Annotated in this window: 60 protein-coding genes (1 of these 60 running past the window's edge); 14 read left to right on the top strand and 46 right to left on the bottom strand. The window is 45.5% G+C overall.

Annotation, left to right across the window (positions count from 1 at the left end):
- A protein-coding gene (locus KW844_RS26090) for a TonB-dependent receptor (RefSeq protein ID WP_218379712.1) crosses the window boundary here: on the top strand, window positions 1-1,078 show its final stretch. It extends 1,247 nt beyond the left edge of the window; only the last 1,078 of its 2,325 coding nucleotides appear in the window; the start codon falls outside the window, past its left edge; its stop codon occupies window positions 1,076-1,078.
- A 67-nt stretch (window positions 1,079-1,145) separates the two neighbouring features.
- Here the strand turns inward: KW844_RS26090 and purL are convergent, their stop codons facing one another.
- A complete protein-coding gene (gene purL / locus KW844_RS26085; RefSeq protein ID WP_218379711.1) occupies window positions 1,146-3,347 on the bottom strand; it encodes a phosphoribosylformylglycinamidine synthase subunit PurL in 2,202 nt (733 codons plus the stop codon).
- 470 nt (window positions 3,348-3,817) lie between these two features.
- Here purL and KW844_RS26080 point away from each other — a divergent pair, with 470 nt between their 5' ends.
- Complete coding sequence (locus KW844_RS26080; RefSeq protein ID WP_218379710.1) at window positions 3,818-6,007, top strand: glutamine synthetase III; 2,190 nt, start codon at window positions 3,818-3,820, stop codon at window positions 6,005-6,007.
- A 204-nt stretch (window positions 6,008-6,211) separates the two neighbouring features.
- Window positions 6,212-6,877: a hypothetical protein gene (locus KW844_RS26075; RefSeq protein ID WP_218379709.1), complete on the top strand. Its 666-nt coding sequence runs from the start codon at window positions 6,212-6,214 to the stop codon at window positions 6,875-6,877.
- A gap of 83 nt (window positions 6,878-6,960) precedes the next feature.
- Here KW844_RS26075 and KW844_RS26070 read toward each other — a convergent pair whose 3' ends face one another.
- The 4 genes from KW844_RS26070 to efp form a co-directional block, all read right to left on the bottom strand.
- Complete coding sequence (locus tag KW844_RS26070; protein WP_218379708.1) at window positions 6,961-7,866, bottom strand: hypothetical protein; 906 nt, start codon at window positions 7,864-7,866, stop codon at window positions 6,961-6,963.
- A 103-nt stretch (window positions 7,867-7,969) separates the two neighbouring features.
- The gene (gene accC, locus KW844_RS26065; RefSeq protein WP_218379707.1) at window positions 7,970-9,307 is read right to left on the bottom strand and encodes an acetyl-CoA carboxylase biotin carboxylase subunit; all 1,338 of its coding nucleotides are present in this window, start codon (window positions 9,305-9,307) and stop codon (window positions 7,970-7,972) included.
- A 104-nt stretch (window positions 9,308-9,411) separates the two neighbouring features.
- Window positions 9,412-9,891, bottom strand: coding sequence for an acetyl-CoA carboxylase biotin carboxyl carrier protein (gene accB, locus KW844_RS26060; RefSeq protein WP_218379706.1), 480 nt, complete (start codon window positions 9,889-9,891; stop codon window positions 9,412-9,414).
- 56 nt (window positions 9,892-9,947) lie between these two features.
- A complete protein-coding gene (gene efp, locus KW844_RS26055) occupies window positions 9,948-10,511 on the bottom strand; it encodes an elongation factor P (RefSeq protein ID WP_218379705.1) in 564 nt (187 codons plus the stop codon).
- Between the two features lie 188 nt (window positions 10,512-10,699).
- Between efp and KW844_RS26050 the strand changes: the two genes are divergently transcribed.
- The 3 genes from KW844_RS26050 to KW844_RS26040 all read left to right on the top strand — a co-directional run bounded on the left by KW844_RS26050 (window position 10,700) and on the right by KW844_RS26040 (window position 12,977).
- Window positions 10,700-11,203 carry a peroxiredoxin gene (locus KW844_RS26050; RefSeq protein WP_218379704.1) on the top strand — a complete coding sequence of 168 codons (504 nt, stop codon included), beginning with the start codon at window positions 10,700-10,702 and terminating at the stop codon, window positions 11,201-11,203.
- A gap of 219 nt (window positions 11,204-11,422) precedes the next feature.
- The gene (gene mdh / locus KW844_RS26045; protein WP_218379703.1) at window positions 11,423-12,364 is read left to right on the top strand and encodes a malate dehydrogenase; all 942 of its coding nucleotides are present in this window, start codon (window positions 11,423-11,425) and stop codon (window positions 12,362-12,364) included.
- Between the two features lie 151 nt (window positions 12,365-12,515).
- Entirely contained in the window at window positions 12,516-12,977 is a 462-nt protein-coding gene (locus KW844_RS26040; protein ID WP_218379702.1) for a MarR family winged helix-turn-helix transcriptional regulator, read from the top strand.
- A gap of 2 nt (window positions 12,978-12,979) precedes the next feature.
- Here KW844_RS26040 and KW844_RS26035 read toward each other — a convergent pair whose 3' ends face one another.
- From KW844_RS26035 to KW844_RS26025, 3 genes are all read right to left on the bottom strand, one after another.
- Window positions 12,980-14,215, bottom strand: a complete 1,236-nt coding sequence (locus KW844_RS26035) for an MFS transporter (protein WP_218379701.1) — start codon at window positions 14,213-14,215, stop codon at window positions 12,980-12,982.
- 93 nt (window positions 14,216-14,308) lie between these two features.
- Window positions 14,309-14,998 (bottom strand): DedA family protein, encoded by a 690-nt coding sequence (locus KW844_RS26030; protein ID WP_218379700.1) that lies wholly within the window; start codon window positions 14,996-14,998, stop codon window positions 14,309-14,311.
- A 94-nt stretch (window positions 14,999-15,092) separates the two neighbouring features.
- Window positions 15,093-16,367: a dicarboxylate/amino acid:cation symporter gene (locus KW844_RS26025; protein ID WP_218379699.1), complete on the bottom strand. Its 1,275-nt coding sequence runs from the start codon at window positions 16,365-16,367 to the stop codon at window positions 15,093-15,095.
- A 189-nt stretch (window positions 16,368-16,556) separates the two neighbouring features.
- On the opposite strand from KW844_RS26025, the gene KW844_RS26020 reads away from it, so the two are divergent.
- Together KW844_RS26020 and KW844_RS26015 are read left to right on the top strand one after the other, a co-directional pair.
- Window positions 16,557-18,053, top strand: coding sequence for an amino acid permease (locus tag KW844_RS26020; protein WP_218379698.1), 1,497 nt, complete (start codon window positions 16,557-16,559; stop codon window positions 18,051-18,053).
- An 82-nt stretch (window positions 18,054-18,135) separates the two neighbouring features.
- Window positions 18,136-18,846 carry a YebC/PmpR family DNA-binding transcriptional regulator gene (locus tag KW844_RS26015; protein ID WP_218379697.1) on the top strand — a complete coding sequence of 237 codons (711 nt, stop codon included), beginning with the start codon at window positions 18,136-18,138 and terminating at the stop codon, window positions 18,844-18,846.
- Window positions 18,847-18,995: 149 nt separating this feature from the next.
- On the opposite strand, the gene KW844_RS26010 is transcribed toward KW844_RS26015, so the two are convergent.
- A complete protein-coding gene (locus KW844_RS26010; RefSeq protein WP_218379696.1) occupies window positions 18,996-19,751 on the bottom strand; it encodes a response regulator transcription factor in 756 nt (251 codons plus the stop codon).
- A gap of 290 nt (window positions 19,752-20,041) precedes the next feature.
- On the bottom strand, window positions 20,042-21,001 hold the full coding sequence (locus KW844_RS26005; RefSeq protein ID WP_218379695.1) for a D-2-hydroxyacid dehydrogenase: 960 nt from the start codon (window positions 20,999-21,001) through the stop codon (window positions 20,042-20,044).
- A gap of 168 nt (window positions 21,002-21,169) precedes the next feature.
- Between KW844_RS26005 and KW844_RS26000 the strand changes: the two genes are divergently transcribed.
- From KW844_RS26000 to KW844_RS25985, 4 genes are all read left to right on the top strand, one after another.
- Complete coding sequence (locus KW844_RS26000; protein WP_218379694.1) at window positions 21,170-21,739, top strand: RNA polymerase sigma-70 factor; 570 nt, start codon at window positions 21,170-21,172, stop codon at window positions 21,737-21,739.
- Between the two features lie 66 nt (window positions 21,740-21,805).
- Entirely contained in the window at window positions 21,806-22,912 is a 1,107-nt protein-coding gene (locus KW844_RS25995; RefSeq protein ID WP_218379693.1) for a FecR family protein, read from the top strand.
- Window positions 22,913-23,312: 400 nt separating this feature from the next.
- Window positions 23,313-26,729 (top strand): TonB-dependent receptor, encoded by a 3,417-nt coding sequence (locus tag KW844_RS25990; protein ID WP_218379692.1) that lies wholly within the window; start codon window positions 23,313-23,315, stop codon window positions 26,727-26,729.
- An 18-nt stretch (window positions 26,730-26,747) separates the two neighbouring features.
- Window positions 26,748-28,517 (top strand): RagB/SusD family nutrient uptake outer membrane protein, encoded by a 1,770-nt coding sequence (locus KW844_RS25985; RefSeq protein WP_218379691.1) that lies wholly within the window; start codon window positions 26,748-26,750, stop codon window positions 28,515-28,517.
- A gap of 225 nt (window positions 28,518-28,742) precedes the next feature.
- Here KW844_RS25985 and KW844_RS25980 read toward each other — a convergent pair whose 3' ends face one another.
- Window positions 28,743-30,056, bottom strand: coding sequence for a DUF3472 domain-containing protein (locus KW844_RS25980; RefSeq protein ID WP_218379690.1), 1,314 nt, complete (start codon window positions 30,054-30,056; stop codon window positions 28,743-28,745).
- 231 nt (window positions 30,057-30,287) lie between these two features.
- Window positions 30,288-32,690, bottom strand: coding sequence for a thiamine pyrophosphate-dependent enzyme (locus KW844_RS25975; RefSeq protein ID WP_218379689.1), 2,403 nt, complete (start codon window positions 32,688-32,690; stop codon window positions 30,288-30,290).
- A gap of 198 nt (window positions 32,691-32,888) precedes the next feature.
- Between KW844_RS25975 and KW844_RS25970 the strand changes: the two genes are divergently transcribed.
- A complete protein-coding gene (locus KW844_RS25970; protein WP_073083253.1) occupies window positions 32,889-33,284 on the top strand; it encodes a DUF1573 domain-containing protein in 396 nt (131 codons plus the stop codon).
- 126 nt (window positions 33,285-33,410) lie between these two features.
- Window positions 33,411-34,610, top strand: a complete 1,200-nt coding sequence (locus tag KW844_RS25965; RefSeq protein ID WP_218379688.1) for a pyridoxal phosphate-dependent aminotransferase — start codon at window positions 33,411-33,413, stop codon at window positions 34,608-34,610.
- A 777-nt stretch (window positions 34,611-35,387) separates the two neighbouring features.
- Here the strand turns inward: KW844_RS25965 and carA are convergent.
- The 34 genes from carA to KW844_RS25795 all read right to left on the bottom strand — a co-directional run bounded on the left by carA (window position 35,388) and on the right by KW844_RS25795 (window position 57,553).
- Complete coding sequence (gene carA, locus KW844_RS25960) at window positions 35,388-36,500, bottom strand: glutamine-hydrolyzing carbamoyl-phosphate synthase small subunit (RefSeq protein ID WP_218379687.1); 1,113 nt, start codon at window positions 36,498-36,500, stop codon at window positions 35,388-35,390.
- Window positions 36,501-36,638: 138 nt separating this feature from the next.
- Window positions 36,639-37,340: a hypothetical protein gene (locus tag KW844_RS25955; protein ID WP_218379686.1), complete on the bottom strand. Its 702-nt coding sequence runs from the start codon at window positions 37,338-37,340 to the stop codon at window positions 36,639-36,641.
- A 268-nt stretch (window positions 37,341-37,608) separates the two neighbouring features.
- A complete protein-coding gene (gene rplQ / locus KW844_RS25950; protein WP_218379685.1) occupies window positions 37,609-38,103 on the bottom strand; it encodes a 50S ribosomal protein L17 in 495 nt (164 codons plus the stop codon).
- Between the two features lie 100 nt (window positions 38,104-38,203).
- Window positions 38,204-39,199 (bottom strand): DNA-directed RNA polymerase subunit alpha, encoded by a 996-nt coding sequence (locus tag KW844_RS25945; RefSeq protein ID WP_073083240.1) that lies wholly within the window; start codon window positions 39,197-39,199, stop codon window positions 38,204-38,206.
- A gap of 67 nt (window positions 39,200-39,266) precedes the next feature.
- A complete protein-coding gene (rpsD, locus tag KW844_RS25940; RefSeq protein WP_218379684.1) occupies window positions 39,267-39,872 on the bottom strand; it encodes a 30S ribosomal protein S4 in 606 nt (201 codons plus the stop codon).
- 158 nt (window positions 39,873-40,030) lie between these two features.
- Window positions 40,031-40,432, bottom strand: a complete 402-nt coding sequence (gene rpsK / locus KW844_RS25935; protein WP_073083840.1) for a 30S ribosomal protein S11 — start codon at window positions 40,430-40,432, stop codon at window positions 40,031-40,033.
- 112 nt (window positions 40,433-40,544) lie between these two features.
- Window positions 40,545-40,925 carry a 30S ribosomal protein S13 gene (rpsM, locus tag KW844_RS25930; protein WP_073083235.1) on the bottom strand — a complete coding sequence of 127 codons (381 nt, stop codon included), beginning with the start codon at window positions 40,923-40,925 and terminating at the stop codon, window positions 40,545-40,547.
- A 60-nt stretch (window positions 40,926-40,985) separates the two neighbouring features.
- On the bottom strand, window positions 40,986-41,102 hold the full coding sequence (gene rpmJ, locus KW844_RS25925; protein ID WP_073083232.1) for a 50S ribosomal protein L36: 117 nt from the start codon (window positions 41,100-41,102) through the stop codon (window positions 40,986-40,988).
- A gap of 66 nt (window positions 41,103-41,168) precedes the next feature.
- The gene (infA, locus tag KW844_RS25920) at window positions 41,169-41,387 is read right to left on the bottom strand and encodes a translation initiation factor IF-1 (protein ID WP_012789309.1); all 219 of its coding nucleotides are present in this window, start codon (window positions 41,385-41,387) and stop codon (window positions 41,169-41,171) included.
- A 148-nt stretch (window positions 41,388-41,535) separates the two neighbouring features.
- Window positions 41,536-42,336 (bottom strand): type I methionyl aminopeptidase, encoded by an 801-nt coding sequence (map, locus tag KW844_RS25915; protein ID WP_218379683.1) that lies wholly within the window; start codon window positions 42,334-42,336, stop codon window positions 41,536-41,538.
- A 115-nt stretch (window positions 42,337-42,451) separates the two neighbouring features.
- Window positions 42,452-43,795, bottom strand: coding sequence for a preprotein translocase subunit SecY (gene secY, locus KW844_RS25910; protein WP_073083227.1), 1,344 nt, complete (start codon window positions 43,793-43,795; stop codon window positions 42,452-42,454).
- Between the two features lie 78 nt (window positions 43,796-43,873).
- Entirely contained in the window at window positions 43,874-44,320 is a 447-nt protein-coding gene (rplO, locus tag KW844_RS25905) for a 50S ribosomal protein L15 (protein ID WP_073083224.1), read from the bottom strand.
- Between the two features lie 122 nt (window positions 44,321-44,442).
- The gene (gene rpmD / locus KW844_RS25900; RefSeq protein ID WP_073083222.1) at window positions 44,443-44,628 is read right to left on the bottom strand and encodes a 50S ribosomal protein L30; all 186 of its coding nucleotides are present in this window, start codon (window positions 44,626-44,628) and stop codon (window positions 44,443-44,445) included.
- A 93-nt stretch (window positions 44,629-44,721) separates the two neighbouring features.
- Window positions 44,722-45,240, bottom strand: coding sequence for a 30S ribosomal protein S5 (rpsE, locus tag KW844_RS25895; RefSeq protein WP_073083219.1), 519 nt, complete (start codon window positions 45,238-45,240; stop codon window positions 44,722-44,724).
- 50 nt (window positions 45,241-45,290) lie between these two features.
- Complete coding sequence (gene rplR / locus KW844_RS25890) at window positions 45,291-45,644, bottom strand: 50S ribosomal protein L18 (protein ID WP_218379682.1); 354 nt, start codon at window positions 45,642-45,644, stop codon at window positions 45,291-45,293.
- A 92-nt stretch (window positions 45,645-45,736) separates the two neighbouring features.
- Complete coding sequence (gene rplF / locus KW844_RS25885) at window positions 45,737-46,291, bottom strand: 50S ribosomal protein L6 (protein ID WP_218379681.1); 555 nt, start codon at window positions 46,289-46,291, stop codon at window positions 45,737-45,739.
- Between the two features lie 128 nt (window positions 46,292-46,419).
- A complete protein-coding gene (rpsH, locus tag KW844_RS25880; protein WP_073083212.1) occupies window positions 46,420-46,818 on the bottom strand; it encodes a 30S ribosomal protein S8 in 399 nt (132 codons plus the stop codon).
- 104 nt (window positions 46,819-46,922) lie between these two features.
- On the bottom strand, window positions 46,923-47,192 hold the full coding sequence (gene rpsN / locus KW844_RS25875; protein WP_218379680.1) for a 30S ribosomal protein S14: 270 nt from the start codon (window positions 47,190-47,192) through the stop codon (window positions 46,923-46,925).
- Between the two features lie 13 nt (window positions 47,193-47,205).
- Entirely contained in the window at window positions 47,206-47,781 is a 576-nt protein-coding gene (rplE, locus tag KW844_RS25870) for a 50S ribosomal protein L5 (protein ID WP_218379679.1), read from the bottom strand.
- On the bottom strand, window positions 47,781-48,119 hold the full coding sequence (gene rplX, locus KW844_RS25865) for a 50S ribosomal protein L24 (RefSeq protein WP_218379678.1): 339 nt from the start codon (window positions 48,117-48,119) through the stop codon (window positions 47,781-47,783). The genes rplE and rplX overlap by 1 nt, the downstream gene beginning before the upstream one ends.
- Before the next feature lie 174 nt (window positions 48,120-48,293).
- Window positions 48,294-48,662, bottom strand: a complete 369-nt coding sequence (rplN, locus tag KW844_RS25860) for a 50S ribosomal protein L14 (RefSeq protein WP_218379677.1) — start codon at window positions 48,660-48,662, stop codon at window positions 48,294-48,296.
- A gap of 73 nt (window positions 48,663-48,735) precedes the next feature.
- A complete protein-coding gene (rpsQ, locus tag KW844_RS25855; RefSeq protein ID WP_073083200.1) occupies window positions 48,736-48,996 on the bottom strand; it encodes a 30S ribosomal protein S17 in 261 nt (86 codons plus the stop codon).
- 62 nt (window positions 48,997-49,058) lie between these two features.
- Window positions 49,059-49,259 carry a 50S ribosomal protein L29 gene (gene rpmC, locus KW844_RS25850; RefSeq protein WP_073083198.1) on the bottom strand — a complete coding sequence of 67 codons (201 nt, stop codon included), beginning with the start codon at window positions 49,257-49,259 and terminating at the stop codon, window positions 49,059-49,061.
- 69 nt (window positions 49,260-49,328) lie between these two features.
- Window positions 49,329-49,748: a 50S ribosomal protein L16 gene (gene rplP, locus KW844_RS25845; protein WP_073083196.1), complete on the bottom strand. Its 420-nt coding sequence runs from the start codon at window positions 49,746-49,748 to the stop codon at window positions 49,329-49,331.
- Window positions 49,749-49,803: 55 nt separating this feature from the next.
- Window positions 49,804-50,577: a 30S ribosomal protein S3 gene (gene rpsC / locus KW844_RS25840; protein WP_218379676.1), complete on the bottom strand. Its 774-nt coding sequence runs from the start codon at window positions 50,575-50,577 to the stop codon at window positions 49,804-49,806.
- Window positions 50,578-50,635: 58 nt separating this feature from the next.
- Window positions 50,636-50,983, bottom strand: coding sequence for a 50S ribosomal protein L22 (rplV, locus tag KW844_RS25835; RefSeq protein ID WP_073083190.1), 348 nt, complete (start codon window positions 50,981-50,983; stop codon window positions 50,636-50,638).
- A gap of 45 nt (window positions 50,984-51,028) precedes the next feature.
- Window positions 51,029-51,295 carry a 30S ribosomal protein S19 gene (rpsS, locus tag KW844_RS25830; protein WP_111590145.1) on the bottom strand — a complete coding sequence of 89 codons (267 nt, stop codon included), beginning with the start codon at window positions 51,293-51,295 and terminating at the stop codon, window positions 51,029-51,031.
- Window positions 51,296-51,362: 67 nt separating this feature from the next.
- On the bottom strand, window positions 51,363-52,196 hold the full coding sequence (gene rplB / locus KW844_RS25825; RefSeq protein WP_143307698.1) for a 50S ribosomal protein L2: 834 nt from the start codon (window positions 52,194-52,196) through the stop codon (window positions 51,363-51,365).
- Window positions 52,197-52,283: 87 nt separating this feature from the next.
- Window positions 52,284-52,583, bottom strand: coding sequence for a 50S ribosomal protein L23 (rplW, locus tag KW844_RS25820; protein WP_073083182.1), 300 nt, complete (start codon window positions 52,581-52,583; stop codon window positions 52,284-52,286).
- Window positions 52,584-52,635: 52 nt separating this feature from the next.
- A complete protein-coding gene (gene rplD / locus KW844_RS25815; protein WP_073083179.1) occupies window positions 52,636-53,274 on the bottom strand; it encodes a 50S ribosomal protein L4 in 639 nt (212 codons plus the stop codon).
- Between the two features lies 1 nt (window position 53,275).
- Complete coding sequence (gene rplC / locus KW844_RS25810) at window positions 53,276-53,893, bottom strand: 50S ribosomal protein L3 (protein WP_218379675.1); 618 nt, start codon at window positions 53,891-53,893, stop codon at window positions 53,276-53,278.
- Window positions 53,894-54,086: 193 nt separating this feature from the next.
- A complete protein-coding gene (gene rpsJ, locus KW844_RS25805) occupies window positions 54,087-54,392 on the bottom strand; it encodes a 30S ribosomal protein S10 (RefSeq protein ID WP_012789286.1) in 306 nt (101 codons plus the stop codon).
- A gap of 1,652 nt (window positions 54,393-56,044) precedes the next feature.
- Window positions 56,045-56,641 carry a hypothetical protein gene (locus KW844_RS25800; RefSeq protein WP_218379674.1) on the bottom strand — a complete coding sequence of 199 codons (597 nt, stop codon included), beginning with the start codon at window positions 56,639-56,641 and terminating at the stop codon, window positions 56,045-56,047.
- 276 nt (window positions 56,642-56,917) lie between these two features.
- Window positions 56,918-57,553, bottom strand: a complete 636-nt coding sequence (locus KW844_RS25795) for a polysaccharide deacetylase family protein (RefSeq protein ID WP_218379673.1) — start codon at window positions 57,551-57,553, stop codon at window positions 56,918-56,920.
- Between the last annotated feature and the right edge of the window lie 118 nt (window positions 57,554-57,671).

Genomic DNA, 57,671 nt, shown 5'->3' with positions numbered 1-57,671 from the left:
CGCCAATTTCAATACCCTGTTGAATATCAGTCCTAACCTGAATGGTGATATCACCTACGGTGTGGACGTACTCAACGACGTAACCGAACAACCATTGGTAGACGGACGCAGGTTTGTTCCTAAAATGGATATGAAAAACTATGCGCCGTATGCACAGCTGAAGGCCTATATCTTCAAGGATTTCCTGCTGAAGGCTGGCGCGCGCTACGAAAACGTTTCACTCGACATTCCTGATTTCACTACCATTAAATTCGGTAACTACGCCGGTGGCGTAAACGTGAAAGGTGGTAATCTCCCTTATGATGCGCTTACGTATAATGCAGGCCTGCGTTATACAAGGTTCGATTATTTCAACCCGTTCATCAGCTTCTCCCAGAGTTTTAGTTTGTACGACCTCGGACGCACCTTACGCCTGGCCAAAGATGTTCCGGGTGGCGCCAGTGTAAAAGGTTCCATCCAAACAGATGCGATCATCACCAACAACTACGAGGCGGGCTTCAACAGTAACATAGGGAAATTCAATGCCAGCGGCGCTTACTTTATCAGCACCTCCAACCTCGGTAGCAGTCTGGTGGATATCAACGGGGTAGCCACTCCTGAGCGTGCCCCTGAGCACATTACCGGTTTTGAATTCACAGCCGGTTACCAGTTCCTGCCTAACCTGACGGTAAATGCTTCCTACTCTCATGTGGAGGGCAAAAAAGAAACGGCTACCGGGAAGGTATACCTGCCTGGAAGTCGCATCACGCCTGATAAAGCAACGGTAAACGTAAACTACTCGCCGATCCGTGAAAAACTGGATCTGGGCGTGTATTATATCTACAGCGGCACCCGCCGGCGCTTCACTACAAATGCTAAAGGCGATTGGGACCTCGGTACCGGCCCTGTAAGCAGTTTCAACCTGGTAAACCTGTATACAGCTTTTCACTTCAACAAGGCTACTACTTTGCGTTTAGGAGTGGATAACCTGCTGAATGCTGACTACTACCCGGTACTGGCGCAGTCCCGTGTGGTAACCGACAGCTACATAAAAGGTACCGGCGCGAGATTCAACCTCGGTCTTAATTACAGGTTCTAAATGAATCACGGTATAAACGAAAAGCCCATCGCAGTTGCGATGGGCTTTTTCGTTTATACCAGCTATTTTATTTCAGGTGTTCTTCTACTGCGGTGTTATAAATTCTTTTCCATTCGGCTACCTTACCCCACACCTCATTATCTACTACAATAGTATCTCCCTTTACCACGCCGATTTTCTCTGCGCGTATGGATATATCTGTAGCATCAATAATGGTATGAATCACCGCATCAAATTTCTCTTTATCCTCAGGACGAATGGATACAATCACGCGGCTCTGGCTTTCTCCGAAGAGGAAGGCATCCGTCCGGAAGTTATCGTTGGTACGAATCTCGAAGCCAAGACCGTTGGGAATGGCGCTTTCGAATACGGAGATAAAGAGGCCGCCTTCGCTCACATCGTGGGCTGACTGCAATACACCGGCTTTATTCAACTTGGACACTGCTCTTTGCAGGTGTAGTTCTTCTTCTATATTAAAGTGCGGCACCGGGCTGTATTCAATACCAATGATTTTGTGGAGATATTCAGAGCTGCTGATATCATTACGGCTGCGACCGAGCAGGTAGATCAGGTCGCCTTCCTGTTTAAAGCCCTGGGTAAGCAATGCCGCCTGGTTTTCCAGGATGCCCAGCATACCTATAACCGGTGTTGGGTAAATGGCACCATCGGGCGACTGATTATAGAAGCTGACATTGCCGCCGGTGATTGGCGTATTAAATTTTCTGCAGGCTTCCGTGATGCCTTTGAGGGCGTATACGAACTGGTAGTACACTTCCGGATCGTAGGGATTACCAAAGTTGAGGCAGTTGGAGATGGCCAGCGGTTCAGCGCCGGAGCACACAATGTTGCGTGCCGCTTCTGCTACAGCTATCTGAGCCCCCTGGTGCGGGTCCGCATAAACGTAGCGGCTGTTGCAGTCGGTAGTAACCGCCAGTGCCTTATCTGTACCCGGGAGTGGCACAATGGCCGCATCGCTTGGAGCCGTGGTGCCGCCATTGTACTGGTTATAGATCCAGCGTTTGGAGGCGATATTGGACTGTGCGATCATTCTTTCAGCTACAAACTGCGGATTATTTGTGTCCGGTATAAACTGAATATCGAAAGGTCGTATTTTTTCGAAGTAGGCAGGTACCGTATAGGCGCGGTGGTATTGCGGAGCGCCGCCACCTGGTACCAGTGAAGCTGCCGGCACATCGGCTTCCAGGGTTTCGTGGAGGTAGCATTTCAGGTTTTTATCCGCCGTAACATGGCCTATTTGCGCGCAATGCAGCTCCCATTTAGTAAAAATGTCGATTACTGTTTGCTCCTGGCCCTTTTTAACTACCATGAGCATACGTTCCTGGCTTTCACTGAGGAGGATTTCCCAGGCACGCATGTTAGGATGGCGGGCAGGCACCTTATCCAGCTGGAGGATCATACCATGTTCGCCTTTGGCGCTCATTTCAGCGGCACAGCAGGTAATGCCGGCAGCACCGATGTCCTGCATACCGATGAGCGCTTTGGTGGGCGCAACTTCCAGGCATGCTTCCAGGAGTTTTTTACCGAGGACCGGGTTACTTTGCTGTACTTCCGGCAGGTCTTCTGCACTATCTTCTGTGATATCTGCCGAGGCGAAAACGGCCCCTCCGATACCATCTTTGCCGGTCACGCCACCAACGATAAACACAGGGTTTCCATCTCCATAAGCAGTAGCAGAAATGGTTTGACCTGTTTTCACGACACCAACACTCATGACGTTTACCAGCGGATTGCTCTGGTAGTTACTCTCAAAATAGATTTCACCGCCGATGGCAGGTACGCCAAAATCTTTTCCATAGTGACTGATGCCAGCCGCTACTCCTTTTATAATGTCTTTGGATTTATTGTTGTTGAAGCTTCCGAAACGCAGGGAGTTCAGCAGGGCAATCGGGCGGGCGCCCATGGTAAATATATCGCGGTGAATGCCTCCTACGCCGGTAGCGGCACCCTGAAACGGCTCGATGGCGGAAGGGTGGTTATGCGATTCAATCTTGAATACTACGGCATTGCCTTCGCCGATGTCCACCAGGCCGGCATTCTCATCGCCGGCTTTCACGGGCAGGTGATCACCTTCTCGCGTAAGTGTCTTTAACCATACCAGGGAATTTTTATAACTGCAGTGTTCGCTCCACATGGCGGCATACATGCTTAGTTCTGTAAAGTTCGGGGATCGGCCTAACGTGGATTTAACTCTTTCAAACTCGTCAGCGGTAAGTCCCAGCTGTTCAGCAATTTCTACGGTAGTTTGCATACGAAAAAGGTATAAAACGAGTGAATAATGGGTATTACAAATTACATGATTTTCATACAACTGCCAAAGTGAAACATAGCTGTTTTGCGCACTTATTTCTGGTATGTCCTTGATTTGGAGCGAGCCGGCGGCTCGCTCCAAATCAAGGATCAAAGAGAGGGCCGAAGGCACTCTCTTTGATCCGAAGCAGCAAAATCCCATATGATCCATAATATACTTTTCTACCTCCTTTCCTGCTGAAACCTGCCATGGGTATGAGATAGAAATATTTTCTCATAAGATATGCAACCGCTTATTATATTAAATATTTTTTAATTTATCAGTTTCGCACTGCACAACCATCTTTTTTTTGACCAAATGGAAAAATAAGTAGCTTTTTTAGACTCAAAATGTAATTTTTTGGTTAAAGTGAACAATTTTATTGCATTTACCGGTGTTATTATGTTCTTTTGTGTAAAATTAATTACAGCATGCAATCGTTACGTTTTACCGCGCTGGAAGGATTAGCTGGCGTAGACTCCAAACTCACCGAACATAATGGCAAAATCACCGAAGTATTCGGTTCAAATGTATTTGCCGGCAGAATCGTACGTGAATATTTGAGCGACGAGGCTTATAAGAGCCTGATGAATTCCATTAAAAACGGCTCTAAGCTTGAGCGTAAAATGGCAGAACAGATTGCCTCCGGCATGAAAGCCTGGGCAATGAAAAAGGGTGTGACCCACTATACACACTGGTTCCAACCGCTGACTGGTACTACTGCAGAAAAACATGACTCTTTCTTCACACTGAAAAGCGATGGCTCTGCCCTCGAAACTTTTGACGGTGATGCCCTGGTACAACAGGAGCCAGATGCTTCCAGCTTCCCTAACGGTGGTCTGAGAGCAACTTTCGAAGCTCGTGGTTATACTGCCTGGGATCCTTCTTCTCCAGCTTTCATCCTGGAACAGGGTTATGGCAAAACACTTTGCATTCCTACAATTTTCGTTGCTTACACCGGTGAATCACTGGATTACAAAGCTCCTTTGCTGAAAGCACTCGCTGCAATCGACAAAGCTGCGGTAGATGTATGTAACTATTTTGATAAAAACGTTACCAAAGTTACTCCTACCCTCGGCTGGGAACAGGAATACTTCCTGGTAGACGAAAACCTCGCTAACGCTCGTCCTGACCTGATCATGACCGGTCGTACCGTTGTTGGTCACGCTCCATCTAAAGGTCAGCAGCTGGAAGACCACTACTTCGGTGCTATTCCTGAAAGAGCTTACGCTTACATGCGTGATTTCGAAGAAGAATCCTACAAACTGGGTATTCCTTTAAGAACACGTCACAACGAGGTAGCTCCTTCTCAGTTCGAGTGCGCTCCTATCTTCGAAGAATGTAACATCGCCGTGGATCATAACTCCCTGCTGATGGACGTAATGAATAAAGTGGCTAAACGTCACAAACTGAAAGTGTTACTGCACGAGAAACCATTTGCTGGTATCAACGGTTCCGGTAAACACAATAACTGGTCTATGGCTACCGATACCGGCGTTAACCTGCTGGCTCCTGGTAAAACTCCTAAGACCAACCTCATGTTCCTCACTTTCTTCGTGAACACGATCAAAGCGGTACATGACTACGCTGACCTGATGAGAGCGTCCATCGCTTCTCCATCTAACGACTTCCGTCTGGGTGCTAACGAAGCTCCTCCAGCCATCATCTCCGTATTCTCCGGTAAATATCTCTATGATGTACTGCAGGAAGTTAAATCCCGCGTAAACAACAAGTTCGACGAACAAGACGAAGCTATCCTGAAACTGGACCTGCACCGTCACATTCCAGAGCTGATGCTGGACAACACCGACCGTAACCGTACTTCTCCGTTCGCCTTCACCGGCAACAAGTTCGAGTTCCGCGCCGTAGGTTCTTCTGCAAACTGTGCTTCTGCAATGACCGTTCTGAACTCAATCGTGGCTAAAACACTGACTGATTTCAAATCTGAAGTAGATGGCCTGATCGAAAAAGGTGAGAAAAAAGAGATTGCAATTATGCAAACTCTTAGAAAATATATTGTAGATTCGGAAAGAATCCTGTTTGAAGGTGACGGCTACTCCGAAGAGTGGGAAAAAGAAGCTGAAAAAAGAGGTCTTGAAAATATCAAAACCACTCCTAAAGCACTCGACGCATTCGTTACGCCTAAAGCTACCAAACTGTTCACCGAAATCGGTGTTTACAACGAAAAAGAACTGCATGCTCGTCACGAAATCCTCCTGGAAGACTACGTGAAAAAAGTGCAGATCGAAGCTCGCGTTATCGGCGACCTCGCTACCAACAACATCCTGCCTTGCTCTATCAGCTACCTGAACGAGCTGATCTCCAACATCAAAGGCCTGAAAGAAATTGGTTTAGGTGAAGAGTCAGTGAAAGCGCAGAAACAAATCGCCGCAAAAATTTCTGAACATATTAATGTCATCAGTGAGAACGTACAGGCTATGATCGAGGCGCGTAAAGTTGCTAATAAACTTACCGACAGCCGCCAGAAAGCGATCGACTACTGTGAAAAAATCAAGCCTTACTTTGATGTGATCCGTTACCACTCCGATAAACTGGAGTTCCTGGTAGATGACAAGAAATGGGCATTGCCTAAATACAGAGAGCTGCTTTTCTTGCGATAAAACCGTAAGATTGTTTTGGTGTATGATTAGCCCCGGATTTTCATCCGGGGCTTTATTTTTTTTAGGGAGATGTCAATGCCTAGGACTGTCATGGCCCATCCTCCCACCCTGGGAGTGCTCGCCTTAACGAAATTTTAAAATATCTTAAATATTTCCCTTTTAAACCCCGGAACCACCTAAGCGTCTAATCCTAAAACAACCAATATGCTTAAGAACTTACTAATGATCTGCTTTATGGCTGCCGCTATTCCCGCCATGGCACAGGATTCCAGCAGGATTAAGCAATTAAACCTGACTTCAGAACAGCAAACAAAGCTGAAAGACATAAACAAATCCTTCATGCAGGATGCCCAACAGGTACGCAAGAACGAAAGTCTTTCCGCTGCCGACAAAAAATCCAAAATGCAGGAACTCAGCAATGCGAGGGAAGCAAAGGTAAAATCGGTGCTTACCCCCGACCAGGCTGCCAAATGGGAACAGCAACACACTGCCATGAAACATAAAATGGCGGATATGCACCAGAAAAACATGCATCGCAGCGACAGCACCAGGGGCAAAAAAGCGTTAGCTTCCCTGAATCTCTCGGACGACCAGACAGCCAAAATGCAGGCTATCCACAAGGATTTCAAGTCTAAAGCAAAAGCAATTAAACAAGACAGCACCGCTGCCAAACAAGATCAATTGGCTAAATTAAAATCCCTGCATCAGGAAAAAGATGCGCAGGTCAAATCTGTACTCTCCGCTGAACAATATCAGCAGTATCAGGCAATGGCTGATAACAAGGGAAAACATCACAAACCCGGCTATCGCAAAGGATCTAAGAAGGATTTTCAGAAAGACGACAAAGCAGCTGGTAACACGGCAAAGTAATTATTTAAGTTGCTATTCAATGGTCAATGGGTCGCCGTATGGCGACCCATTGGTTTTTACAGCCACCGGATATTCAGCACCCTCTATTTTATCCGTTGTTTCAAAGCATTCAATTCTCCTGCTTGCTGCATCAGGAGCTTATTTTGTTCAGATAGCCTTTCATTGAGCTGCAGGATGTACAATGTCAATTCCTCCACCTTTTTTACCAGAATGGTCTGATTCTCTCCTACATCCAGTTGGTTTTTTTCTATATCTGCTGCTGAAGGCATTTCCGGGAGATGTTTATGCTCCTTCAGATAAGCTGCCAGTTCTGTGAGTGTAGGCAGCTTATAAGTATCTTCAAATACATAATCAGCCCAGCCAGTAGCAGTAACTTTTACTTTTTGCGCGGTGATAGTACCTTTTACAGCTAGTTTGGAATCAGGAGCAGCAGTGCCTATACCCACATTTCCGCCTCCTGTAGCTATAATCACATTTCCGGAGGAAAACCTGTTAAGTCCTATAATTCTTTCTGTTCCCTGATCCGCTGATTCCAGGATCAGGTAGCCTTCGTTACTTCCTCGGATACGGCCCCCGTTGGTCCCCCCAAAGAAAGTCCAGTCGTTCCAGGAATTTCCAAGTATAGCCGCAGCTCTGACATCGTTTTCCAGAAATCCTACCGTTTTCACCTCCAGGCCGGCAGCCGGATTAGTGGTACCAATACCAACGTTCCCATTGTAGTTCAAACGCATTACCTCGGGTGTACCGTTGCCGGTTCTGGTGTAAAATCTGATGGAGGATAAACGTCCTGCTGCAACATCTCTGAAACTTTCAATACGACCAACTTCAGTTCCAGCCATTTTGAACTGGATGGTACCTGCCGGGAGTAGGTCATCATAAGTGTTGTGTAATAATAAACCGGGTGTACCATTCGTGATATCTAAGTTTGGTGTTTGAGCCTGGGACAACAAAGAGAACACGCACAGCAAAGGCAAGAGAAAAGATTTCATAAAACAAGAGATAATTATTATTGAATATTGACTGCCGATAATATAGGCAATAAAAAAAGCTCCTGACTATTAAATCAGGAGCTGGATAATTTAGTTGCTTTCCTTACTGCATCTTAAAAGACTCAATAAACTTAGTCGTAAAGTTACCTTTACGGAAGTCCTCGTTCTTCATCAGTTGCTGATGGAAAGGAATAGTAGTTTTAACACCTTCGATTACAAACTCGCTCAGTGCGCGCTCCATTGTATTGATCGCTTCTTCACGGGTTTGAGCCACCGCAATGATTTTAGCCACCATGGAATCATAGAAAGGAGGAATAACGTAACCGGCATAGATATGTGAATCCACACGTACACCATGACCGCCAGGAATATGCAGGGTAGTGATTCTTCCCGGAGACGGACGGAAGTCGTTGTACGGATCTTCCGCATTGATACGGCATTCGATCGCGTGCATCTGTGGTGTATAGTTTTTACCGGAGATAGGAATACCAGCTGCGATTTTGATTTGTTCTTTAATCAGATCGAAGTTGATTACTTCTTCGGTTACACAGTGTTCTACCTGGATACGGGTGTTCATTTCCATGAAGTAGAAGTTACGGTGTTTATCCACCAGGAACTCGATGGTACCAACGCTTTCGTAGTTGATAGCAGATGCAGCAGCAATAGCGGCAGCACCCATTTTCTCACGCAGTTCAGGCGTCATGAACGGAGAAGGTGATTCTTCTACCAGTTTCTGGTGACGGCGCTGAATAGAGCAATCCCTTTCAGAAAGGTGACATACTTTACCGTATTGGTCACCGGCTACCTGGATTTCAATGTGGCGAGGTTCCTCCACGAATTTCTCCATGTAGATACCGTCGTTGTTAAATGAAGCACGGGCTTCATTCTTAGCCATATTGTAAGCATTCTCCAGTTCACTTTCTACCCATACCACACGCATACCTTTACCACCACCACCGGCAGTAGCTTTCATGATTACAGGGTAGCCCATTTTATTTGCCAGCATTTTAGCTTCTGCAACATCTTTGAGCAATCCTTCTGAACCTGGAATTACAGGCACACCTGCAGCAATCATGGTTTCTTTGGCAGTCATTTTATCACCCATTTTACGGATCATCTCCGGTGTAGGGCCAATAAATTTAATGCCGTGCTCACCACAGATTTCAGCGAAACGGGCATTTTCAGCCAGGAAGCCATAACCAGGGTGGATAGCGTCAGCGTTGGTAATTTCCGCTGCTGCCATCAGGTGAGGGATATTCAGATACGACTCGCTGCTCTGTGGCTTTCCGATACAAACCGCCTCGTCTGCAAACTTCACGTGCAGGCTGTCTTTATCTGCTGTGGAATATACTGCCACCGTTTTAATACCCATTTCCTTACAGGTACGGATAATACGGAGGGCAATCTCTCCACGGTTAGCAATCAATATTTTTTTGAACATTGTTTTCCTGATAAGTTAAGAAAAGAGGATAGCCCCCAGCAATTAGCCTTTAGTTATGCAAAAGCTGCGAAAACTAAAGGCTAATGACCAAAGGCTACATGCAATTATGGTTCTACTAAGAATAAAGGCTGGTCGTATTCAACCGGAGAAGCGTCTTCTACAAGCACTTTCACGATTTTACCGCTTATTTCACTCTCAATTTCATTGAACAGTTTCATCGCTTCGATGATGCAAACCACTTTACCTGGCGCAACTTCATCACCTATGTTGACGAATGGTGGCTTATCAGGACCCGCAGAACGGTAGAAAGTACCGATCATTGGTGATTTAATGGTAATCAGGTTAGTTGCCGCCGCTGGCGCAGTTGCCGCTGGTGCAGCAGCCGGAGCAGCAGGTGCAGCTGCAGGAGCTACAGGTGCTACCGCCTGTACCTGTGCCACTGGCGCTGGTACCGCAATCACCTGTTGTACTTCGTTGTCTTTCTGTTTTATTGTAATCTTAAACTTGTCCTGCTCGATGCTCAGTTCACTGATATTTGATTTATTAATCATTTTTACCAGTTCCTGAATCTGTTTAAAGTCCATGTAGACAGCTTTTGGTTTAGAAATGTGATATAGTTAGTCTAGTTGTCTCTAGTCAATTATTTTACTCTCTCGATATATTCGCCGGTCTTGGTGTTTACACGGATCGTTTCTCCCTCATCTACAAACAGTGGCACCATCACGGTTGCACCGGTTTCAATAGTAGCAGGTTTCAATGTACGGGTAGCAGTATCGCCTTTAACGCCTGGTTCTGAATAAGTTACCAGCGCAACGATTTTGTCAGGCAGCTCCACCGCCATGTACTGGTCAGTTTCAGTGTTGATCTGTACTGATACTTCCTGGCCGTCTTTCAGGAACTGAGGAGCATCGATAGCCGATTCAGGCATCGCAATCTGCTCGAAAGTTTCGTTGTCCATGAAATTGTAACCTGTATCGTCTTTATATAAGAACTGGAAAGGTTTCTTCTCGATACGAACCGGATAAATGGTATCGCCGGAGTTCCAGGTATGCTCAATAGAACGTGTATTGTCAACGCCCTTTAATTTAGCCCAAACCTTTGCAGCTGCGCGCGCGGTTTTGTTCTGACCAAACTCTACAACAGAATATAAGCTGTTATCCAGCTTGATGATTAATCCTGTTCTGATATCTGCGGTGGTAGCCATAAAAGCTTACTATTTTTTAAGTTAAAAATTTATAAGGAATGCAAAAGTAAAAATTTTCGCATATGAACAATCAATTTCCTCCCAAAAATAGGCAGAATAGTCCCTTTTTGACCTATTTTTCTTCAATTTTATGCAAATAATGACATTAAAGGGGTAAATTGACCCCAAATTTCAAGAAAATCTGAACTATGCGTTATTTGTTTTTACTGCTGTGTGCCTGCATGCCATTGATGCTGAAAGCCCAGTTCAATACCGCCGCTGCCAATAATAAACCACCTTATCTTCAGTATCCGGTGAAGCCAGCATTTGAATTGACCCTTCCGGACGGCCATAAAATCACGAAAAATGACCTGAGAAAGGAAAAAACCATGGTGTTCGTATTCAGCGTTGACTGCGATCATTGCAAACACCTGACAGAAGAGGTGATCAAAAACATGGATAAATTCAAGAAATACCAGATCCTGATGGTCACTCCGTTTAATGTAGACCAGATGAAAGAGTACTATAAACAATATAATATTGCCAAATACCCAAACATTATCATGGCCAGCGAGCCTACCCGCCAGATCATGTACTTCTATGACCTGCATTTCTTCCCGGGCCTCTATATTTACAGCGCCAAAGATAAGTTTATCAAAGGTTATGAAGGATCTGCCAAAGTAGATTCCCTGCTGTATTATCTGAATAAATAATTTTTTTCGGGAGAGATATGGGGCCAACGGTATCCCATCTCTCCCGGAATGCTATAGTGCCGATGCCGCTCCAATTGCCCGGAACTTAACCCCACTGCCGACTTCCGACTCTATTCTCTCCCCATAAAATTAAAATCCCCTCCAAAACTCATTTGTTGAACCCAATTACGTAAATTCATCACCATAATATTTTTCGTTCACCTAAAAGCCATAGACAAGATGAAAGTTACAGTAGTAGGAGCCGGAAATGTGGGAGCCACCTGCGCCAACGTCCTTGCACACAGAGATTTTTTAACGGAGGTGGTTTTGCTTGATATCAAGGAGGGAACAGCAGAAGGGAAGGCACTGGACACGTGGCAGCAAGCTCCCATCGATTATTACAGCACAAAGGTAACCGGGGTTACCAACGACTACGCCAAAACCGCTAACAGCGACGTGGTAGTCATTACCTCCGGATTGCCCCGCAAACCCGGTATGAGCCGGGATGACCTGATTTCTACCAATGCCAACATTGTAAGATCAGTAACAGAAAACGTTACCAAACACTCACCAGATGCAGTGATCATCGTAGTCAGCAACCCGCTGGACGTGATGACCTATTGCGCCTACCTCACCGCTAAGAAAGACAGCAGCAAGGTTTTCGGAATGGCCGGTATCCTCGATACCGCCCGCTATCGCGCCTTCCTGGCCGAAGAAATCGGCTGCTCCCCTAAAGATATTCAGGCGATCCTCATGGGAGGCCATGGCGATACCATGGTGCCACTCCCAAGATACACCACCGTGGCAGGTATCCCCGTTACTGAGCTGGTAGCAAAAGATAAACTGGACGCTATCATCCAACGCACCAAAGTAGGTGGCGGCGAAATCGTAAACCTCCTCGGCACCTCCGCCTGGTACGCACCAGGTGCAGCCGCTGCCCAGATGGTAGAAGCCATCCTCAAAGATGAAAAACGCGTATTCCCCGTGTGCGCCTGGCTCACCGGCGAATATGGCCTCAAAGATATCTACCTCGGTGTACCCGTAGTACTGGGGAAAAAAGGCATCGAAAAAATTATAGAACTCCAGCTCAACGGCGAAGAAAAAGCCCTGCTGGAAACCTCCGCCCAACACGTGAAAGAAGTAATGGACGTGCTGGACAATATGAAGGAACAAAAAGTATAACAGTACTATTCCACCTGAAGTCTATAAAAGGATCGGCCGCATTCAATCAGCCGATCCTTTTTATTTTCAAGGCATTAAAACCTACAAGTGTTAATTACTGTTAAAAAAAGAATCGTATTTTCGTAATTATTCTGATACATCTTTTGTGCATATGTCTAACCTGGAAAAGTTAATCACTCAAAAATCCTTTCTCAACGAGTATCACAAAGGACTTGTAAGTCTGATTTTTGTGGGCAACTGGCTGACATCCCGCCACCAGCAATTTTTTAAGAAGTACGATATCACCATGCAGCAGTTTAATATCCTGCGCATACTTCGTGGCCAGCACCCGCAGGCAGCCAGCATCAATGTGCTGAAAGATCGCATGCTCGACAAAATGAGCGACGTTTCCCGGCTGGTGGAAAGGCTGCGCAAGGCAGATCTGGTAGTCCGCAAAAGCAGTGAACTCGACAGGCGCTCTGTAGACGTGCGTATCACGGATAAAGGCCTGGAGCTGCTCAGCAAAATTGATGATGATCTCGAAGAACTGGAAAATACGTTGAAAGGCCTCGATGAATCCGAAGCCGCTCAACTCAATCAGCTACTGGATAAGCTGCTGGACCGCTATTCCTGAGCCTAAATATCTTCCAGGTAATTCAAATCCTTGTGAAAGGTTTCCTCTATCGTCCAGGCAGCCAGCATAGCCACGCCTATACAAATCACCGCCACTATCGCCCCGCTTTGCAATAAATTAAAGTATGACTGCGCCGTCACAAATAAAACAGAGATCAGCGGCAGCATACCTCTCGCAAAATTAGGAACTGTAGTAGCCACCGTAGCCCGCAGGTTGGTGCCGAAGCTCTCCGCTCCTATGGTCACAAAGATGGCCCAAAAGCCCACACTAAAGCCCATCAGGGCACAAACAGTATAAAATAGTGCCGTGCTGGCACCGTGCAGATTCAGGTATATAGCCACCATAATGGCTGTCAGGGTGAGAAACAGGAGCATCACCTTTTTGCGACTCTTCAATAACTGGCTGACCAGCCCACTGCTGAAATCACCAATTACAAGACCAGCGTAACAAAAAGCCACTGCATCTCCCGGATTAATATTTCCCTGTACATTCATTTCCCGGGCAAACTTGTTGGAAAAGGCAATCAGAATGCCCACCACAAACCAGGTAGGGGTACCCAGCAAAATGCACTTAATATATTTCAGCAGGCGCTCTTTACTGGTAAACAATGCCAGCAGGCTACCACGGGTGGTAGCCGTCGCTTTTACCTGGTTAAACATATGGGATTCCATTACAGAGATACGTAACACCAGCAGGGCCAGTCCTAATCCGCCACCAATAAAGTAACAGATGCGCCAGTCGCCCACCGCTTTAGCAATCAGGTTAGCAGCAACTGCCCCCGAAACGCCTACGGTAGCCACTATCATAGTACCATAACCCCGCTTTTCCTTGGGCAGGATTTCTGATACCAGCGTAATACCGGCTCCCAGCTCCCCGGCAAGCCCGAAGCCCGCCACAAAACGCCATAACACATAGCCAGTGATGCCCTGCACAAAACCGTTCGCGATATTGGCCACCGAATAAATGAGGATAGACCCGAACAATACACTCAAACGGCCTTTCTTATCTCCCCAAACTCCCCAGAAAAGCCCTCCCAGGAGTAATCCTACCATTTGGATATTAATCAGTAATAAACCGGCGCCGGAGTCGATTTCGCTCTGCGGCAGACCCAGCGACTGCAAACTTGGTACACGTACGATCGTAAATAACAACAGGTCGTAGATGTCCACAAAATAACCCAGCGAGGCAACGATAACGGCAACGTTGAAGATGGAAGCAGATTGGCTCTCGGTTTTCATGTGCGTGGTTGATAAAACTTAATAAATAAACGTGGTTGATAAAAACAAAAATGCCATGAAAGATAGTATTTCATGGCATTTTTTCTAAATTATTTATTTATTCGATTCCGTCATTTCATCCGGATGATTTTCCTTGATATGCTCATGAGGCACCTTCGCCTTTCCGAACACCAGTTTCAGGATAACCGGCAGGGTGGTGATCAGGATGAGGATACCAACGATCAGCTCCAGGTGATTTTTGATGGTAGGATAGCTGTTACCCAGGAAATACCCGGCCAGCATCATGGAAAATACCCATGCAAAAGATCCTACAACATTATAGAACATAAATTTCTTACGTTCCATACCCACAATGCCCGCCACAATTGGCGCGAAAGTGCGGATAATCGGCAGGAAACGGGCAAGAATGATAGCCCCGCCACCATGCTTGTCAAAAAATTCTTTGGCCTGGAAAAGGTGCTTCTTTTTAAACAGGAAGGTATCCTTCCGGCTGAAAAGCAATGGCCCTGACTTACGGCCAAACCAGAATCCAACAATATTACCCAGCACGCCGGCCAGGGCAATAATCAGCATTAATACGAAAAATGGTGCATCGTAAAAGCTGGCACTTAACTCTTTACCATAGATTCCTGCCAGAAAAAGCAGGGAATCCCCGGGCAGAAAGAAGCCTACAAACAGGCCGGTTTCTGCAAAAATGATCGCTACTAACAGGTATAATCCTCCGTGCTCAATAATCCATGATGGATTAATGAGATGCTTAAATAACTCTATAATCTGGTCCATGCGCTTTTAAATAAACTTTCGGGATCGGTAAATTATAAATTATTCTCCAATGAGAATGTTAATGTTTTGGCAAAGGTCTTTATTGTCGGGCATTTCAGGCTTTCACCTCTGTTCCGTTGAGGTCCAGTTTGTTTTCCCATTTCGATACTACAGCTGTAGCCATGGCATTACCGATTACGTTTGTGGCGGAGCGACCCATATCGAGCAGGTGGTCTACTCCCAGTAACAGCAGCAGGCCTGCTTCAGGAATATTAAACATGGACAGTGTACCTGCGATTACCACCAGGCTGGCGCGGGGAACCCCGGCAATACCTTTACTGGTGATCATCAGTACCAGCAACATGGTGATTTGCTGGTCGAATGGCAGGTGCATCCCATAGGCCTGTGCAATAAACAGGCTGGCAAAGGTCATATACATCATAGAACCATCCAGGTTAAAGGAATAACCCAGTGGCAGTACAAAGCTTACAATACGTTTATCACAGCCAAAGCGCTCCAGTTCTTCCATGGTGCGCGGGTAGGCAGCCTCACTGCTCGCCGTGCTGAACGCCAGCAGTACCGGGTCTTTGATGAGCCCCAGCAGTCGTAAGACAGGTTTGCCGAGTATCAGGAATCCTACGAATGCCAGTACGATCCACAAACTAAAGAGCCCTGCATAAAACTGCGTAATGAATTTACCATAGATCCACAGCACACTCAGGCCTTTATCGGCGATGATGGCTGCCATGGCCGCAAATACGGCAAATGGAGCAAAGTTCATTACAAAGCCGGTCACTTTCAGCATGATATGCGCCACGCTGTCCATCAGCTTCACTACCGGGATTGCCTGCTCACCAATAGCAGCGGCGGCTACTCCAAAGAAAATGGCAAAAACTACGATCTGTAATATTTCGTTGTGGGCCATAGCGCTTACAACGCTGTCCGGCACCACGTGATGGAAGAATCCTCTTAAAGTCATATCTGCCTTTGACACACCGGAGGCGGCGTGGGCATCAGGCAGTGGTAAACCCAGGGATAAACCTGGTTTCAGCAGGTTTACCAGGATTAATCCGAGAAACAATGATACAAAGGTTGCACTGATAAACCACAGCATGGTTTTACCGCCTACGCGGCCAACTGCTTTAATATCACCCATTTTGGCCACACCAACTACCAGTGTGGAAAACACCAATGGAGCGATGATCATTTTAACCAGGCGTAAAAATATGTCTGTCAGTATCGATACGTTATCGGCAAACTTCTTAATACTTGCCTGTTCCTCCGGAGTAGGTGTTCCTTTTCCAAATGAGTAGTTCACTATGTAGCCCGTTGCGATACCAATTATCATGGCGGCAAATATGTACACAGTAAGCTTGTTGGATTTCTTCATGCGACGGTAGAATTAATTGCGGTAATGGTTTGTAACCTAAAATTCCCCAAAAATAAGGTTACTGGCTTAAATATGAGCCGCCGGAGGTAAAATAAAACCGGGCATTTTGGTTTGCAGTTATTATATTTGGCGATTAACAATCAACAACAAACAAATCTACCTTAAAAACAATCAACCAACATTTGGCTTATGAGCAAACTATTTGCCAAGAAACAACTGTCTGTTCTGCTGTCTGAAGCTTCCGATTCAGAGAAGGGTCTTAAAAGGACTTTAGGAGCGGGCTCCCTCATTGCATTGGGTATCGGTGCCATTATCGGTGCCGGCCTTTTTGTTAGAACTGCCGCCGCTGCAGGCCAGCATGCAGGTCCGGCCGTTACTGTATCCTTCATCATTGCCGCTATCGGCTGTGCCCTTGCAGGATTATGCTATGCCGAATTTGCTTCCATGATTCCGATTGCAGGAAGTGCGTACACTTATTCCTATGCCACACTTGGTGAATTTATTGCCTGGATTATTGGTTGGGACCTGGTACTCGAATATGCCCTCGGTGCCGCCACTGTAGCCATCGGCTGGTCACAGTACCTCAACAAGTTGCTGACAAACGTCTTTAACATTACGATACCATACGAGTGGTGTCACAGTCCTTTTGAAATCAGTGATGCCGGTGTAAGAGGTATTATGAACGTGCCTTCCGTGTTCATTCTCCTGCTGCTTACCATGCTGCTGGTACGCGGTATCTCCGGTTCTGCCATTGTAAACAACATCATTGTGATTTGTAAAGTGGCGATCGTGATCCTGTTCATCTTCTGCGGATGGCAGTTTATCAATCCTGCTAACCACACTCCTTTCACTATTTCTCCGGATGCTGGTACTGTTACTATGCACAACGGCCATGTGGTGGACTACTCCCACTTCTTTAACCATGGATGGGGAGGCGTACTAAGGGGTGCCGGTGTGGTATTCTTTGCGTTCATCGGTTTTGATGCCGTGTCTACTGCGGCGCAGGAAACCAAGAATCCTAAGAAAAACATGCCGATTGGTATCCTCGTTTCTCTCCTGATATGTACTGCGCTGTATATCCTGTTTTCTTTTGTGCTGACAGGTGTAGCACCTTATAAAGACTTCCTGAAAGCAGGTGGTGAGGCTTCAGTAGCGTATGCGATCGATACCTACATGCCTGGTTATGGCTGGTTATCTACCCTGATTACCGTGGCAATCCTTGCTGGTTTCTCCTCTGTAATCCTGGTGATGCTGCTGGGTCAGACACGCGTATTCTATTCCATGAGTAACGACGGTCTGGTACCTCCGGTATTCTCCAAGCTGCATCCTAAATTCCGCACACCATACCGTTCACAGTGGATGTTTTTTGTATTTACCTGTCTGTTTGCGGCCTTTGTTCCGGACAGCGTGGTGGGTGATATGACCAGCATCGGTACCCTGTTTGCGTTTGTACTGGTTTGCATAGGCGTTATTATCATGCGGAAAAACAATCCTGATGTACCACGTGGCTTTAAAACGCCATGGGTACCGGTAGTCCCTGTACTGGGGGCATTGTTCTGCCTTACGATGATTATCAGTCTGGGTGTTGAAAACTGGTCCCGTTTGTTTGTATGGCTGGGACTTGGCTTTATTATCTACTTCGGGTACAGTGTGAAGCACAGTAAGGCCCGTAAGATGCTGGATTAACCAACCGGTGATTTTATTACTTAGCCAGATTAGCTTAAATTTGCGGATTATTTTAAAGATCCAACAATAAGATACCACTCCAATGGGAAGAATATTTGAAGTTCGTAAATCCACCATGTTTGCCCGCTGGGACAGGATGGCCAAACAGTTTACCAGAGTTGGTAAGGACATTGCAATTGCCGTAAAGGCAGGCGGTCCTGACCCGGAAAATAACCCTGCGCTGCGTCGCTGCATCGTGAATGCGAAAGCGGTTAACATGCCGAAAGATCGCGTGGAAGCTGCGATTAAGCGTGCGATGGGTAAAGACAAAACTGATTACGAAGAAGTTGCATATGAAGGTTACGCGCCACATGGCATTGCCATTATGGTGGATACTGCTACCGATAACACTACCCGTACTGTTGCCAACGTGCGAACGCACTTCAACAAATGCGGCGGTAGCCTTGGTAACAGTGGTTCTGTAGCGTTCATGTTCAACCGCGTGGGTGAGTTTAAAGTGAAGAATGCCGGCCAGAACCTGGAAGAGCTGGAACTGGAGCTGATCGATTCTGGTTTGGAAGAAATTGGAGAGGATTCAGAAGGTAATATTATTATCCGCGCAGCGTTTACTGAGTTCGGTAATATGTCTAAGGCTTTGGAAGACAAGGGCCTGGAAGTTATCAGCTCAGAACTGAAGCGTATTCCTGTTAATGTGGTGGAATTATCAGAAGAACAGGCCAAAGAGGTGCTGGAACTGGTAGATCGCCTGGAGCAGGACGACGACGTTCAGGCTGTTTTCCACAATCTGAAGTAAGTACAATTTAGTATAGAAAAGAAAGGTCCTGCCGCTGAGGCAGGACCTTTTCTTTTTGTCAAGGAACCGAAACGGATCAAGGTGTTTAATAGGAGCGCGCGTATGACGGCGCTTTGTTAATTTCAACGGATAGTAGCAGCCAATGTTGATCAGGCTTTGATAATTTCCTGGTGCCGGTCCGCCTCATTGGCAATAAACATAATGCCTTTGCCGTGGTAGGTAGCCACGCTGAGGGTAGGGTCCGGGGCTATATACCGGCGCAGCCGCGTCAGGTATACGTCCATAGATCGTTTATTGTATGAGTCATCCCCATCCCAAACGCTGGACATGATCTGGTCGCGTTTGAGTTTTTTATTGGGATTTTCACACAGGTATTTAAAGAGATCAGATTCTTTCGGGGGGAGTTGCATATGTTCCAGCTCGATTCTGGTACCTCCGTCAGGGGCGGGTTTCTTAACCTCCACTACTACGTTGCATTGCTGGTAGTTAAAGCGCAGGTTACCCACCAGGTAGGTAATTTGTTTTTCACTGCGCAGCAGCCTGGCTCTTTTGATAAAAACCTCCAGGCGAAGCAGGAATTCCTGCATGTTGAAAGGCTTAACGATGTAGTCGTCTGCTCCATTTTCAAATCCCAGCATACGGTCTTGCTCCATATAACGGGAAGAAGTGATGATGATAGGTACATTTTCGTTAATCGAACGGATGTCCTTGGTTAGCGTAAATCCGTCCTTTTTGGGCATTACCACATCGAGCACGCACAGGTCAATGTCCCGTTGTTGGAATGTTTCCCATCCGGCCTCTCCATCGGCACAGTACAGTACTTCATAACCGGCTTTTTCGATATGTCTTTTCATCACTTTAGCAAAAAACTGGTCGTCTTCCACCAATAAAACGGTCGGCTTCATTTTAGATAGATTTAATTGTAACGATTAAAAGCAGCAAACAGCGATTCTCGATTTTGGGCTTAACCCTGAAAAAGCAAAGGGTATTTTTTACGTTTATTCAAAGTACCGATTTCCTGATGGTTCTACAATCAGTCTTTTCGTTCATTAAAGGATTTTCCGTTCATTTTGTTCATTCCTAGGGTTATTAATGAACATATGTATAAGTTATTTAGGGAGAGACACAAACGCATAGTTAAAGAAAACAGTTTATTATTTTCATCAACTATGCGTTTGTTTTAATATAAAATTTCTTAACTGTTAACGCAATTTTTCACCCTTCCAGACAGGAATGCGGCAAGGTTATCGGTTACCGCCGATAATAAACGGCCCCGTGCCGCAGCAGTAGCCCAGGCAATGTGAGGCGTAATCAGCATATTAGGTGCTCCAATCAGCGGATGGTCCGCTGGTGGCGGCTCCGTAGAAAGCACATCCACGCCCGCACCGGAAATACGGCCGCTGCGCAGCGCCGCCGCCAGATCCGCCTCATTAATAAGGCCGCCGCGACTCGTATTAATCAAAAACGCGCCCCGCTGCATCGTATCCAGCAAAGCCGCATTCACAAACTCTTTGTTAGCCGCACTCATAGGCGTATGCAAACTCACCACATCGGCCTCCCGGAAACAGGTAGCCAGGTCCACAAACCTTACCCCATCCATCTTATCCCGCTCCGGATGCTTATGGTGAGCGATAACCTGCATCCCAAACGCCAGCCCTATCCTGGCCACCGCCTGCCCTATCTGCCCCAAACCTACAATACCCAATACCTTACCCTCCAGCTCCACCAGCGGAAAATCCCAGAACGAAAAATCCTTACTGCTGCTCCAACGGCCCTGGTGCACCGCCTCACTATGTGCACCTACATGGTGACACAGCTCCAGTATCAACGCAAACGTCAGCTGCGCCACCGCAGAAGTACTGTAAGCCGGTACATTCGTAACCGGTATATCCCGCTCCTTCGCAGCCGCTATATCCACCACATTATAACCAGTAGCAATCACACCAATGTATTCCAGCTTAGGCAAAGCCGCAATAGCAGCAGCACTCAGAACCGATTTATTGGTGAGCACAATCTCCGCATCCCTGGCACGCTCCACCACGAGCGACTCCGGCGTACGATCATACACGGTAACTTTCCCCAGCGCCTCCAGGCCCTCCCAGCTTAAATCCCCCGGATTGAGGGCATATCCGTCCAATACAACTATTTGCTTCATATCATCTGTTATTATGCTTGAAAAAATCAGGCAATAAAAATATATAAACTCTGCCAATACCCTGAAAGGAGAATATAACGCAGCTTTTTGCGAAAAAAACATCAAAAATGAGCGGCTATAAAAAGTAGATTGCAGGTATAATATCCCGCTTAAATTTATTATCGGCTTATGTTCGGTTGGACAGCGATGGAGGACAGTGAACTACTTTCGTACCTGAAAGACGGCAACGTGCGTGCGTTTGATACGATTTACGCACGTTATTGGGCCGACCTGTACAAGCACGCCTGCTACACACTTCGCAACAAAGAACAGGCACTCGATATTATCCAGGAAGTATTCACCTGGCTGTGGATAAACCGGGAAACCGTGCAAATCACCTCACTCAAACAATACCTGAAAGGCGCCGTCAGATTTAAAATGGCAAACTACCTGCGCGCCAATAAATCCCAGCAACAACTCATGCATTCCCTCCGCTACATGACAGAAGCAACCGTGGCCCCGGACGAAATTCAACTGAAGGAATTACAGTCGCTCATAGCCTCCGCCGTGGATGCACTCCCGGAAAAATGTAAGGAAGTATACAGCATGAGTCGCCATGAACATCTCTCTCATGCTGAAATCGCCAGCCGGCTAAACATCTCCATTAAAACCGTGGAAAACCATATAGCCATTGCGCTCAAGCGTATCCGCATTCATATTGGCACTACCCTGCTCACACTCCTCTGGCTGCTGCAATAAAAAATATTTTTCACCGCTTTGGGGGATAGCCCCCCCGTACGTTACTAGGATATAAACGGCCCTTACTTGATCCACGAAAAACTGGCCGCCATCGCTGAAAAAATCGCCGATGGCACCGCAACCGAATCAGAAATTGAAACGTACCATGCGCTGCTCGATAGCATCGAAGAAAGTGAACAATGGGAAGAGCACCTGATGGGTAACCAACAGGAAACAGGCGCCCTGCTGAAAGCACGCATATACGAAAATGCCGGTATCCGCCATACGGAGCAGCGCATACGCCTGATGCGCATCAGCGTGGCCGCTTCCGCCGCCCTGCTGATTGGGCTTTCTACCCTGCTGTGGCTGCATTATAAACCTGCCGGCAAAAAGCAATTGCTGTCTGATAAAACGGACAGTAAACACGTGGTACTCAAACTGGCCAACGGCAAGGAAATCACCCTCAGCAACGATTCTTCCGTGATCACGCAGGGCAACAGCACCATCACCCTGGCAAATGGCGCCGCCAGCTACCACAACAGCAATGCCGCCCCGGATGAAATCAATGAACTGATCACCCCTCCCGGATTTCAATTTATGATGGTCCTCGCCGATGGCTCTAAAGTATGGCTCAACACCGCTTCCCGCCTGCGATTCCCTGCCGCCTTCCATGGCCGCGAACGCGTGGTGGAACTCTCCGGTGAAGCCTATTTTGAAATCGCACAAAATGTTAACATGCCTTTTGTGGTAAAAAGCAATGATAAAACCGTCAGGGTATTAGGCACCAGTTTTAATTGTATGTCCTACGCAGACGAACCAACGACTAACATCACCCTCGTAAATGGTGCAGTGAAAGTTTACGACAAACAGGATTCCCTGCTGCTGCATCCGGGCCAACAGGCCAGCATCAGCCAGGAAAAAGGAATGACGCTGGTTCCGCATGCAGACATATCCAGCATTACCGCCTGGAAGAATGGCTTCTTCACCATGCAGGGCGAAAACACAGCAGTCATCCTCCGGCAAATTGCCCGGTGGTACAACCTGGACATAGCATATACCGGGAAAATTCCTGATCTGAAATTTGAAGGCAGTATTAAGAAAAGTTATGAATTACAGGATGTAATCGCCATCCTCAGCGAAGGCGGTATCCATGTGAAACTGGAGCAGAAAAAACTGATAGTATTTCCGAACTAGATATCAATATAGTTATCATGTAAGTTACATGATTCAAAATAAAACCGGGCATGCGCCAACATAACCCGGTTCCAATGGCAATAAACACAATACGATCAAGCATTTTTTTATCACCTAAATCAAATTTATGTTTTTAGCAACTCCTTGTCAAGCGCCATCCGCAAGCCTCACCTGAAAATAATCAGGTACATCACAGTGAACAATTTGCCTGAGGATAAATATCCTCCGCAATCCTAATGCTCACCTAATTCCAAATGACACTAAACCGGACAGCTACGTCACGGACGTAATCCCCTGTCCCACTATTCTAGTATCCTTAATTCATCCAAACATGCAGTTATTTACAACTCTGCTAAATCGTTTAAGTCGTCACAAACGACCCACCAAAATCTGGAAAGTTATGAAACTAACAACGGTACTTTTGTTGGTAGGTTTCCTGCAGGTAAGCGCCCATGGCCTCGCCCAGAAAATCACCATGAGTAAAACCGACCGGCCGATCCAGGAAGCACTGACTGAAATCGAAAAGCAATCAGGCTACAAATTCTGGTACCATGCCGGCCTGCTCAACCAGGCAAAAAACGTCAGCATCAGCGTTACCGACGCGCCACTCACCACCGTGCTCGACCTGCTCGTGAAAGACCAGGGCCTCTCCTGGAAAGTGATCAAAGAAACCATCGTACTGAACAAAGCCACTGCACCACCATCGCCGGCAATGCCGCCTGCTGATACGCTGCATGGAAAAATAGCGGACGACAGCGGCAACCCCGTCCCCGGCGCCACCATCCTGGTAAAAGGAAGTAAGAAAGCAACCGTATCCAATGTCAACGGTGAATTCTCCCTGGCAAATATACCCGACAACGCTACCATCGTGATTTCCAACATCGGCTTCCAAACACAGGAAATCGCCGTAAACGGCAGATCACGCATCAACGTGAAATTCCTCGCAGAAGTATCACAGCTGGAAAACGTAGTGGTGGTGGGTTATGGCACTCAGAAGAAAGTAAACCTCACCGGCGCGGTAGCACAGGTGTCCGGTAAAGTGCTGGAAAACAGGCCTATCACACGTGTTACACAAGCTCTCCAGGGGATGGTAGCAGGCCTTAACATCTCCACTACTACCGGCGGTGGCGCACCCAACGCTACACAAAGCATTAACGTGCGCGGCTATACGGGAATCAACTCCTCCGGTGGTACGCAATCCGGCGGCCCGCTCATCGTGATCGATGGTATACAGGGTGGAGATATCAACGCCCTCAACCCTTCTGATGTGGAAAGCATCTCTGTACTTAAAGATGCAGCCTCCACTGCTATCTACGGTTCTTCCGCCCCTTACGGCGTGATCCTCATCACTACTAAAAAAGGCAAGGCAGGACAGCCCACTAAAATTACTTACGACAACAACCTGTCGTGGGCACAAACCATCAACCTGCCAAAAATGATGAACTCCCTGGACTTCGCCAACCTCTACAACGAAGCTTTCGTAAATGCAGGTCGCGCCCCATTTTTCGACGATGCTACCCTGCAACGTATCAAGGACTACCAGGCAGGTACACTCAAGGAAGAAGCTATGAAAAATCCTGCGGTACCAAACGACTGGACTTCCTGGAATACTTCCAACGCCAATAACGACTGGTTTAAAATCTATTTTAAAGATTTTGCATTCAGTCAGCAACATAATATCGGCATCAGCGGCGCTTCTGATAAAAGCAACTACTATATCGGTATCGGCTACAACGATAAAGCCGGGATGTTCAACTTCGGTGATGATGATTTCAAGCGCTTTAATATCCGCGCCAACGTAAGTTCTAATATCACCAGCTGGCTGCAGTTTAACCTGCGCAGCACCATCAGCCGTACGCTGTATAACACACCTAATACCTACTCAGGTAAAACAGGTGGTAACTATATGCACCAGATTGCCCGCAAATTCCCTACCGTGCAACTGAAAAATCCGGATGGCAACTACTCCGACCCAAGCGATGTATTACTGCACCAGCAAGGCGGCCGAATGAAGTATACCGAGGACCAGCCTATGATCACCGGTGAATTTAAAATCACTCCGCTCAAAGATTGGAATATCACCGCCAACTATACGTTTGATGGAGATCTTTACGATGAACAGAATCATACTAAAACCGTATTCGTCTATTTGCCCGACGGCTCCACAGCACCGGTTAGCGGTACCACGCCCAACGGCTTTTCCCGTTCCAATTACCGGTACGAACACCACATCGTGAATGCGTTTTCTTCCTATGAAAAGACTTTTAATAAACACAATTTTAAAATACTGGGCGGCTTCACCAGCGAGCTTACCAACTATACATCTTACTCCGCATCCAATTCGCTGCTGTATTCCAACGATATCCCTTCCCTGAACCTGACCTATAATACCACGCCATCGGTGGGTGATCAGGTTCGCAGACTGGCGGTGGAAGGCTTTTTTGGCAGATTTAATTATGCATTTGCAGATAAATACCTGTTAGAAATTAACGGCCGTTATGATGGTACTTCCCGCTTCCTGTCCGATAACAGATGGAAATTCAGCCCGGGCATTTCTGCCGGCTGGAACATCGACCGGGAAAAATTCTGGCAGCCCATCAGCAATGTGGTAAATACTTTCAAGCTCCGTGGTTCATTTGGTTCCTCACCGGATCAGTTATTCCTCGGCGATCCGGCTATTGGCACCTACTATCCGTTTTATCCGAGCCTTGCAACCACACGGCCTAACAATACTTCCTGGCTGTTTGGCGGCAATAAACAAGCATCAGTTAGTCAGCCTTCCCTCGTAAATCCGGAGCTAACCTGGGTTACTACTACTTCCTATGATATAGGTGCTGACTTTAGTATGTTTAAGGAGAGATTAAATGTCAACTTCGATTACTATATCCGTAAAGCAGATGATTTTGCAGGACCTGCGCAGGTCCTACCCGCTATCCTGGGTGCAGCAGTACCAAGGGTGAACAATGCGGCTATACGTACTACTGGTTTTGAACTCACTATGCAGTGGAACGACCGCATCGGAAAAGTAGGTTACTCCGTACGCGCTAACCTCTCCGACTATAAAGGACAGGTCGTGAAATACAACAATCCTTCCCGATCCCTCTCCACCTTCTACGAAGGGCAGAACATGGGTGATATTTGGGGCTACGTATCCTCCGGATTATATGCGACTGATGCCGATGCTGCCAAAGCGCCTAAAGCGCAGTTCTGGAACAGCACCTGGCGTGCAGGTGACGTGATCTACCAGGACCTCAACAATGACGGGGTTATCAACAACGGTAAAAACACGCTGGACAGCAGTGGTGATCGTCGTATTATCGGTAATAACACTCCGCGCTATCAGTACAGCCTGAATCTTTCTTTTGACTACAAAGGTTTTGACCTGGGCATCTTTATGCAGGGCGTTGCCAAAAGAGATGCATGGGTAGGTTCCAACTACTTCTGGGGCATCGTTGGAAGTGAGTGGCAAAGCTCTCCTTTCAGTATCCACTACGACCGCTGGTCAGCTACCAACCAGGGTGGTTACTTCCCTAAGTTTTACATGAGTGGTGAAAACGATAAGAACACACAAACGCAAACCCGCTATTTACAAAACGGAGCGTACCTGCGTATTAAAAATCTGCAGCTGGGATATACTATTCCTGCACAGATACTGTCGCACATCCGCGCACAAAAAGTACGTATATACTTCAGCGCTGAAAACCTTGCCACCTTCACTAAAATGGCCAAAACAATTGATCCGGAACTCTCCATCAGCGATGCGAAAATCTATCCGTTGCAAAGAACCTGGTCTTGTGGTATCAATGTAATTCTCTAATTAAAAACATTTGAGCATATGCGATTTCCGAAGATATTAACCGCCACTATACTATTGTCGTCCGTACTTTTTGCTTGTAAAAAAAGTTTTCTGGAGAGATCACCCGAAACGGTGATCAGTGACGCACAATACTGGAAAACCTCCAATGACCTGAAGCTGTACGCCAACAGTTTTTACAATAACTTCCCCGCCTATACGGGATTTGGCACCATTGGCATTTATGGGGAAGATGCAGACCAGGGTTCAGATAACATGGTCTACATCAGCTACAACACCCGCATGAATGGTGAAAGCGTGGTACCTGCCACCTCTGATAACTGGAGTATCGCTTCCTGGGGAAATCTGCGTAACATCAACTATCTGCTGGCTAATTACTCCAAGGTAAACGAGCCATGGAGCAACGTTAAAACCTATGTGGGCGAAGCCCGCTTTTTCAGGGCCTACTGGTATTTCAACATGCTGCGTAACTATGGCGATCTGCCATGGGTAAGCCAGGTGCTGGACCCGGCATCAGAAGAGGTGTACAACAAAAGATTACCACGTAATGTGATTGCAGATTCAATCATTGCCGACCTCGATAGTGCGATCGCCTTATTGCCTGCAAAGGGAACTGCACAGGCCAACCGCGTTTATAAAGAATTTGCACAGGCATTACAGGCACGTATAGCCCTGTACGAGGGCACCTGGGAAAAATATCAGGCCGGTACGCCTTTCGGTGTAACGGGTTCCACACCTGACAAATATCTGCAGAAAGCCCTGGATGCATCCGCCGCAGTAATGAGTAGTGGCGTGTTTACACTGGATAATGTAGGTAAGAATTACGGCTACTGGTCGTTGTTTAACCAGGTAGATTATGCTGGCAGCAAGGAAGTAATTTTCTGGCGGCAGTACAATGTTACGACCGGTCCTTCCCATAACTGGCACAGATATACGAATACCGGTGCGGGCAGAGGTTTGACTAAAAGCCTGGTGGATGATTACCTGTGTGCAGACGGGCAGCCAATTTCCGTAAGCACGCTTTATAAGGGCGATGATTCACTGCAGCTGGTGGTAACCGGCCGCGATCCACGGCTGGCACAAACCATGTATGTAAATGATGGCAATCACATCGTTACCAGCAATCAGCCAAACGGTGCTGCCAACCTGTTATTCCAGATACCTACGTTCGATGCTTCCAGCGAAAACCGCCCTGCTACCGGTTACCAGGTGTACAAAGGGCACAATACCGACTATGCGCAACAGTATGCAGCAGAACTGGGCACCACCGGCCTGATCCTGATGCGCTATGCAGAAGTGTTGCTGATAAATGCAGAGGCTAAAGCGGAATTAGGAGTTTTAACACAGGGAGATGTAGATCTCACCATTAACAAACTCCGCGACAGGGTTGGGATGCCCAAACTCAATATTGGCGCCATTATTACTGATCCTAAGTGGATATTTCCCCAGTTAAGTGCAGTGATGAATGAGATCCGCAGGGAACGCAGGATAGAGCTTGCCTGCGAAGGTTTCAGAAGAGATGATATTTACCGCTGGGGTGCTGCACAGCGACTGCTGGTGGGCTGGAAGCCCAAGGGCGCTAAGCTGAAACAGTGGCAGGGCCGCGTTTCCACCAGCCTCCTGTCCGGTTATCCGGTGGATGCGGATGGTTACATCGAACCTTTCCAGAAGGTAGGATCCCTGAGTAACGGTTACAAATTCAACGTAAACCGCGATTACCTGCTCCCTGTGCCTCTTGGAGAGTTACAGGTACCCGGTAATACCATGACGCAGAATCCGGGCTGGAATTAGGCTTAAAATCGCTTTTTAAAAAGAGTCGGCCTTTCATCCATGTAAAGAAATCATTAATTAAGGCGCCTGCCTTTCAAAAGACGGAGATATTACCCCACCTTTGCAGCGCCATAAATAATTAACTAAGCCTGCAACTGATTAATTGATTTATTAAAGAAGCCACTACACCAGCATTATCATATGCTTTGTAGTGGCTTCGCCTATTTTACACGGAGCACCGCACCATTAAGGAAGTGTGGAAAGGTTTACGGATGGGGCACTGCCGCTGGAAGGCCGGGTGTAGGTGACCCCTACACTATTACCTACCTGGCGGAATCCTCCACTGTACATATACATCATGCCAGACTCAATACCTCCGCCAATATCGTAGCGCTGGTGTGCGGCATCACTGGCGGTGGTAGAGAAAGTGGCCTGCGTGACTTCTATCCAGTTACCATTTTTAGTACATACCCATTGGTTGCCGTAGCGTGCCTTAAAATAATTTTGTCCGTTGCTGCTAAAGTTTTCCACGAATGAATACAGTCCTCCCAGCAGCTGTCCGTTGGTTTTGGACTTATCCCATTCTGCCAGCAGCTTCCAGGCGGCGTTTTCAGGCGCATAGTACCAGGCAGTAAAGAGGGTATGCGTACCGGAGGCTTCCGCATGTACCAGCATTTTGTAGGTATTGCCCGTTACCCATGGGAATATGAGATACGTTTGGCCACCGGAGCCTTCGTTACCAAATGCGTTATCCACCACGCCGGTCCCTTTGCGCACCAGCGTTACGGCGTAGTCCGCCGGGATTTCATTCGGATCATTTGTATTGTAATTACTCCAGATGCTGAAAAGGATTCTGCGTTCTGTTGGGGAGTTTACCTGTATACCGAAGTAACCATCCCAGAAACCATTGGTCATATAGTAGGCATACAGTGGATCGGCACCGGCGGGCACATTTATTTCCGTGTAAAACCAGGAAATAGCGCTATCCCCCGGATATTTGTAACTGAGATGGGTAGCCGGGGCGCCGCGGTACTGACTTTTGTTGTACTTCAGTCCTAATGAACTGGTGATCACCACCGATTGTACATCCGGCAGGTAGGTACCATTTTTCGTAACGGCTTTGATTTCTATACAATGATAGTTAGCCGACGAAATATTAAAAGTACCGACGTTGAGCGTCACGTACGAAGACGTTTGATTTACCACTACATTATAGCTGGTACCAGCGCTATCCAGGCGGATACGCAGCGTGTTGGTATTAGAGGGTGCCTTTACCCGGATAGATACATTAATGCTACCGGTAGTAGTGGGATAGAAATAAACTTTGGTAACACCGGAAGTGTCTGTCCAGGCGCCGAGCCCGGAAGTACCGATGGTACCATAGCCGTTACTCTGCTCCTTCGGATATACGTAACCGTTACTGTATAAAGTAACCGTATCCGTTGTAACCAGCTCCGTGGTGGCTTTGGGAGAATTACTTTTTTCCTGTAGTTCACTGTCAATGCTTTTTGCACATGCTGCCAGCAGCAGGCAAAGCATAATAATAGGGTACTTTTTCATCGTGATCGGATTTTGGTTTAGCATATAATTAGTGCTCCGTGTACAAAGGGAATTAACTGCGTTCACTGGTGCTTGTTCACTGTTTTGCGCTGGGTCGGGTCATCAACAAATTGAAGGTAATTTTTACGTTTATTATTTACTAGTCGGGTGTTTTTTTCTGGCAGTATTATGACACAAAAAAAGACCGATCAGGATAGATCGGTCTTTTAATATATTACGATTGTTTGTCGGCTATTCTTCCATCATTTCCATCACTACTTTGATGACATCTTCTGCGTTTGGTTTGGAGAAGTAATCGCCATCGGAGCCATAAGCCGGCCTGTGGGCCTGTGCGCTCAGGGTACGTGGTGCTACATCGAGCCAGCGGTAACCACCCTGCTCTTCCATCACCTGCTGGAACATGTAGGCGGTACCACCACCAGGCACATCTTCATCAGCAAAGAGGATGCGGTTGGTTTTCCTGAGCGACTCAACAATGATATGATTGATATCGAAAGGCAGTAATGTTTGCACATCAATTACTTCGCAGGAAACCCCCAGTTCTTCGAGGGTGTTGACTGCATCTTCCACGATGCGTGTCATGGAACCGTAGGTAACGATGGTTACATCATCTCCCTGTTTCAAAATTTCAGGGATACCTAATGGCACCGTGTATTCGTTCAGGTTAACCGGCAGTTTTTCTTTGAGACGGTAACCGTTCAGTGATTCGATGACGATAGCAGGCTCGTTGGCTTGCAGTAAAGTATTGTACATACCGGCTGCCTGTACCATGTTGCGAGGTACGCAAACATACATTCCGCGGAGGGAGTTAATGATCATTCCCATGGGAGATCCGCTGTGCCAGATACCTTCGAGGCGGTGGCCACGGGTACGTACGATCAGCGGGCAATACATAGCGCCTTTAGTGCGGTATTGCAGGGAAGCCACATCATCGCTGAGTGGTTGCAGTCCGTACAGGAGGTAATCGAGGTACTGGATTTCGGCGATAGGGCGAAGGCCGCGAAGTGCCATTCCTATCCCTTGTCCCATGATAGTCAGTTCGCGGATACCGGTGTCGGCTATACGGAAACCACCATATTTTTGTTGCAGGCCTGCAAAGCCCTGGTTTACGTCTCCTATTTTACCCACATCTTCTCCAAAAGCAAAAACTTTCGGGTTGTTGGTAAAGAGCTGATCAAAGTATTTGTTCAGGACTTCGTACCCATTGATAGTGGTTGGCTCATCGCCATATGCGGCTGGTATTACCGGCACATTCATGGCAGAGTTGGCACCGGTGGCGTGTAACCCTGAAGTATAGTTTTCCTTTTCCTGTTGGAAGTAAGTATCGTAGTAAGCCTGCAGCTGCTGTACCGCCGCGTCGTTTTTCTGCGCTTTCAGTCGTACGAGCATGGAAGCGGCAGCTTTCAGAATATCGCGGCGCTGTGGCTCGCGATTGGTCTGCACTTCGTGAATAGCTTTCTGTACAAATTCAGCTTTGGCGCCGGCAATTTCCAACACAGGTGTGGCAGTGGCAATAAACTGCTGTACATCTGCCTTGATAGGGGTAATGTATTTTTCCCATGCTGCTTTGCGGGCATCCTGGGCAGTAGTTTTGGCTGCTGCTTCAATAGCTTCCAGCGTAGGTTCGTCTGCCAGGGCATTTTCGATAATCCAGGAACGCATTTTTACGTTACAGTCGAATTCTTTTTCCCAGGCGAGGCGTTCCTTGCTTTTGTAACGCTCGTGCGAGCCGCTGGTAGAGTGGCCTTGTGGCTGTGTGATTTCTTCCACATGGAAGAGCGCAGGGATGTGGGTTTCACGGATCTTGCGAATGGCAGATTCCAGTACTTCACACATGCCGGCATAATCCCAGCCTTTGATATTATATATGTCGAAGCCATTGGTTCCGTTAGCTTTACGGAAACCTTCGAGGGCTGCGGAAATAGAGTTTTTGGTAGTCTGGTATTTACGGGGTACGGAAATACCGTAGCCGTCGTCCCAAACGAATACTGCCAGTGGCACCTGCAATACGCCTGCAGCGTTCATGGTTTCCCAGAAATGCCCTTCTGACGTAGAGGCGTCACCGATAGTAGCGAATGCGATCTCATTACCACCGTTGGAAAGATGCTTCATATCCTGCAGCTCCTCCACTTTACGGAAAAGCTTGGACGCCAATGCCAGGCCTAATGCGCGGGGCATCTGACCTGCTGTTGGAGCCATGTCAGCAGCTGAATTCTTCATCTCCACTAATGGCAGCATATTACCCTCCTTATCAATATTAGGGGTAGCAAAGTGCGAGTTCATTTGTCGGCCACCGGAAAACGGATCATGATTCACATCCGGATCGGCGTATAACTGCGAAAAAAACTGTTCAGGGTTGGCGATGCCAGTAGCAAAAGCTACAGTCTGGTCGCGGTAATAACCTGAGCGAAAGTCCCCCGGCTGAAAATATTTGGACATCGCTATCTGCGCCACTTCCTTTCCATCTCCAAAAATGCCAAACTTAGCTTTACCGGTAAGTACTTCCTTACGGGCGAGCAGACTAACTTCTCTGCTTTCGCAGGCCAACCTGTAGTCATTTAACACCTCCTTGCGGAATTCTTCGAATGACAACCGGCTTTCTATATTCATAGCGAGTTCGTTATTTTCTATCATGCCTCATGGTTAAAGTACAAAAGTAAGGTTAATTATACAGTTCGGGAATGCCTGTAAAATTCATATTTAAAATAATCTGATTTTTTTAATAAGAATTTAATAATTTGTTAGGTAACAAACAGTTTTTGGCCGTAAATTTGTCTGAGAACTTGGAAAAATTTATTTTTTTTAACCAGTCGCATTTAAAACCAGTATAAAATGAAAAAGTTTCTTCTATCCCTATTTGCAACTCTGTTGATCTCAACAGCTCTCTGGGCACAACAAAATCCTGCTGACGCGAAGGTTAAATTCGCGAAAGAAACCATTGATTTCGGCAAAACCGATCTGAACAAGCCGGTAACAGTTGATTTCGAATTCACTAACATCTCCAAAGAACCAGTATTAATTGAAGCGGCGCGAGCGAGCTGCGGTTGCACTACTCCAAAATGGACGAGTGAACCAATTCTCCCTGGCAAAAAAGGCAAGGTGACTGCCAGCTACAACGCGAGCAGCATCGGCCAGCAAAACAAAACTATCTGGGTTAAATTCAGAGGAGTGGATTCAGACAAAGAACTGCATCTGACTGGTACAGTAGGAAGTCCATCCAGCAAATAACACAAGTTATTTCTTCATAGAAAAAGCCTTACAGATAGTCTGTAAGGCTTTTTTGTTGCCTGTATGTTTGATATCCAGACATCTAATTCACCTATCTTTGCAACGCAAAAGAATCAAAACAATTATATGCCTACCATTAGCCAGAGAGGAAAGGTTATGCCGCCCTCTCCTATCAGAAAACTTGTCCCTTTTGCTGAAGCAGCAAAGAAAAAAGGTGTAAAGGTATATCACCTTAACATCGGTCAGCCGGACATTGAAACACCAAAACAAATCCTGGATGCGGTACGTCATTCTGATTTTAAAATTCTGGAATACAGTCACAGCGCCGGCAATGAAAGTTACCGCCGCAAACTGGTGGAATATTACAAGCGCTTCGATATCGAAGTGAATCACAACCAGATTATTGTAACCACAGGTGGTTCTGAAGCTATCCTGTTTGCCTTCATGGCCTGCCTGGATCCAGGGGATGAAATCATTGTTCCTGAGCCGTTTTATGCGAACTACAATGGGTTTGCCGTTGAAGCAGAGGTAAAAATCAAAACTATTACTGCAAATATCAGCACTGGGTTTGCCTTGCCTGCCATGGAGGATTTCGAAAAAGCGATTACTCCGCGCACCAAAGCGATCCTGATCTGTAACCCTAATAACCCAACTGGTTACCTGTACAGCCAGGCGGAGATGGAGGTTTTAAAAACCCTGTGTCTGAAACACAACCTGTACCTGTTTTCTGATGAGGCATACCGCGAGTTTTGCTACAGTGGCAAACATTTCAGCGCTGCCAACCTGGAAGGCATGGACAACAATGTAATCCTGATGGATACCATTTCTAAGCGCTACAGTGCTTGTGGTGGCCGTATAGGTGCATTTGTAACCAAAAACCAGGAAGTGCTGGATGCTACCATGAAGTTTGCACAGGCGCGTCTGAGTCCTCCTTCCTTTGCGCAAATTGCCGGTGAAGCGGCTGTGGATCTGCCTGCTGATTATTTTGACGGCATTAAAGCGGAGTACCAGAGTCGCCGCGACCTCCTTGTAAAAATGCTCAACGAGATTCCGGGTGTGTTCTGCCCTAATCCTGGTGGTGCATTTTACGCGATGGCGCAGTTGCCTATTGACGATTCCGATAAATTCTGCCAGTGGATTCTGGAAAACTTCCAGCATGAGGGTCAAACCGTTATGATGGCGCCAGCTACCGGGTTCTACGCTACTGCCGGCCTTGGTAAAAACGAGGTACGACTGGCCTATGTATTGAATCTGGAGGATATCCGTGGTGCGATGAATTGCCTGGCGGAGGCTTTAAAAGTATATCCTGGCCGTACGGCTATCTAATAAAAAAACACGACTGCAGGAGGTTAGCATTAAAAAAAGAGCACAAAATACATTATAATAAATTTTATATATTGTTTTTTATCCAAAAACTCATTTTTTTTAGGCCTACCTCTTGCAATTTTCGATTTTTGTTTCGTATATTTGATACAGAAACAACGAAAAAATCAAAAACAACCAAACATAAAAATATTTACATATACGATCAATTCTGCAAAATCTAAACTTGTTTAAGAATAATTTAACCTGCAGAATTTTTCAAAACGTTCTTTTGGTCCGACCTTTGGATTACAATTACAAGATTGAATTATCAACAATCTGTAAAAAAACAAAGTTTAACTAAAACGTTTTAGCAAAATATCGTATTTTTGTATCAGTTTTTCATAACGTGGAATTTATAAAGGCAAACGGCTCTGATCACAGAGCCGTATTTTTTTGCCCTAAACCCTGATTTCGTCCCTGATTATTGCGTTTTTGTCGCTTTTTGACCCGATTTCGAAAAAATTACCAACTCCTTTTACTTATTGCACATGTTTTTTTTATAATATTGTTATGTAATAAAACGGCGGAACATATCCGTGCTTCGGCATGGTGATATTTTTCGTTTGTTTTCATAACGTGGAATTTTAAAATGCAACGGTCCCGATTCTTCGGGACCGTCTTCGTATAATATCAATTTCCAGTTATGACAGGATAGGTATGAGGATTCTGCAAAAAAAATCCCCTCGCGCAACCGCGAAGGGACTCTCAAAAAGAAAATATCTGTACTAACAGCAATAATTACTGCATGTTAGCTTTGATCATGGTGAAGAAGTCATCAAACAGGTAACGGCTGTCGTGTGGGCCCGGAGTAGACTCAGGGTGGTATTGCACGGAAAATGCCGGCTTGTTTTTGATGCGGATACCTTCTACGGTGTTGTCGTTCAGGTTGATGTGTGTTACTTCCACATTCGGATTAGCTTCAACTGCTTTCCCGTCCACAGCAAAACCGTGGTTTTGGGTGGTAATTTCACATAAACCGGTTTTCAGATTTTTCACCGGATGGTTCAGGCCGCGGTGACCGTGGTGCATTTTGTAAGTTGGGATATCATGCGCCAGTGCCAGCAACTGATGACCGAGGCAGATACCGAACAGGGGCTTTTCAGCCGCCAGGATCTGTTTTACGGTATCAATGGCGTATTTCAGCGGAGCAGGATCGCCAGGACCGTTAGAGATAAAGTAAGCGTTAGGCTTGAATTCTTCCGTTACTTCAAATTTGGTGTCTGTAGGGAATACTTTCAGGTAAGCACCTTTTTCAGACAGGCATTTCAGCATGTTACGCTTTACGCCATTGTCCATTACTGCGATGCGGATAGCTGCTTCCGGATCACCTACGGTGTAGGCTTCTTTGGTAGAAACTTCCTGGCTGAGTGCGAGGCCTTCCATGGAAGGAACCTTTGCCAGTTCAGCTTTCAGTTGTGCTACGTCCAGGATCTCGGAGGAAATGATGCAGTTCATAGCACCTTTGCTGCGGATATGAGAAACCAGCGCGCGGGTGTCTACATCATAGATCGCTACCAGGTTGTTATCTGCCAGGAACTTCTCCAGGGATTCGTCGGCCATCTTTCTGGAATAGTTATAAGCGATGTTCTTAGCGATCAGACCACTGATCTTAACAGTGCTACTTTCTACGTCATCCGTCTTGGTGCCGTAGTTACCGATGTAGCAATTGTTCATAATAAGGACCTGTCCTTTGTAGGAAGGGTCTGTAAACACTTCCTGGTAACCCGTCATACCGGTATTGAAAGCTAACTCACCGGCAGCAGTGCCAATTTTCCCAAAAGCTTTTCCCTGAAAAACCGTACCGTCGTCTAACAGCAGTATGGCAGGTTGGATGGTTCTTGTCTGAGGCATTTCTGGTATCTGTCTTGTTTTATTTTTTTAAAAAAAACCTTCGAGGGCTTGTGCCCAGGAAGGTTCGGATAAAAAACCGTGCAAAGTTATGAAATGCAAGCCTTAATTCCAGATTTTTTTATCTCAGATTTGAAATTGCTATTTAATTTTAACAGATTTTAGTACCCGGCCGGCTACTTCCTGCCCTACCGGATCGTCGTCGCGATAGTTGATATGTATTTGCCAGCGGCTACTTTCCCGCACTACTACCAGATTTGAGAAGCTGAGCTTGATAGCGCCTTTATAAAGGTAGCTGCCTTCCTCCAGGGCTCCCTGCAGGCCAGAAATTAACACCGGAACTGATTTACATTGAATATCTGTTACCAATCCGCCCTCCTGCAGGGCTTTGTGGCTGGTACTGACGGCAGTTTCCAGGGAATTATCAGCTCCCGGCTTGTAGTTGCGAAGGTTGACTGCTATTTGAACCCCGCCGCCGTCTTCATTTCTATATGTTTTCGAGTATTCCACCTCGTTGGCTTCTTCCGGTTTCAGAGGCTGGTCGTGCACCCATAATTTGAGGGGCGTACTGATTTCCAGGGCGTGGCGACCTATGGTAGCCGTGTGCCAGGTGGCATACAGGCTTGATTTAGGCACTTTAGGGTACAGGAGCGTATATACGGCTCTTTTCCCGAAGAGTGTCCCTGCGCCGGCGATACAGATAAACAGCAGGGTAAAGAAGATAATTACCTTCCCCCGGTTTTGTGGCTGCATTTGCCTGTTTACCCATGCGGTGAGTATATTTTTCCTGGGGGCTTTGATGGAGACACCAACGGTTTGCTGAAATTCTTCGAAACTGGCCATGGGATGTGATTGGCGCCATTCAGCAAAAGTGGTTTGAAATTTTTTTCCACATGATTCACAGAAAGTCTGGTATTCCGACTTCATAACATTAGGATGCTGACAGTTTTCACAAATCAGGTATTTCATAGGGACGGTCAGGTTTTATGGTCTATTCAGTGGGCTAAATATACAATTTTTTATAAATATATTTAGGGAGATGTTAGCTGTCATAAAGCAGAAAGGCCTCGCAATGCGAGGCCTTTCAAAATATTGTAATCTATTGAATAAATTACTCAGCTGATTTTTCTTCAGTTGAAGCATCAGCAGCAGGAGCAACTTCATCTTCAGCTTTTTTCTTAGCACCACCAGCGCGGCGTGTTTTCTTAGCAGGAGCTTTATCAGCAGCGGCAGATTTACCGTAGATTTCGTTGAAATCAACCAGTTCAATCATTGCTACTTCAGCGTTATCACCTACACGTTTACCCAGTTTAATGATACGGGTGTATCCACCAGGACGGTTAGCGATTTTTTCGCTGATAACACCGAACAGTTCTTTGATAGCCTCTTTGTCTTGCAGGTAAGAGAAAACGATTCTACGATTGTGAGTAGAGTCGGCTTTACCTCTGGTCAGAATTGGTTCAACGTAAACGCGCAGCGCTTTAGCTTTCGCTAAAGTGGTGGTGATACGTTTGTGACTGATCAGTTCGCAAGCCAGGTTAGACATCAGGCTTTTGCGGTGTGCAGCTGTTCTGCTTAATTTGTTTAATTTAACTCCGTGACGCATGACATTTGATTTTACCCCTGCACCGTGTCAGGAATTGCAGGGTACTTTTATAAAAAATAAGAATCCCCTTCACATTTGTGGTGAAAAGGGGATATAAAGATTATTCTTCGTCGAGTTTCAGTTTGGACAGGTCCATACCGAAGTGCAGACCTCTTTCGCCCAGCACTTGTTCGATTTCGCTCAGAGATTTCTGACCGAAGTTTCTGAATTTCATCAGTTCTTCCTGTTCGTACTGTACCAGTTCGCTCAGGGAGTTGATTTTAGCTGCTTTCAGACAGTTGAAAGCACGTACGCTCAGATCGAGATCTTCGAGTGGTGTTTTCAGTATCTTACGGAGCTGCAGGGTTTGTTCGTCCACTACATCTTCTTTTTCAGCGTCTTTGGTATCAAAGCTGATGTTTTCATCGGTGATGATCATCAGGTGCTGGATGAGGATGCGGGAAGCTTGCTTCACTGCTTCTTCAGGATGAATAGTACCGTCGGTAACAACCTCCATGATCAGTTTCTCATAGTCGGTTTTTTGTTCCACACGGGTATTTTCTATGCTGTACTTTACGTTTTTGATTGGCGTAAAGATAGAGTCGATGGCGATATAGCCAAACACTGCATCCTTAGGTTTATTCTCTTCTGCAGGAACGTAACCGCGGCCTTTACCGATAGTCAGTTCGATATCCATCTTAGCAGATGGATCGAGGGTGCAGATGAGTAATTCCGGGTTCATGATCTGGAAAGCGCTGGTAGCTTTTTCGATCATATCTGCACGAAACTCAGTTTTACCTTTGATTGACAGTGTGATCTTTTCGTTCGTCACATCATTTTCAGAAATTCTCTTGAAGCGAACCTGTTTCAGGTTCAGGATAATTTCTGTAACGTCTTCGGTAACACCTTTCAGTGTAGCGAACTCGTGATCAGCCCCTTCAATCTTAATACCCACAATGGCATAGCCCTCCAAAGAAGACAACAGCACGCGACGCAACGCATTACCGATAGTCACAGCATAACCTGGTTCTAATGGTCGGAATTCGAATTGAGCTTCAAAGTCGGTAGACTTCTGCAATACGATCTTATCAGGTTTCTGGAAATTTAAAATTGCCATTGATATGATAGATTTATGAGTTTAAATATGAAGTTAGTCCATGGCCGAAGCCATGGACTAGTATTTATTACTTAGAATACAATTCCACAATCAGTTGTTCCTTGATATTCTCAGGAACGCTCTCTCTCTCAGGATAAGCAATGAATGTACCTTTCATTTCTTTCTCGTTCCAATCCAGCCAGCTGAATTTAGGATTTTTACCACGGATAACGCTGGTCAGAGCGGTATTGTTTGCGGTTTTGTTCTTCAGGGATACAGTATCACCTGGTTTCAGTTGGAAAGAAGGAGTGTTAACCAGGATACCGTTAACAGTGATGTGTTTGTGAGACACGAGCTGACGAGCAGCAGGACGGGAAGGAGCGATACCCAGACGGAACACGGTGTTGTCCAGACGAGCTTCCAGTAATTTAATCAATACCTCACCAGTAACACCTTTTCTGCGGTTAGCCTCGTCAAACAGGTTGCGGAACTGACGCTCCAGTACACCGTAAGTGTATTTTGCTTTCTGTTTTTCTCTCAGCTGCAGTGCGTATTCGCCTAATTGTTTACGTTTACGGTTTGCGCCATGCTGACCCGGAGGGTTGCTGTTTTTACCTAAATACTTACCATTACCGAGAATGGGTTCACCAAAAATTCTGGAAATTTTGGTCTTTGGTCCTGTGTACCTTGCCATAATTGAAAATAATAAAGATTTTTTAGTTAATGATGTATGCTCTTCAAAAAATCTAAAAACCTGATCATACACCCATGTTTATAAAATATTAAACTACAAAGTCCAGACACCAGTCAGTTATATCCTGACCAGTATCTGGAATCTGTAATAATATATTCCTACACTCTTCTTTTCTTAGGAGGACGGCAACCGTTATGAGGCAGAGGAGTTACGTCTTTAATCATGCTCACTTCGATACCAGAGTTTGCGATAGCACGGATAGCGCTCTCACGACCAGCACCCGGACCTTTCACAAATACGTCTGCTCTTTTCAGACCGGCGTCCATAGCAACTTTAGCAGCATCCTGTGCAGCCAGCTGAGCTGCGTATGGAGTGTTCTTTTTAGAACCTCTGAAGCCCATTTTACCAGCGGAAGACCAGGAGATAACCTGACCGTGCTTATTGGTAATGCTTACAATGATATTGTTAAAGCTAGCAGAGATATGAACATCTCCGTAGTTATCTACCTTTACTACTCTCTTTTTATTAGCAGCAGTTTTTGTATTAGTTGCTTTTGCCATAATGATATTAAATTCCAAATATTGAAATCCAGATCCCAAATCAACACAACAATTGTGTCACTTGAAACCCCCTCACCTTGGAATTCGGGATTTCAACCTGGGATTTTATTTATTATTTCTTAGTTGCTTTTTTCTTACCAGCCACTGTCTTACGTTTACCCTTACGAGTACGGCTGTTGGTACGAGTACGCTGACCTCTTACCGGTAAACCTTTCCTGTGACGCAGACCACGGTAACAAGCGATATCCAGCAGACGCTTGATATTCATTTGCACCTCAGAACGCAGCTGACCCTCTACCTTAAACTCGCCGTTGATAATGTTACGGATGGCAGCTTGTTCATCATCGTTCCAATCCTTCACTTTTTTGTTTACATCAATTTCCGCCTTGTTCAGGATATATTGGGCGGTAGAACGGCCTATACCGAAAATATAGGTGAGGCCAATTTCTCCTCTTTTATTTTTAGGAAGATCTATACCGGCTATACGTGCCATATTTCTATTTTATTTTTATATGATTCTGATTAAAAAATCAAATTCCGTCAAGAAATTGAATTACCCCTGACGTTGTTTGAAGCGAGGGTTCTTTTTGTTGATCACCAACAGAACACCTTTTCTACGAACTATTTTACAATCCGCACTTCTTTTTTTGATTGCAGCTCTTACCTTCATGATGATTTATTTATAAAAGGTTATATTTAAAACTTGTCTCTCCGGACTTCACCGTTACTCCCGCGCTTATTTGTATCTGAAAATTATACGGCCTCTTGACAAATCGTACGGGCTCATTTCAACCCCCACCTTGTCTCCTGGCAGAATGCGGATGTAGTGCATTCTCATCTTTCCAGAAATGGTGGCCAGAATCTCGTGCCCGTTTTCCAGTTTTACACGGAACATAGCGTTTGATAAGGCTTCTAATATTATTCCATCCTGCTTAATGAGTGCCTGTTTTGCCATAAAAATTTTTAGGACTGCAAAGATAGCGATTATCTTTTGAAATAGAAAAATTTCCCCGGATTATTATTACTATTGCCAGTCTTTTAATCTAATCCTATCGCCTTTTTTATTAAATTCTACTTATTATGAATAGGTATTCTATTTATAATTAATAGTTTGTATTCAATTCTGGGTTATTTTTTTCCGCCTTTTCGATCTCTGCAAAATTGGATAAAATATCCGCTTTTCCTTTCCCAACAGCCACCGTATGCTCAAAATGCACGGAAGCGCTGTTATCTCTGGTGACAACCGTCCAGCCATCTTCCAGGTATTCCACGTCTTTGGAGCGCAGGTTTATCATAGGTTCGATGGCGATGACCAGCCCTTCTTTCATTACAGGTCCACTACCGCGTTTACCATAGTTTGGCACCTGAGGATCTTCGTGCAGGTGACGACCCAGGCCATGACCTACCAGTTCTCTTACCACGCCGTAGCCTCTCTCCTTTTCAGTATATTCCTGGATAGCGTAGGAGATGTCACCGATACGGTTACCTACGATCGCTTTCTCAATACCTTTATACAAGGAGGCTTTGGTAGCTCCCATCAGGCGAAGGATATTTTCTGCCACGTTACCGATGGCAAAGGTGTAGGCGCTGTCGGCATGGAAACCGTTCATAAACACCCCACAATCCACCGTCACGATATCGCCGTCTTTCAGCACATATTTATCAGGAATACCGTGTACTACTGCCTCGTTAACGGAGATGCAGCAGGCAGCAGGGAAACCTTTATAGTTTTTGAAGGAAGGAGTAGCGCCATGTTCAACAATGTACCTGTCGGCCACTGCATCCACTTCCAGGGTAGACATACCGGGTTTAATGGTACGCGCTACTTCTGCCAGTGCATCGCTCAGGAGCAGGGCACTTTTGCGGATGAGTTCTATCTCTTCTTTTGTTTTATATTGAATCATAACAATCTTTTTCTAACCTGACAGTTAAATAACATAGCCACTAAAGCATAAAAAAGGGTTTATGCTTCTGTGGCTATGTTTATTTCTATGCCCTTGCGAGCAGCCTGATGATAGCTTAAGCGTTTGCCGGAGCTGTTCTGCCTTTGATACGGCCGGTGCTCATTAAGCCGTCGTAATGACGCATGAGCAGCTGGCTTTCGATCTGCTGCAGGGTATCCAGGATAACACCCACCATGATGAGGAGGGAGGTACCACCAAAGAAGGTGGCGAAGTTGCTGTTTACGCGGAAAGCGGCAGCAACACCTGGAAGAATACCTACAAGCGCCAGGAAGAATGCACCAGGCAACGTGATACGGTCCATTACCGCGCCGATGTAATCAGCAGTAGCGGTACCTGGTTTAACACCAGGGATGAAGCCGTTATTGCGCTTCATTTCATCCGCCATTTGGGTTGGATTGAAAATGAGTGCAGTATAGAAATAAGTAAATACAATTACTAACACACCGTAGATCACGTTGTACCAGCCATTCGTATGATCAGAGAAAATACGGATAAAGCTGGAAGCACTTTCTGAAGAAGTGGCAAAACCGATAACGGTGGCAGGAATAAACATGATAGCCTGGGCGAAGATGATCGGCATTACACCGGCAGCATTCACTTTCAGCGGGATGAACTGACGTACACCACCATATTGTTTATTACCTACAATGCGTTTTGCGTAGTTAACTGGAATTTTGCGGGTTCCTTGTACCAGAAGGATCAATCCTACAGTGATCAGGATGAAGATGGCAATCTCGATCAGGAAGAGGATCGGACCACCGCCGCCACCTTCTACTTTAGTAGAGAATTCAGCGAGGATAGCCTGAGGCAGGCGGGCGAGAATACCCATCATGATGATGATGGAAGTACCGTTACCAATACCTTTATCCGTGATTTTCTCACCGAGCCACATCACAAACAGGGTACCTGCTGTGAGAACGATGGTGGTAGATAACCAGAAGAAGAAGGTGCCATACTCAGGGATAATAGCGCCACCAGACTGATTACGCAGATAAGCTACGTAAGCACTTGCCTGGAATCCAGTTACCACAACTGTGAGGATTCGGGTGTACTGATTGATCTTTTTGCGGCCGCTTTCTCCTTCTTTCTGTAATTTCTGGAAATAAGGTACTGCTATCGTTAACAATTGGATAGCGATAGACGCGGAGATGTAAGGCATGATACCCAGCGCAAAGATGGAAGCCCTTGAAAACGATCCACCTGCAAACATGTTGAACAGCCCCAGAATCCCCTGGTTAGAACTCTTGGAAAAGTTGGAGAGAGCGTTGGCATCAATACCAGGTAACGTGATATAAGATCCTACACGGTAGATGAGGACCAGGAGCAGGGTGGTTAAGATGCGGTTACGCAGGTCCTCAATACTCCAGATATTCTTGATCGTTTCGATAAATTTCTTCACAGGAAGATAAAGGTTTAATAGCGCTATTAAATATGAAAAGACGCACTACTCCGTAGGCGTCTCCTCAGTCGTAAAGTCTTATACCAGTTCTACTGATCCACCTGCTGCTTCGATGGCTGTTTTAGCTTTTTCGCTGATAGCGTTCACTTTAACAGTCACTTTGCTTTTCAGTTCACCGTTAGCCAGGATCTTAACTTTTGCAGTTCTGTTGATCAGGCCATTCATGAACAGGTTGTCCAGATTGAACTCCTGCAGACCATATTTTTCAACTAAGTGATCGATTTGGCCCAGGTTGAAGATTTGGTATTCTTCGCGGTTATTATTTTTGAAACCACGTTTAGGCATACGGCGCTGGATAGGCATCTGACCTCCTTCGAAGCCTCTCTTGCTGGAGTAACCAGCGCGGGATTGAATACCTTTGTTACCTTTTGTGGAAGTACCACCTTTACCGGAAGCCTCACCGCGGCCAAGACGTTTCTCTTTATGTACAGAGCCTTGTGCAGGCTGTAATGAATGCAGATTCATGATGTTAATTTTTTTTACTTGCGCGGAAATTAACCGCTCGCTTAAATGTATAATATCTGTTGTAAAGTTGCAAATGTAAAGGTAAGATTATCAGCAGACAATCCCACAGCAGTGTTAGGTGATTAACCGTTTACCTGCTCAACTTTTACCAGATGGTTTACTTTGGTAACCATACCCAGGACCTGAGGAGTTGCCTCAACTTCAACAGAAGCGTGCATTTTAGTCAGACCCAGTGCCTTCAAAGTCAGTTTCTGCCTTTCAGGACGGTCGATACCACTTTTCACCTGAGTGATCTTAATCTTTGCCATAAATCCCTATCCGCCGGGGGCGGAGTAATTTAATTGTTAAAAAATATGTTAGCACTTCTCCGGGTTTAACCGGTTCTCCTTTCGGAGAACAGATTAACCGTTGAATACTTTTTTCAGAGCGATAGTTCTGGTTTTAGCTACGCTAACTGGTTCGCGGAGCAGACCCAGTGCTTTGAAGGTAGCTTTTACCACGTTGTGTGGGTTTGCAGAACCTAAAGATTTAGCCAGAACGTCGGTAACGCCAGCGCTTTCCAGCACAGCACGCATAGAACCACCAGCGATTACACCAGTACCATGAGCGGCTGGTTTAATCAGCACTTTGGCAGCGCCTTCTTTTGCGAACTGATCGTGAGGGATAGTACCGTGCATAACAGGAACTTTAATCAGGTTCTTTTTAGCATCGTCTATACCTTTAGTGATAGCTTGCTGTACTTCTTTAGCTTTACCCAGACCATGACCTACCACGCCGTTTTCGTTACCTACTACAACCAGGGCGGAGAAGCTGAAAGTACGACCGCCTTTGGTGGTTTTAGTAACACGGTTGATCGCCACAACTTTCTCTTTCAGTTCCAGGTCACCGGCTTTTACCTTATTGAATGAATTCTTTGCCATTTTATTTTATAAGAATTACTTGTTCAGAATTATAAAATTCGGACCCTTTATTAAAATTGGAGACCGCCTTCTCTTGCACCTTCAGCAACCGCTTTGATACGACCGTGGTATAAGTAACCGCTTCTGTCGAATACACATTTGGTGAGGCCTAATGCAATTGCTTTAGCAGCTACTGCAGCACCTACCATTTTAGATTTTTCAGATTTGGTACCTTTTTGTGCAACGATATCTTTATCACGGGAAGATGCAGCAACCAGGGTAGTACCGTTGGTATCATCGATCAGCTGCACGTAGATATCGCTATTACTGCGGAATACAGAGAATCTTGGTGTCTGTGCAGAACCAGAGATTTTCTTACGGATGCGGTAACGGATCTTCTGTCTCCTGTTAACTTTTGTGCTCATTGTGAGTTTTAGTTTTATAATCCCGATGCTGCCGGGATTGTGTTAAAATCAGCTAACCAGCTTTTTGGAGCTGATTAGCCAATTTAAATATTTTATTTACCAGCTGATTTACCAGCTTTCTTACGTACAACCTCATCGGAGTAGCGAACACCTTTACCTTTGTAAGGCTCAGGTTTACGCAGGCTACGCAGTTTAGCGGCAACCTGACCCAGCAGTTGTTTATCGATACTTTCCAGCATGATTTTAGGGTTCTGACCTTTTTCAGTCAGGGTAGACACCTTCAGTTCAGCAGGAACTTCGAATACGATATTGTGAGAATAACCCAGTGCGAGATCCAGCAGCTGACCAGCGTGAGTGGCTTTGTAACCAACACCCACCAGTTCCAGTTGTTTTTTGAATCCATCAGTAACACCAGTAACCATGTTCTGCAGCAGCGCGCGGTACAAACCGTGCAGTGCTTTATGACGGATCTGGTCAGTAGGGCGAACAACGTTTAATACGCCGTCAGCAACTTCTACTTTAATATCCCTGTCGATGGTTCTTTTCAGTTCACCTTTAGGACCTTTTACGGTTACTTCGTTAGCTGGGGAAACAGAAACTGTAACACCTGCAGCCAGTTTGATAGGAGCTTTACCTATACGAGACATAACTTTAAGTTTAAAGTTGTTATTGTTATAGTACCGATCATCCGTTTTCAGCGCCGTATAGTGAGCTTAGATGGCGGGTGATCTACGAAGTTTACCGGTTGGGGACCAACCGGTAAACAAAGAATTTATTAGTAGATGTGGCAAACTACTTCACCACCAACGTTCTGAGCTTTAGCTTCTTTATCAGTCATTACTCCTTTGGAAGTAGAGATGATAGCGATACCCAAACCATTCTTCACACGTTTGAAGTCTTCTGGTTTAGAGTACTGACGCAGACCTGGACGGCTTACGCGAGTCAGTTCTTTGATAGCGGGTTCTTTTGTTTGAAGATCGTACTTCAAAGCGATTTTGATAACGCCTTGTTTGTTATCTTCTTCGAATTTGTACTTCAGGATATAACCTTTATCGTACAGAATTTCGGTAATACGTTTTTTCAGCTTGGAAGCCGGAATTTCCACAATCCTGTGGGTGGCCATTTGCGCGTTCCGGATACGAGTCAGGAAGTCTGCTATTGGATCAGTAACCATTGTCTAAATAGTTTGATGATGTTTTACAATGCGATATCCAATCAGTATAAGATGGGAATCAAATAACTTAATTGTTTGGAGCAGTTAAACTGCTACCGGGAATATTACCAGCTGGCTTTTCTAACACCAGGGATTTTACCAGCGAGAGCCAGGTCGCGGAACATGTTCCTGCAGAGGCCGAAGTGACGCATGTATCCTTTAGGACGACCGGTCAGCTGGCATCTGTTTTTCAGACGAACAGGAGAAGCGTTTTTAGGCAGTTGGTCCAGAGCAGCGTAATCGCCTGCAGCTTTCAGCTCAGCGCGTTTTTCTGCAAATTTAGCAACCATAGCTTCTCTTTTCCTTTGTCTGGCTTTTACGGATTCTTTTGCCATAGTATATTATCGTTTACTGATTATCTTTTTTCATGTTTCTGAAAGGCATACCCATTTCTTTCAGCAGCTCGTAAGCTTCTTCGTTGGTGGTAGCGGTAGTCACGAAAGTGATATCCATACCGGAGATCTTAGTCACTTTATCGATATCGATTTCAGGGAAGATGATCTGTTCGGTAACACCCATGGTATAGTTACCACGACCGTCGAAAGCTTTCTCGTTGATACCTTTGAAGTCACGTACACGTGGCAGGGAAACTGAGATCAGACGATCCAGGAACTCGTACATGTTAACACCACGGAGGGTAACGCGAGCACCGATTGGCATATGCTTACGGAGCTTAAAGTTGGAGATATCCTTTTTAGACAGGGTAGCGATGGCTTTTTGACCAGCGATACGAGACATTTCGTCTACTGCGATGTCTACCAGTTTTTTATCACCTACAGCACCGTTGATACCTTGGTTCAGGCAGATTTTAGTCAGGCGAGGTACCTGCATTACGCTTTTGTAGTTGAATTTCTTCTTCAGCGCAGCAACCACTTCGTTTTTGTATTTGGTCTGCAGTCTCGGAGTATAGTTAGTGTTTGCCATTATTTAATTACCTCCCCTGATTTTTTAGCGATACGAACTAATTTACCGTTTTCTCTCTGTTTGTTCACACGGGTAGGAGCACCAGTTTTAGCATCCCACAGCATCACGTTAGAGATAGCGATAGGAGCCTCTTGCTTTACGATACCACCTTTGGTATTTTGAGCAGTAGGTTTGGTGTGTTTGGTAATAATATTAACGCCCTCTACAATAATGCGGGCTTTGTCAGGCTGAACTTCCAGCACTTTACGAGCTTTGGTCCTGTCCTTGTCATCACCTGTGATAACCGCAACCAGGTCGCCCTTCTTAATGTTGAATTTAGGCTTAAATCTAGTTTTCATTACTTTGATTTATTATTAAACGCCAAGCGAAACGTCTGTTTCGCTTGATAAATGTTTTTTCGTTCTTGCAAACGGGCTGCAAAGATAAGAAATATTTACAAATATTGGAATTTTGGGATTTTCGGGGAAAAATGCCTGAAAACACCAAAATTCCAAATTCGATAATAATCTGTCTTACAACACTTCAGGAGCGAGGGAGATAATTTTCATATAACCCTTGTCTCTGAGCTCACGGGCAACCGGACCGAAAATACGGGTACCACGAGGTTCGTCTGAGTTGTTCAGCAGTACAACCGCGTTATCATCGAAACGGATATAAGAACCGTCTTTACGACGTAATTTATTTTTGGTTCTTACGATTACGGCTTTAGTAACCATACCTTTTTTCGCGCCACCGCCAGGAATTGCATCCTTAACAGTCACCACAATTTTATCACCTACTCTAGCGTAGTCCTGACCGGAGTTACCTAATACGCGGATGCAAAGAACTTCTTTAGCACCAGAGTTATCAGCTACGTTCAGCCTTGATTCTTGTTGTATCATCGTAATGAGATTTATTTTGTTTAGTCAGCGGCTGGAACCGGGATTGCCGGCCACAGCTTGAAACAAAGAATAATTATTTTACTTTTTCGATTACTTCTACCAGTCTCCAGCATTTGTTCTTAGACATAGGACGGATTTCCGCGATTTTCACGGTATCGCCAATGCTGCACTCATTGTTTTCGTCATGAGCCATGAACTTGGTAGTTTTTTTAACGAACTTACCATAGATCGGGTGTTTTACTTTACGTTCCACTTTAACAGTAATGGTTTTATCCATTTTGTTAGAGGACACCACACCAATCCTGGATTTTCTTAATTTTCTTTCGGTCGTCATTGTTGAAATATTTAACTCTCCCGGGGGAGGCCTTAAATGTTATGCTAATACTACTAGGAGGATTAGAAGCCCAGTTGTCTTTTACGCAGTTCGGTATTCATGCGTGCGATATCGCGTCTCACAGAGCGGATGCTCATTGGATTTTCGATAGGCGTGATTGCATGACCGAATGTCATCTTCTTCAAGCGCAGTTGCTCAGCAGAGATTTTCTCTTTCAGCTCCTGTTCGCTCAGGCCTTTCAGATCCAGCTTTTCTTTTGCCATTGTATTGAGTTTGAACAGTACCCATTTCCATGGGGACTGGAATGTGTTTTAAAAATGTGTACCTGCGGATTATGCAACGAAGTCGCGGCTGGTTACAAATTTCACTTTGATAGGCAGTTTCTGAGCTGCGAGTTCCATTGCTTCTTTAGCAACTTGTAAAGGAACTCCTGCTGCTTCGAACAGAATTCTACCTGGTTTCACTACTGCTGCCCAATGGTCTGGAGCACCTTTACCTTTACCCATCCTCACTTCCAGTGGTTTAGCGGTGATTGGTTTATCAGGGAAGATACGGATCCAAACGTTACCTTCACGTTTCATGTGTCTGGTCAAAGCAACACGAGCAGCTTCGATTTGACGGTCGGTGATCCATTTAGGTTCTAATGCTTTAAGGCCGAAAGTACCAAAGGACAGGGTTGCGCCTCTTTTAGCGTTCCCTTTGATGCGACCTTTGTGCATCTTCCTATGTTTCACTCTTTTTGGCTGTAACATCGTCTATATTGTTAATGTTAATAGTAATTGTTTAAGTCTGGTTGTCTGTCAGATATTATCTGCGACCACCGCCACGGTTATCACCGCCTCTTCTGTCACCACGATCTCTTCTTTCGCCACCACGGTGATGATCATCACGGCCACCGCCACGGTTATCACCTTCTTTACCTGTGAGTACGTTAGGATTCAGATCACGTTTACCCAGTACTTCACCTTTACAGATCCATACTTTGATACCGATTTTACCGTAAACGGTTAATGCGAACAGGGAAGCGTAATCGATGTCCATACGGAAAGTATGTAATGGAGTACGACCTTGTTTCATTTCTTCGGAACGGGCAATTTCAGCACCACCCAGACGTCCGCTTACTTTGATTTTGATACCTTCAGCACCCATTCTCAGTGCGGTAGCAATTGCCATTTTGATAGCGCGTTTGTAGTTGATACGGCTTTCAATTTGTTTAGCAATTGTTTCGGCAACGATGTTAGCATCCATTTCAGGGCGACGGATTTCCAGAATGTTAATCTGAACATCTTCTTTACCTGTCAGTTTTTTCAGTTCTTCTTTGATGCGGTCAACTTCGTTTCCACCTTTACCTATGATGATACCAGGTTTAGAAGTATGAACAGTGATAATCAACTTACCTAAAGTTCTTTCGATCACAACTCTGGAGATGCCACCTTTGTTGATACGGGCATTCAGATACGTTCTGATCTTGTTATCTTCGATCAGTTTGGTAGCAAAATCTTTCTTGCTGCCATACCAATTAGAGTCCCATCCTCTGATGATACCTAACCTGTTACCAATAGGATTTGTTTTCTGACCCATGTTCTGGTTATTTGTCTATTAGATTAATAGTTTTAATTTCTCTCTGTGGTATTAACACTTAAGCGTTTTTACCGTCCACTACGATTGTAACGTGGTTACTTCTCTTGCGGATTCTGTAACCTCTACCTTGTGGAGCAGGGCGCATTCTTTTCAGGGTGCGGCCACCGTCAACGAAGATAGTTTTAACAATCAGGTTAGCATCTTCTACCCTTGCACCTTCGTTCTTCACTTTCCAGTTAGCGATAGCAGATACCAGCAGTTTTTCTAAAGGTACGCTTGGGTGCTTAGGATGGAATTTCAAAATATTCAAAGCCTTTTCTACATCCAGACCGCGGATTAAGTCTGCCAGCAAACGCATTTTGCGGGGAGATGTAGGATTATTGTTCAGCTTAGCTACTGCTTCCATTTTTAATTTCTTTTATTATTTAGCGTCTGATTACTCAGACTATAATTACATTTTCTTGTTAGCGTGTCCTCTGAAGTTACGGGTAGGAGCAAATTCGCCCAGTTTATGGCCAACCATGAATTCCGTTACATAAACAGGAATAAATTTGTTGCCATTGTGTACTGCGAAGGTGTGGCCTACGAAATCAGGAGTGATAGTAGAACGACGGCTCCAGGTTTTGATAACTGTACGCTTGGTGCCTGCGTTCATTTTTTCTACTTTATTCTCCAATTTCTGGTCTACGTAAGGACCTTTTCTTATGGAACGAGCCATGTTGTTTCTTTTATGATTTTCCAATTTCGGATTCCGGTTTTAAGGCCGGAATCCGAATTCCGAAATATTATAATTTTTTACCGTTCTTTCTGCTGATGATCAGTTTATCAGAGCTCTTATGCGGTTTTCTGGTTTTCAGACCTTTCGCATATTTACCTGTTCTGGATCTAGGGTGACCACCTGAAGATTTACCTTCACCACCACCCATTGGGTGATCCACTGGGTTCATCGCAACGCCTCGGTTACGAGGGCGGATACCTCTCCAACGGTTAGCACCTGCTTTACCGATAGATTGCAGGGCGTGATCGGAGTTAGAAACGGTACCTACAGTAGCCATACAGGTGTTGAGCACTTTACGGAGCTCACCAGAAGGCATTTTCAGTACTGCATATTTTTCTTCCTTGTTGCTCAGTTGTGCGTAAGCACCAGCAGATCTGGCGATTGCACCACCTTTACCAGGCTGCAGTTCGATGTTGTGAACAACAGTACCCAGAGGCATATTTTTCAGCAACAGTGCGTTACCTACTTCAGGTGCAACTTCAGCACCGCTGATAACGGTACCACCAACCTGCAGACCCTGAGGAGCGATGATGTAACGTTTTTCACCATCTGCGTAGGAAACCAGCGCGATGAATGCGCTACGGTTTGGATCGTACTCGATGGTTTTAACTGTAGCAGGAATATTTTGTTTGTCACGCTTAAAGTCGATTACACGGTACTGTTTTTTGTGACCGCCACCGATATAGCGCATTGACATCCTACCCTGAGCGTTTCTACCGCCGCTTCTCTTAGCAGGCTCGAGGAGGCTTTTTTCCGGAGTATCCGTAGTCAGTTCCGCGTAAGCGTTACCGATTTTCCAACGGGTACCCGCTGTCATTGGTTTAAATTTCTTCAGTGCCATTACTTTCAGAAAAAATTAATTGTTAATTAATTATAATTAGTGATCTGCATATACATCCACATCCCGGCTTATTGGGCCGGAAAGGCACTACATGTTAGCATACAGATCTATAGTTTCGCCTTCTGCGAGGGTAATAATCGCCTTTTTGTAAGACGGTTTTTTACCAGAAATGAAACCGGCTTTAGTAAAGCGGAATTTAGCTTTACCAGGCATCACTGCAGTGTTTACATCTGCAACACTCACCCCGTAAAAATCTTCCACTGCTTTTTTGATCTCCAGTTTGTTGGCTTTTTTGTCAACGATGAAGTAGTAGCGGTTAAATTTATCGGTCGCCTTATTCACCTTTTCGGTTACTACCGGTTTGATTAAAACGTCTGATGGTCTCATCTTTTATAGCTTATAGCTTTACAGCTGTGTTATTTAATTGGTTTACAACCGCTTACGCTTCAACTGGCTCTTCAGTGAAGATTTTTGCAGCGCTTTCTGTGAATACCAGGTAGTTGCTGTTCATGATATCATAAGTATTGATATCGCTCAGCATTGCACCGTCCACAGTAGGGATGTTTCTTAAAGACAGGTAAACACTTTCGTTGTACTCAGGGGTAATAAACATAGTTTTCTTACCGTCAACGTTGATGTTCAGGTTCTTTAAGATACCAACGAATTGTTTTGTTTTTGGTGTCTCGATAGCGAGGTCCTCAACAATGATGATGCTGTTCTCTTTAGCTTTCACTGACAGGGCGGAGATCTTAGCGAGATCTTTCACTTTTCTGTTCAGTTTAATAGCCCAGGAGTGAGGTTTTGGTCCGAAGATGGTACCACCACCTTTGTAGAGAGGGTTACGGATGTTACCTTTACGGGCACCACCAGTACCTTTTTGTTTGTGCAGTTTGCGGGAAGCACCTTTTACTTCAGCACGGGTTTTCACCTTGTGAGTACCCTGACGCTGTGCAGCCAGGTATTGCTTAACCGCCAGGTAGATTACGTGGTTGTTGGGTTCAACACCAAAAATCTCCTCCGGCAGGTCGATAGATCTTCCTGTTTGCTTACCTTGTATATTTAAGATATCGATCTTCATGTTACTTCTGGATTAAAACGATTGAACCATTGTGGCCGGGAACGGAACCACTTACCAGGATATAATTCTTTTCAGGGAATATTTTCAGAATCTTCAGGCCTTTCACTTTCACTCTTTCGTTACCTGTCTGACCTGCCATTCTCATACCCTTGAAAACGCGGGAAGGATAAGATGATCCACCAACGGAACCAGGAGCTCTGGATCTGTCGTGCTGACCGTGGGTAGCTTCACCCACACCGCTAAATCCGTGGCGTTTAACAACACCCTGGAAACCTTTACCTTTAGAGGTACCCACAACGTCAATCATTTCACCTTCTGTGAAGATTTCACAGGTGAGAGATTCACCAAGGGCTTTCTGTACGTCCGGGTTACGGAATTCTTTTACGAAACGTTTAGGGGAGGTGCTTGCTTTCGCGAAGTGATTCAATTCTGCTTTTGTGGTGTGCTTTTCTTTCTTTTCTCCGAAAGAAACCTGAATTGCATTGTAACCGTCTGATTCCAGGCTTTTTACCTGTGTTACAACGTTGGGACCAGCTTCGATAATGGTGCAGGCAGTCTGCTTACCATTGGCTTCGAAGATACTGGTCATGCCAATCTTTTTACCAATAAGACCTTTCATTTTTTATATGATTTTACCCAGCGCCTGGGGGATTTCTAGCTATCCCCAGGATGGGCGGTTTAAATACATTTATTGGGCGGCCGCCCAGAAGGCGCGACCTATGTTATATTTGTTAAAATTGTTACTCACTGGCAACCAGAGAGTAACCATAAATCAATTAAAGGCGGGCCTTTTGCCCAGCCTTGCTGTTGTCCTATGCTTTAATTTCAACTTCTACACCGGAAGGTAAATCCAGTTTGCTGAGCGCATCTACAGTTCTTGAGGAAGAAGTGTAAATGTCCAGTAAACGTTTGTGAGTACACAACTGGAACTGCTCGCGCGCTTTCTTGTTTACGTGCGGGCTACGCAGCACTGTAAAAATTTTCTTCTCTGTTGGTAAAGGAATTGGACCTGTTACCACGGCGCCCGTGTTACGCACGGTTTTAACGATCTTCTCAGCAGACTTATCTACCAGGTTATGATCGTAGGACTTCAGCTTGATTCTTATTCTCTGAGACATATGCAATGAACTTCTCTTTGTTTTTTCCCTTTACAATTTGGGAGGGCAAAGGTAACCCTTTCTTTTTATTTGGCAAATAATTCTCCGGAAAAAAATATAAGATGACCATCAAAAGACATGCTTTGCTGGCACAGCAGGTGGGGTTATAGGGCCTTTTAGCATGCCTGAGCCTTGTAGAATGCATTCATTTTGTGATGCTTAGGCCTTAGTTTTTGTTAACATGCTGGTTTTGACAAATATAGGGAAACCTCCCTCAGAAAACCAAAAAAAATTTTCAACTTTTTTGCCAGAAGGATGAAAATCTACTTCGCAACCGATTCAGATGCCACTGCACCGCCAATGCAGTTAACGGAGTCAGCAAATCTTCCCGCAGATAAATTAGTGGGCGCTCATGAAGAGAAGAAACGTAACGGGTCCTGCCACGGCTATTCCCCTCAGCTCCAGGCGTTCTCCTACGCTTTAAGGGATCTTAAAACGATGGCATCGTCATCTCCAAATCCACCCTTGCACAGTTTACTACACACTCAAACGGGCACCCTTTGCCATATCTTGCCCCTAGGTAAAAAAGAAGAGGCTGCCCTCCCGGAGCAGCCTCGTGGAATAACCAGAGCAAAATCAGCCCGTAGCTCCTCTTACAGAGGTAAGCCACCACCGATACCGCCCAGTAATGATTTTACTAATCCTAAGATCAGTGCCAGCAGTTGATTCAGTAAATCCATCGTTTAAGGTTTTAATAGGTAAACGCCTACTCTGATTCCCCTGGTTTTCGGCTACCCCAGCTGATAACTTTTTTATCAGGCCCCGAAAATAACCGCATATTTCCACCCGACATACGTTCATTTTATTCATTTACCAACAGTTGTTCATTTCATTCATTCCCCTGCCAGTAAGGATTTTAGCAGACTCTCCTCTCTCCCCAAAAATCATCTCCATCAGTAATCCTAATAAAAAAAACCGCTGCGTACGGAACGCAGCGGCCTAATAATACAAGGAAGGGAATTTTATGCACCTTTAGGTCCCTGCCTCACGGAGCTGTTTACTACAGACCTCCCAGTAATGCTTTCAGGAGTGCAACCAACTGTTGCAACAATTGATTTAATGTGGCCATAATGTTGGTAATTTCAGAGTTAAACGCCTACTCTATTGCGGGTTTTCAGCTACCCCCGGCGCAGGATTATAAGCCTCCCAGCGCCTTTACCAGCAGTGCCACCAGACCTGTCAAAAAGGTGTTTAATGCATCAACAATCATTGTGTTAATAATTTTGCGTCAGCCTACTCTTTATGCGGGTTTTCGGCAATCCCCGGTTTAAGGACCGGTAGCCGCTTACGTGAGCTACCTGCAGCAAATTACAGTGCACCAGTAACAGTGTTCAGGAACTTTACCAGTGCCATAAAAATAGTATTCAGCATAGCAACAGTTTTTATCTATTCCGCCTACTCTATTCTTGGTTTTCAGCAATCCCAACCACCCCGCCTGATGCAGGACAGATCGCTAAAATAAAGGCTTCCGTTTAATTTGCTTCCGTTCAGTATGTTCATTTATTCAATGTGTCGTTCATTCTGTTCATTCAGCCAGTAATAAGGATTCCTAAATGAAAATGGTCCTGAAGAAATCTTCAGGACCATTCTCATATAACAGACTAAACAACTGCTTATTTACCCATCTCTTCCTTGTAAATCTGCTTTGCTTTAGCAGTAGGCAGGAAAATCTGGAAACCCAGGCTGATACCAAGTCTGTTAGCAGTAGTACTATTACCACCACCCACAGTGATATTCCAGTTCAGGGCCGCATCCAAACCGATGTTTGGTGTAATAAAATAGGATAAACCAGGAGACAGACCCAGATTCAAACCGTTTGTAGATGCACCATTTGCAGGATTAAGACCCGCTAAACCAGCGTTTGCTTCCAGAAAGAATCTGGTACGTTTGCTGAATTCCAGCTTACGTACATTCTTATCCTCGATATAATACCTTGCGAAACCGCCAATTCCGTAGGTAACATCGGAGCCGTTATCTTTCTGGGTACGTAAACCGAAGTCCACATATCCACCCACAGCCAGCCCATCCTTGATGAACCAGCCTATTTTAGGGTTTAAATTAAATTGAAATACTGTACTGTTGTCCTGAAACAGAAAACCCAGATCCGTAATACTGGAGCCAACCATGATATTTCCTTTTTGGATCTGTGCCTTTGCCGTGCCGAACATCAGGGTCAATAATACCAGGGTTAAGAGACGAATTTTTTTCATGGTCTAATTTTTAATTTAAAATGAATGACATGCTGATTGACGATGGAAATAGTATTTCAGGTAGGAATAAATCAGGATGTCTGCCGCATCGCTCTCTTCACAGGATCTTATAGCAGGGGCTCTTATTACTTATTGAAAATGAATGCTATAAGCATTCACGCATGGTTTTAAATGTCAAAAAGCCCCGACTCGTTGCTTCCATAAAATCAGCAACTTAAGTCAATAACAGTTTTGACATTCAGGTTGTTGAATGTCAGACAAAAAAAATGTTAAATTTTATTTTACCTGTGCGAGCAGATCAGCATGGGTGCAAAATTCACCACGGGATTGGAGAAATGACAGGAATCCTTCCAGCTTAGCGCACATCTTATCTCCACTCACTTTCCTGATATAGGCCGGCAGTTGGTATCCGGACAGATCCGTGAGTTCCCAGGGATGGAAATAAAAAGAGAGATAGGGGTCTTTACGCAGCACCTGCCTGCTGAAATGCCTTGTTATCCACAAAGGCACATTTTTCACACTCAGCCAGAAGATAGGGTATCTGAAAAGAGGAGATACAGAAGAAGGGATGATCCACAGCTTATTACTGCGGAAAACGGTACGGGGAACATGCCAGTTGTTATACCTGCCTGGCAGCCAGGTAGGATTCACAGAGGAATCATAGTCGTAACCCGCCTTCAGGAGGGCGTCCTGACTCACAGGTCGTAGTCGCGGCATACGAAATCCGGTAACTACGCTACCGCTGATTTCCTGCAGGGCAAGCCTGGAACCTTCCAGGTCTTCCTCTGCAAAAGAGCTGTGGTAATAAGCATGGGAAGCGATTTCATGGTTAGCAGCTATCCTGCGGATCAGTTCCGGGAAATGCTGCGCCCAATATGCAGTGACAAAAAAAGTAGCCCTTACCTTAGTCATGGTCGGAAGAAATTCCGACCATTTCTTTATGTTTTGAAGTAAATATCAGGATTTCCGCCACATAAGACAACGATTTGAGCAATTGCCAGATCCCTGACTTCCATAGCCATGCGCCTTT

It is taken from the genome of Chitinophaga sp. sic0106 (assembly GCF_019219075.1).
Lineage (GTDB): Bacteria > Bacteroidota > Bacteroidia > Chitinophagales > Chitinophagaceae > Chitinophaga.
This window is presented reverse-complemented; position numbering and strand designations above follow the sequence as displayed.

Coding starts and splice junctions, on each gene's coding strand:
- rpsH (WP_073083212.1), bottom strand. CDS start 46,818: ATGGTTACTGATCCAATAGCAGACTTCCTGACTCGTATCCGGAACGCG.
- KW844_RS25980 (WP_218379690.1), bottom strand. CDS start 30,056: ATGAAAAAGTACCCTATTATTATGCTTTGCCTGCTGCTGGCAGCATGT.
- KW844_RS26080 (WP_218379710.1), top strand. CDS start 3,818: ATGCAATCGTTACGTTTTACCGCGCTGGAAGGATTAGCTGGCGTAGAC.
- KW844_RS26070 (WP_218379708.1), bottom strand. CDS start 7,866: ATGAAATCTTTTCTCTTGCCTTTGCTGTGCGTGTTCTCTTTGTTGTCC.
- KW844_RS25990 (WP_218379692.1), top strand. CDS start 23,313: ATGAAACTAACAACGGTACTTTTGTTGGTAGGTTTCCTGCAGGTAAGC.
- KW844_RS26035 (WP_218379701.1), bottom strand. CDS start 14,215: ATGAAAACCGAGAGCCAATCTGCTTCCATCTTCAACGTTGCCGTTATC.
- carA (WP_218379687.1), bottom strand. CDS start 36,500: ATGCCTCAGACAAGAACCATCCAACCTGCCATACTGCTGTTAGACGAC.
- KW844_RS25945 (WP_073083240.1), bottom strand. CDS start 39,199: ATGGCAATTTTAAATTTCCAGAAACCTGATAAGATCGTATTGCAGAAG.
- KW844_RS25985 (WP_218379691.1), top strand. CDS start 26,748: ATGCGATTTCCGAAGATATTAACCGCCACTATACTATTGTCGTCCGTA.
- rpsK (WP_073083840.1), bottom strand. CDS start 40,432: ATGGCAAAAGCAACTAATACAAAAACTGCTGCTAATAAAAAGAGAGTA.
- accB (WP_218379706.1), bottom strand. CDS start 9,891: ATGGACTTTAAACAGATTCAGGAACTGGTAAAAATGATTAATAAATCA.
- rpmC (WP_073083198.1), bottom strand. CDS start 49,259: ATGGCAAAAGAAAAGCTGGATCTGAAAGGCCTGAGCGAACAGGAGCTG.
- mdh (WP_218379703.1), top strand. CDS start 11,423: ATGAAAGTTACAGTAGTAGGAGCCGGAAATGTGGGAGCCACCTGCGCC.
- KW844_RS26075 (WP_218379709.1), top strand. CDS start 6,212: ATGCTTAAGAACTTACTAATGATCTGCTTTATGGCTGCCGCTATTCCC.
- rplB (WP_143307698.1), bottom strand. CDS start 52,196: ATGGCACTGAAGAAATTTAAACCAATGACAGCGGGTACCCGTTGGAAA.
- rpsS (WP_111590145.1), bottom strand. CDS start 51,295: ATGGCTCGTTCCATAAGAAAAGGTCCTTACGTAGACCAGAAATTGGAG.
- rpmJ (WP_073083232.1), bottom strand. CDS start 41,102: ATGAAGGTAAGAGCTGCAATCAAAAAAAGAAGTGCGGATTGTAAAATA.
- KW844_RS25965 (WP_218379688.1), top strand. CDS start 33,411: ATGCCTACCATTAGCCAGAGAGGAAAGGTTATGCCGCCCTCTCCTATC.
- rpmD (WP_073083222.1), bottom strand. CDS start 44,628: ATGGCAAAGATTAAGATCACTCAGGTGAAAAGTGGTATCGACCGTCCT.
- efp (WP_218379705.1), bottom strand. CDS start 10,511: ATGGCTACCACCGCAGATATCAGAACAGGATTAATCATCAAGCTGGAT.
- KW844_RS25970 (WP_073083253.1), top strand. CDS start 32,889: ATGAAAAAGTTTCTTCTATCCCTATTTGCAACTCTGTTGATCTCAACA.
- KW844_RS26050 (WP_218379704.1), top strand. CDS start 10,700: ATGCGTTATTTGTTTTTACTGCTGTGTGCCTGCATGCCATTGATGCTG.
- KW844_RS26020 (WP_218379698.1), top strand. CDS start 16,557: ATGAGCAAACTATTTGCCAAGAAACAACTGTCTGTTCTGCTGTCTGAA.
- rpsN (WP_218379680.1), bottom strand. CDS start 47,192: ATGGCAAAAGAATCCGTAAAAGCCAGACAAAGGAAAAGAGAAGCTATG.
- rplP (WP_073083196.1), bottom strand. CDS start 49,748: ATGTTACAGCCAAAAAGAGTGAAACATAGGAAGATGCACAAAGGTCGC.
- rpsJ (WP_012789286.1), bottom strand. CDS start 54,392: ATGTCTCAGAGAATAAGAATCAAGCTGAAGTCCTACGATCATAACCTG.
- rplX (WP_218379678.1), bottom strand. CDS start 48,119: ATGAAAACTAGATTTAAGCCTAAATTCAACATTAAGAAGGGCGACCTG.
- rplR (WP_218379682.1), bottom strand. CDS start 45,644: ATGAGCACAAAAGTTAACAGGAGACAGAAGATCCGTTACCGCATCCGT.
- KW844_RS25975 (WP_218379689.1), bottom strand. CDS start 32,690: ATGATAGAAAATAACGAACTCGCTATGAATATAGAAAGCCGGTTGTCA.
- rplE (WP_218379679.1), bottom strand. CDS start 47,781: ATGGCAAACACTAACTATACTCCGAGACTGCAGACCAAATACAAAAAC.
- rpsQ (WP_073083200.1), bottom strand. CDS start 48,996: ATGACGACCGAAAGAAAATTAAGAAAATCCAGGATTGGTGTGGTGTCC.
- purL (WP_218379711.1), bottom strand. CDS start 3,347: ATGCAAACTACCGTAGAAATTGCTGAACAGCTGGGACTTACCGCTGAC.
- KW844_RS26005 (WP_218379695.1), bottom strand. CDS start 21,001: ATGAAGCAAATAGTTGTATTGGACGGATATGCCCTCAATCCGGGGGAT.
- rplF (WP_218379681.1), bottom strand. CDS start 46,291: ATGTCTCGTATAGGTAAAGCTCCTATCAAACTGGCTGCAGGTGTTACA.
- KW844_RS25800 (WP_218379674.1), bottom strand. CDS start 56,641: ATGAAAAAAATTCGTCTCTTAACCCTGGTATTATTGACCCTGATGTTC.
- rplW (WP_073083182.1), bottom strand. CDS start 52,583: ATGAGACCATCAGACGTTTTAATCAAACCGGTAGTAACCGAAAAGGTG.
- KW844_RS26015 (WP_218379697.1), top strand. CDS start 18,136: ATGGGAAGAATATTTGAAGTTCGTAAATCCACCATGTTTGCCCGCTGG.
- KW844_RS26010 (WP_218379696.1), bottom strand. CDS start 19,751: ATGAAGCCGACCGTTTTATTGGTGGAAGACGACCAGTTTTTTGCTAAA.
- rplN (WP_218379677.1), bottom strand. CDS start 48,662: ATGATACAACAAGAATCAAGGCTGAACGTAGCTGATAACTCTGGTGCT.
- KW844_RS26000 (WP_218379694.1), top strand. CDS start 21,170: ATGTTCGGTTGGACAGCGATGGAGGACAGTGAACTACTTTCGTACCTG.
- KW844_RS26030 (WP_218379700.1), bottom strand. CDS start 14,998: ATGGACCAGATTATAGAGTTATTTAAGCATCTCATTAATCCATCATGG.
- accC (WP_218379707.1), bottom strand. CDS start 9,307: ATGTTCAAAAAAATATTGATTGCTAACCGTGGAGAGATTGCCCTCCGT.
- rpsD (WP_218379684.1), bottom strand. CDS start 39,872: ATGGCAAGGTACACAGGACCAAAGACCAAAATTTCCAGAATTTTTGGT.
- rplO (WP_073083224.1), bottom strand. CDS start 44,320: ATGAATCTGCATTCATTACAGCCTGCACAAGGCTCTGTACATAAAGAG.
- rplQ (WP_218379685.1), bottom strand. CDS start 38,103: ATGCGTCACGGAGTTAAATTAAACAAATTAAGCAGAACAGCTGCACAC.
- rpsE (WP_073083219.1), bottom strand. CDS start 45,240: ATGGCAAAGAATTCATTCAATAAGGTAAAAGCCGGTGACCTGGAACTG.
- KW844_RS25795 (WP_218379673.1), bottom strand. CDS start 57,553: ATGACTAAGGTAAGGGCTACTTTTTTTGTCACTGCATATTGGGCGCAG.
- map (WP_218379683.1), bottom strand. CDS start 42,336: ATGATTCAATATAAAACAAAAGAAGAGATAGAACTCATCCGCAAAAGT.
- rpsC (WP_218379676.1), bottom strand. CDS start 50,577: ATGGGTCAGAAAACAAATCCTATTGGTAACAGGTTAGGTATCATCAGA.
- rpsM (WP_073083235.1), bottom strand. CDS start 40,925: ATGGCACGTATAGCCGGTATAGATCTTCCTAAAAATAAAAGAGGAGAA.
- rplV (WP_073083190.1), bottom strand. CDS start 50,983: ATGGAAGCAGTAGCTAAGCTGAACAATAATCCTACATCTCCCCGCAAA.
- rplC (WP_218379675.1), bottom strand. CDS start 53,893: ATGAAAGGTCTTATTGGTAAAAAGATTGGCATGACCAGTATCTTCGAA.
- KW844_RS25955 (WP_218379686.1), bottom strand. CDS start 37,340: ATGGCCAGTTTCGAAGAATTTCAGCAAACCGTTGGTGTCTCCATCAAA.
- rplD (WP_073083179.1), bottom strand. CDS start 53,274: ATGAAGATCGATATCTTAAATATACAAGGTAAGCAAACAGGAAGATCT.
- KW844_RS26040 (WP_218379702.1), top strand. CDS start 12,516: ATGTCTAACCTGGAAAAGTTAATCACTCAAAAATCCTTTCTCAACGAG.
- infA (WP_012789309.1), bottom strand. CDS start 41,387: ATGGCAAAACAGGCACTCATTAAGCAGGATGGAATAATATTAGAAGCC.
- KW844_RS26025 (WP_218379699.1), bottom strand. CDS start 16,367: ATGAAGAAATCCAACAAGCTTACTGTGTACATATTTGCCGCCATGATA.